This is a genomic window from Streptococcus lactarius, assembly GCF_016642265.1.
GTDB classification, from domain to species: domain Bacteria; phylum Bacillota; class Bacilli; order Lactobacillales; family Streptococcaceae; genus Streptococcus; species Streptococcus lactarius.
Map to the genome: position 1 here is coordinate 70,018 of NZ_MRXX01000006.1, position 49,006 is coordinate 119,023.

Sequence of the window (49,006 nt, forward strand, 5' to 3'; positions counted from 1 at the left end):
TAACGAATGACCGATTTCTATCCCACTCTCTGTTTTTTTATTTAACGAACGATGGGTTGTTTCTGTTCGTCTAAGGTGAAACCTTCGCCAAGAATTTCATGGGCTTCTGTAATGGTGATGAAGGCAAATGGATCGATTTTACTGATGATATCTTTCATTTGCTTCATTTCATTCCGAGAAACCACGCAATAGATGATATTTAAATCTTTGCGGCTATAGTAGCCCATTCCTCGAATAAAAGTAACTCCACGGTCGAGATCTTTGGTGACTTTTTGGGCAATCTCTTCTGGTTTGGCAGTTACAATGAGGAAGCCTTTGCCGGCAAAACCACCCTCTCCAATCAAGTCAATGACCATGGTGTCAATAAGAATAAAGAAGAGTGTGTACATGGCTGTTCGAACATCCTTAAAAACAATGACAACTGTAAGGAGGACAAGCGCATCTACTATTAACATCAGTTTTCCCATTGAGAGGGAAGTGTATTTATTAAAGATGCGAGCGAGGATATCGGTTCCCCCAGTAGTTCCTCCAGCATTAAAGATGATACCAAGACCAAGACCAAGCATAACCCCTGAAGCGATACAGGCAAGGAGGATATCTCCTTTGAAGGCTTGAAAGATGAAACGATGGTAGTGGTGGCTGATGGGGATTGCCTCAAAAATAGCCATCCAAGCAGAAACTGAAAAAGTTCCAATGAGGCTCAAATAAAGAGAATTCTTACCTAGTAATTTCCAAGCGAGAACAAACAAAGGAATATTGATTAGTAAGTTCATCAGGGATACGGGGATTTTAAAGAGATAATAGGTGATCAAGGTAATCCCAGTAACTCCACCTTCATAAAAGTGAAATGGAATCACAAGGAAATAGATCCCAAATGAAAAAATACCGGCACCAAGAATGATCGCCAGAATATTTTTGAGTTTAAACATGATAGTTCATCTCCTAAAACTTTATAAGAATATTGTATCAAAAATGTGAAAAAATGAAAATGTATTTGAAACATTTTCTATCCTTAAATGCAAGATTTTTACCCTTATTTTTGGTAAAATAAAAAGAAGAAAGTCAGAAAGAGGTCATTATGGTAAACGGTACATTAATTTCATTCGAAGGTCCAGAAGGAGCGGGAAAATCATCGATCCTCGAAGCCATCTTACCTCTATTGGAAGAAAAAGGAATTCCTTATATCACTACGCGTGAGCCAGGTGGGGTCGACATTGCTGAAAAGATCCGTCAGGTTATTTTGGATCCAGACCATACTAGTATGGACGCTAAGACGGAGTTATTGCTCTATATTGCCAGTCGACGCCAGCATTTGGTGGAACGAGTTTTGCCGGCGCTTGCTGCTGGGAAGGTCGTTTTGATGGATCGCTTTATTGACAGTTCGGTGGCTTATCAAGGCTATGGACGTGGTCTGAGTGTGGAGGACATCGAGTGGCTCAATCAATTTGCGACCGATGGACTCAAACCTGATCTGACCCTCTACTTTGATTTGGATGTGGAAGAAGGCTTAGCTCGGATTGCTCGAAATCAAGAGCGGGAAGTCAATCGTTTAGATCTGGAAGGACTAGAGCTTCATTATAAGGTAAGAAAGGGCTATCTAGCCTTAGCTGAAAAAGAGCCAGAGCGTATTGTGAAGATTGATGCCAGTCAATCTTTTGAGACCGTCTTGGCAGATGTCCTGACGATTCTAGAAAAACGCTTGGGGACTCTAAAATGAAGCTAGAAGAGATGAAACAGCTTCAGCCAGAATTGGTTGATCGCTTCACCCATATTTTAGAGAATGGACATCTTAGCCATGCCTATCTCTTTACAGGCTCTTTTGCCAGTTTTGAGATGGCTCTCTTTTTGGCTCAAAGCCAGTTTTGCGAAGACTTGCAAGGAGTCTGGCCTTGTGGCAAATGCCGGTCCTGTCGCTTGATTGCGGATGAGGAATTCTCAGATGTCAAGATCGTGCGTCCAGTTAATCGAGTCATTAAAACAGAGCGGATTCGTGCCCTGGTGCAAGATTTTTCACAGTCCGGATTTGAAGGGAGTCGTCAGGTCTTTATCGTCCAAGATGCGGACAAGATGCATACCAATGCGGCCAATTCCCTCCTGAAAGTTATGGAAGAACCTCAGAGTGAGATCTATCTCTTTTTGTTGACCTCTGATGAAAATCTAATCCTCCCCACCATCAAGAGTCGTGCCCAGCAGGTTCATTTTCCCAAAAATCAAGCCTATTTGACAGAGCTTTTGGAAAAAGAAGGTTTGGTTAAATCGCAAGCAAGGTTGGTGGCTCGTTTTAGTTTTAGCCTCGAGGAAGCAGAACTACAAAAAAAGAATGCCTCATTTTTTGAATTGGCAAAAGTTTGCGAGCAGTTCATAGACCGTTGCCAATCTAGTCACAATCGCGCCTATTTGGAAGTGACCCGCCTAGTGAGTTTGACAGATGATAAGGAAAAACAAAGCCAGGCTTTTCGATTGATGGAGTTGGCTTTAGAAGAGCAGTTGCGCTTGAGTCGCGCCCAGCAATTGTTAGAGAAATTAAGCCTGGCTCGCAAGATGTGGAGGGCCAATGTTCCGTTTCAAAATGCTCTGGAATATATGGTTTTGAGCTTAGAAAGTTAAGGAGACAGAATGAATAAAAAAGAATTATTTGATGCTTTAGACGGCTTTTCACAGAATTTGCTGGTCACCTTGGCTGAGGTCGAAGCTATCAAGAAAAATTTAAAAGAAGTGATCGAAGAAAATACAGCTCTTCGTCTAGAAAATGACAAATTGAGAGAGCGCTTGGGGGAAGTTGAAAAGACTTCATCGGCTAAATCTCAACACCATGGTCGTGAAAATTTGCAACGAATTTACAATGATGGTTTTCACATTTGCACCTATTCCTATGGTCAACGCCGTGAGAACGATGAAGAGTGTATGTTTTGTGACGAGTTGTTATTTAGGGAGTAAGCATGCAGATCCAACGAAGTTTTAAAGGGGAAAAGAAAACAGGGGTCCTCTACCTAGTCCCAACACCGATCGGTAACCGCGAGGATATGAGTTACCGCATGGTCCAGACCTTAAAGGATGTGGACTTGATCGCAGCTGAGGATACCAGAAATACAGGTCTCTTGCTCAAGCATTTTGAGATTGGGACTCCCCAGACTAGCTTTCATGAGCATAATGCCCAGGAGAAAATTCCAGATCTGATCGCCCATTTAGAATCTGGAAAAGATTTGGCACAGGTCTCAGATGCAGGACTCCCTAGTATCTCTGATCCTGGTCATGATTTGGTCAAGGCAGCGATTGAACGCGAGATTCCTGTCGTAGCTGTTCCTGGTCCAAGTGCAGGGATTACAGGCTTGATTGCCAGTGGCCTAGCACCACAACCCCATATTTTTTATGGATTTCTACCTCGCAAAGAGGGGCAACAAAAAGCCTTTTTCCAAGAAAAAGTGGCCTATCCGGAGACCCAGATTTTTTATGAGTCGCCTCATCGGGTGAAAGCAACCTTAGAGAATATGTTGGCTGTCTATGGGGATCGTCCGGTTGTCTTGGTTCGTGAATTGACCAAGATCTACGAAGAATATACTCGTGGCAGCATTTCAGAGTTAGTCGCATTTCTTGAAGAAAATCCCCTCAAAGGGGAGTGCCTCTTGATCGTCGAAGGAGCCAAGGAAGAAGATCTAGACCTAGAAGAGGTAGACTTAATCCAAGAGATCGATGCTTTGGTCAAAGACGGCATGAAGAAAAATCAAGCCATTAAACAGGTCGCCAAACATTATGGCCTACAAAAGAGTGAGCTCTATGCTCAGTACCACCAAGAATAAGAAAGGACAGGTGCAGGATGGAAATTAGAATGGCTTATCCCAATGAGATCCAACGAATTATGGAAATCATCCAAGATGCTAAGGAAAGCCTGGCTCAAAGACAGGTTGATCAGTGGCAGGATGGTTATCCAGATGAAGAGATCATTTTTGAGGATATTCTAGAAAGTCGTGGCTATGTAGCCGTTGAAGATCAGGAAGTCGTCGCCTATGCAGCCGTCCACAAGGGAAATGAAGCAGCCTATAATGAGATTTACGATGGCAAGTGGGAGCATGACAACTATATGTATATCACGTTTCACCGTGTCGCTGTGGCCAAAGAAGCTGCTGGGAAAGGGGTGGCTCAGACCTTCCTTCAAGGCTTGATCGAAGGAGAAAAAGGGCCTGATTTCCGTTGCGATACGCATCCGGATAATCTGGTCATGCAACATTTGCTTGAAAAATTGGGTTACCACTATTGTGGAAAGGTCCCAATTGATGGCGTCCGTCTGGCTTATCAAAAGATCAAACGAAAAGCAGAAACCAGTTTATTCCAAGTGGTCTCAGAAGAGGACCGCTGGGACCAAAGAGCAGAAGCAGCCTCCAATGACTCTTTATCTTAAACAATTCTATGAAAGCCCTATGGGACTTCTTTCGATCATTGTCAGTAAAGAAGGCCTTGTAGAACTTGATTTTTATGATCCGAAAGAGGAGGAGTCTGATCCCTACGGGGCGCTGGAGCAGTTCCATCCCTACCATGAGAAGGTGAAGGAGTGGTTGGACCATTATTTTGCAGGGGATCCGATTGCCATCAGCTTTCCACTAGCACCGCAAGGGACAGCCTTTCAAGAGCGGGTATGGCAGTTATTGCGAGAGATCCCCTATGGTGAGACCAAAACCTATGGCCAGCTTGCCCAGGATCTTTCTTGTGGTTCAGCCCAAGCAGTGGGACAAGCTGTTGGACGCAATCCCTTGACAATTTTAGTCCCTTGTCACCGTGTGATGGGAAAAAATGGAGAATTGACAGGCTATGCGTCTGGACTCGATCGTAAACGCTGGCTCTTACAACACGAAGGAATTACCTGGAAGGAGAAATGAAATCGATGTATACCTTTATTGAATACCCAAAATGTTCGACTTGTCGAAAGGCTAAATCAGAATTGGACGGTCTCAAATGTGAGTTTCAAAGCCAAAATATTGTTACAGAAACACCGACTAGCAAAGAATTGCAAGACTGGATGGCAGCATCTGGCCTACCAATCAAGTCTTTCTTTAATACTAGCGGGATAAAATACCGGGAACTCGGTTTGAAAGATAAGGTGGATCAACTGACAGTGAAAGAAGCAGCGGATCTTTTGGCTAGCGACGGTATGTTGATCAAGCGCCCCCTACTTGTCAAAGACGGAAAAGTGGTTCAAGTAGGCTACCGGAAACCATACGCAGACTTAGGTTTGTAAGAGAAAAGGGAGTTGGGCTCCCTTTTCATTTTGCAGTGAAGATGATATAATCATACGAGTGAAATCAATGAAAGAGAGTCAAGCATGAGTATTTTAGAAGTGAAAAATTTGAGTCACGGTTTTGGGGATCGTGCGATTTTTGAGGATGTGTCCTTCCGTTTGCTAAAGGGAGAGCATATCGGTCTGGTCGGGGCCAATGGTGAAGGAAAATCGACCTTCATGAGCATTGTGACAGGCAAGATGTTGCCTGATGAAGGAAAGGTCGAGTGGTCTAAGTATGTGACCGCTGGTTACCTAGACCAACACGCTGTCCTAAAAGAAGGACAAACGGTGCGCGATGTCTTGCGGACAGCTTTTGATGAGTTGTTCACAGCAGAAGCTCGGATCAATGACCTCTATATGGCCATGGCAGAAGACGGAGCTGATGTTGATGCTCTCATGGAAGAGGTTGGAGAACTCCAAGAGCGTCTAGAAAGTCGTGATTTTTATACCTTGGATGCCAAGATCGATGAAGTGGCGCGGGCTCTTGGGGTCATAGATTTTGGGATGGAGACGGATGTGACTTCCTTATCAGGTGGGCAACGGACCAAGGTCCTCTTGGCCAAACTCTTACTAGAAAAACCTGATATCTTGCTACTAGACGAGCCGACCAACTACTTGGATGCAGAGCACATTGATTGGCTCAAGCGCTATTTGCAAAATTATGAAAATGCCTTTGTCCTCATTTCCCACGATATTCCTTTCTTGAACGATGTGATCAATATCGTCTACCATGTAGAAAATCAGCAGTTGACTCGCTATTCAGGAGACTACTACCAATTCCTTGAAGTCTATGAAATGAAGAAGTCGCAATTAGAAGCTGCTTATGAGCGTCAGCAAAAAGAGATTGCTGATTTGAAAGATTTCGTAGCCCGTAATAAGGCGCGTGTGGCTACACGGAATATGGCTATGTCTCGTCAGAAGAAGCTGGACAAGATGGAACTCATTGAACTGCAAAGTGAGAAACCAAAACCCTCTTTTGACTTTAAAAATGCCCGGACTCCAGGACGCTTTATCTTCCAGGCTAAGGAGCTCCAGATTGGGTATGACCGTCCTTTGACCAAGCCTTTGAACTTGACCTTTGAGCGCAATCAAAAGGTAGCCATCATTGGTGCCAACGGGATTGGGAAAACCACTCTCTTGAAGAGTCTTTTAGGAATCATCCCACCGATCGCTGGGGAAGTAGAACGTGGAGATTACCTAGAACTTGGCTATTTCGAGCAAGAGGTCGAAGGGGGCAATCGTCAGACACCGCTTGAAGCAGTCTGGAATGCCTTTCCAGCTCTCAACCAAGCAGAGGTTCGTGCAGCCCTTGCCCGCTGTGGGTTGACCACCAAGCATATCGAGAGCCAAATTCAGGTCTTATCCGGTGGAGAGCAAGCTAAAGTACGTTTCTGTCTCCTCATGAACCGTGAAAACAATGTCTTGGTCTTGGACGAACCAACCAATCACTTGGATGTGGATGCTAAAGATGAATTGAAACGGGCCCTGAAAGAATACAAGGGATCGATCCTGATGGTTTGCCACGAGCCAGATTTCTATGAAGGTTGGATGGATCAAATCTGGGACTTTAATGAATTAACGTAAACACAAAAAGAGAAACTTGTCTCGCTTTTTAGAATGAAGAAATTTTGTTGTTTACATAAAGCGGCACAAGTAATTCAAAAGATCAAAATGATTCTATTTTTAAATTTAGTCGAGTAATGACCGAAACTTTCCGCCGTGAGAAAAGTGCCTGAAACCGATTTGTTTCAGGCACACGGAATTATTGAGACCTTAGGCTCAATAATTAGTCATGGAACTTCGCAGAAGTTCGCTGACGTCCGTACTCACCTAAGGAAAGTTTCTAAGAAAAATTTATATTTGATAGAAAAAGAGAACCGTGCGGTTCTCTTTTCATTATTTCTTGAAATTATAGTCTTTTAAGATCTCGATTTTTTCAATCTTGATATCTGTTTTTGGTTTGTCCTTATTATCGGTTTCGGCAGCTGCGATTTTATCCACCACATCCATGCCATCGATCACTTGGCCAAAGACAGTGTAGTTGCCACCATCAAGGGTTGGATTTCCACCATTTTTATAAGCATCGATGATCTTAGCTGGGAAGCGGTCAGTCGGGAGCTTGCTAGAAATATCTTCCTTATTTTGGTTGATATAGAATTGACTACCGTTGGTATTTGGACCAGAATTGGCCATGGCAAGGGCTCCACGAAGATTGTAAAGGTATGGAGAATACTCATTCTCAAAACCAGTACCTGAATCTTTAGATTTGTCTTTGCCCTTCCAGATGGATTCGCCACCCGTACCGTCTCCTTTAGGGTCACCCGTTTGGATCATAAAGTTGTTGATGACACGGTGGAAAAGTAAGCCATTGAAGTAACCTTCTTTTGCATGGGTCAAGAAGTTCTCAACTGCAAGTGGGGCATATTTAGGGAAGAGCTTCACAGTAATATCCCCTTCAGTTGTCGTGATTTTAACCTCTGCTTCGTCTTCAGCCACGTCAGTTGATAGTTGTGGGAAGACCGCATTTTCATTTGTCATGGCATCGTTAAAATCTTTGCGCAGTTGTTCTAATTTCTTTTGATCTTTTTCACTAGAACTAGAAGTTGATGTCTGCTCGGTCTTTTCTTTGCTTGAGCTTGAAGAGCTAGCGTCTGTCTTATTGGACGAACAAGCTGTCAAAGCCAAGCCAGAAAATAATAGTAGGGCGATTAATTTTTTCATATTCTTCCTTTCCAACATCGTTGTCTTCCTCTATTGTACCTTAATTTTGCGATACTTTCAAATTTAGACGGAAATCTCTATTCACTAGAATCGGTTAAAGATTGACAACGCTTGATAAATCACTAATTAAGAAGGAAGTTGCATATAGATGGATAATTCGGTATGATGGGAGGTGCTTTTAGAAATGTGAAATAGATTTTTTATTGAGGAAGAACGTCATAAATGAAACAACCACGTAAATTTTATATTTACTCGAGAAGTTCACTGTATTTTTTGATCTTTATGGCAATGTCGATGCTCATCGCTGTCATCCAATTACTGATTGAAGATAATTTTTTTGAAAACTTAAAAGTATTATTTGCTACTTGTTTACTTCTTGTGACAGTTGGATGGATTTCTTTTTCATCGATGGGAAGACTAATCGTTAAGAAATCGGAAATAGTGGTAGATCGCAATTTCAAGCGCTATCGTCTAGATCCATTAACCATTGTGGTCCGTTTAGGAGAAAAGGACTCGACGCGAGGGATCACCCATTATCCAATTTATGTGGAAGGAAAGGTCATGGGGCATGGGACTTCTGGTCGTTCAATTACACTGAAATTCCTTGGTACGAAACGAAAAAATAAAGAATTACTGAAGTATTATCAAGAGCATCTTCAAGCCCAAGTAGAAGCAAATATAGCTCTTGAGCAGGAGCCTACGGAAGTGGACTTTGAACAAATTGTATTAGCATCGAAGGATCGACAACAATTCCCTTTACACGATTTGGTTGAATTCGGTGCAGATCAAGGGAATCTAGAAAAAACCGTATTTTATTCCCCTGAGGAGAATCAGCTATATGTCGGAAAAAGTGTTCCGTTTCCCATTATATTTACTCCGAGCACCGTATCTTTTTATGGTATTTATCTGTTAACGGATCGATTATCCTTTCATGGGCTCATTCCACTAGTGCTATCGTTCGGATTGATGTTTGTCATCGCTATATGGCAATTGAAACACAGAAAACAAAAATATACAGTGAATGTCATTCCTTATGAAATACCTGAGCATTATTTTCAAGTACAGAAGTCAAATGGATTGAAAACCTATTTGCTAATTCTTGTTTTTGGACTCATCACCTTAGGATTATCCATCTTATATCTTACCTTCGGAAGCTTTCTGTTATTGTTTATAAGTTTTTTGATGTGGTATTTCTTTGTTTTATTAACATTATGTGGTCAATTCAAGAAAACACACTATTTAAAAATTTTGGAAAAGAAATAGTTTTCTTAATCCTTTAAAGCAATATTCACCCGTAAGGGTGTTTTCTTTTTGGAGTAAATCACTAATTAAGAAGGAAGTTGCATATAGGGATGAAATCCGGTATGATGGGAGATAAGTTGTTTTGTTGGAAAATGAACGAATTCCCTCAAAAATCGTATCATGAATGGGAGGATACAAATTGGATTATAAAGCACTACGCAAAAACTATAGACTCTATATTAGATCTGCTGGCTTGTTAGCAATGCTTCTGATTATTTGCATTGGTTTCGTGGTCAGAGATACTCTTCTTCAGACTGCTGGTCTCTTATTGGTCCTTGCAGGCTTGTTTTTATTCATCCAATTGCTTAAGAAGAGCTACACCAACAAGTGCAACACCTTGCTGCATGTAGACTTAGATTTAGCTTTTTGGCAGCAATACCTTCAGTTGAACAAGAATGTGAAAAAGCCCATTTTACAGATAGATATGAAGCTAACATCGGTCGCCTATTCTTTTATGATGGGAGATTTCGATGCTGTCATAAAGGAAGCTAGAGAAGCAATCAATCAGACGGATTATCCACAGAAATATACGAACTTTTTTGAAAGTTATCTAATGCGATCAACGGTCCTGACAGATCCTGATTTGTCTAGAGAAGAGCTAGAGGCTCAGTTAAATGGATTGACCATTACAGACCCTACACTGGCTGAGAAAACAAAAGAGGTCTGTTTCGCTCTTTATGATTTAACCATTGCGCACCAAAGCAATGATTATTTTGAAGACTTAAGCAATGACTTCAAGTACCAGCAGTTGGAAATCATCTACTACCAAGCCTTGAATGCCACTCTTAAAGGAGATAAGCATAGAGCAAATGATCTCTTTCACAAGTTAGTCTCAGAAGATGAGTCGCTCTATATCGTTCGAAAGGCTCAACAATACTTGAAGGATGAAGACAGTCATCTGTAAATCCTCCAATCGAAATAGAGATTAATTGAAAGAGCCTGAAAAAATATAAGGAGTTATTGGAAGATAAGAATGAAGAAATCAATCTTTAGGGGCAGTTTTTATGAGAGCCGTCGTTTGCGTCATGATGGTTTTATCGATTATATGGTCAAGGACACAAATAGTCGCAAAATCTACACAAAGCCATTTAGTATTGCGAGGAAACTATTTTCATTTATGGGCATACTGTTCATGTTTGGATTTTCTGCATTAATGGAGTCGGAAATTCATCATCCTGATCCTGATGCACCATTTGATACCTGGGGGATCAATTTCTATCCACTTTGGCTGTTTTTCTTGTGCTGGTTTTTGTGGTTTCTTGCTTGTAGAAAAAATCTGCGTAGAAAATATGATGCAAAGATTCCTTATACTAGTATCTTGAATTCGAATCTGTATCTGATTTGGTTGGTATTTGTCTTAAATCTGTTTTTTATCACATTTATAGGTAAATACCTTACGATTTTGGGATTGTTACTATTCTATGTTCTTACTGGAATCATATTGTTTATGATTATCCAATCTAGAATGAAATCGCTAAAAACTCGTCTTTATGGAGTGCAGGATCCTAGTGCAACTGCCAAACAGCAAAAGTTCATCGAAGTCATTACTGGATTAGGTGGGTTAATAGTAGTAGGTTGGTTAGCTCTAAAATTTCTTTTCCCCCAAGTTGGGGAAGTGAAAGCTGATTTTTTAGGAACCATATCATTTATAGGAATGGTATTTTTTGGAAATATTATCACTTTGGGTATGTTAGTAGTGATGATGTTACCATATTCACTGTATGGTTATTATCGAAATAAATATTCAGAGGAATATCGCGAGTTCGAAGGAAAATCGCTGGAAGAGTGGTATGGGAAGAAGTACTTGAACAAACACAAGGAGTTATTGAAAGATAAGAATGAAGAAATCAATCTTTAAAGCTAGTTTTGAAGAGAGTTTAAATATACAGGATGATAGCTTTGTACAATATCAGACTAGCGATGTTTTTTCTAAGCTAGAAAAATATTATAAAGAGGGAAAAGCTACAATAAGTTTACATATCTGGAATCTGATCGGGGTTATGATTGGTCCAATATTTTTAAATTTTATGATTTTTGTTTTTTCACTTTCCTTGCATGATTCTGATTCCAAGGATTTAAGATTCCCTATTTCAGGATCCCCAATATTGACAGCCGATGTTTATTTAATTTGCTTTTTACTTTGGTTATTTATTATATTGGTTGGAAAAGGACTGAAAAGGGCCTACATACTACCTTATCGTAATCATTTTCACGTTTTAACTTATATTGTTTGGTTAGGTCTTGAATTTAACCTTCTAATGATTGATATTTGTTTATCAATTCTATCTGTCTGGGTCATTATTGGTATTTTAGTATGTACGTTTATTTTATCTCTTTTTATGGTCTCTTTTGAAATCAACAGCATCAGGGAAACGATGTATGGAGAAAGGAATGAACCTACTCTTCATAGCAAAATATCTAAAAAGATAATAACTTATGGAGGAGGTGTTTTAGGACTTGCTGTTATTACCAATTTTATATTAAAAAGTTTTTCTATTAATGTTTCAGATTCGATGGGAGTCTTGGGAGTTTTAACAATCTGGATTATAATGAATATTGCTTTTCTTTTTTTGCTGATTTTTATCGAATTTCCAACTTACTTACTGGCTTTCTACAAATGGAAATATCCTGAAGAATACCGCGAATGGGAAGGCAAGTCTTTAGAAGAGTGGTATGGGAAGAAGTACTTGAAGAGACACAAGGAGTTATTAAAAAATGGATAAGAATTTTAACGAGATGTCGTTTGATGAATTGAAATGTTACCGCAGAGAAGGTCTTTGGAGATCTTTGGGCTTATTACTGGTCATTATTTTTGTGATTACGGGAATGGTCCTTATGGATGTGAACCATGTTTCTCCGTCCAATCAGAATCGTTTTCGGGGTATTGGTTTGACAACGGTCATTGCGCTCTTTGGCTACATGAAGTCTCTGATGGCAGCAAATCGTGTGATGCGAGACCATCCGGATTGGATCAAGAAATCAGGTTTCCGAGCGAAAATTCCCTTGCCAATGGATTGGCATGCCAAAAGGCTTTGTGTCCTTGGAGCGAATCTCTTGGTGATTGGAGTAGGATTTGTCTCGTCATACAAACCACAAGTCCAACAGACAAATTTACAAGATCAAATTGATATCATTCAAATGGATAACGAATTAGAAAGAGAGCAAAAATTCGACCAAGTTCTAGATACCATCACACCGGAGAATAAAAAATCTGAGTAAGATCCATTTTGGAATTTGAACGTCATTGAACATCTTTCTAAACAGCTCTAAAGAACAGTGCCCACTCGGTGCTGTTTTTCTGCTTTCTGCTCTAAATTTTCGGAAATGATTTTACTAGAGAACTAGCTTAGAAATGTGGTATAATAAAGGTTATGGCAAACAATAATCAATCAAAAAAAACACGGTCGACGAGACGACTGTCCAAAGCAGAATTAGAAAGAAAAAAAGCGATTCATCGCATGATTACAACCATTCTCATCAGTCTGGTTTTAGTCTTTGCGGCCTTGAAATTAGGGGCTGTGGGAGTCTTAGCTTACAACCTGATCCGTCTTTTTGTCGGAAGTTTAGCTTATTTGGCTATTTTAGCGACCTTTTTCTACCTCTACGCTTTTAAATGGCTGGACAAACACGAGGGGATTATCTCAGGCTTTCTCAGCTTTTTTGTAGGGCTTCTCTTGATGTTTCAGGCCTTCTTTGTATCCTCCCTTCAATTAGACAATAATGGGGTCAAGGTCACCTTTTCAAGAATCATAGCAGACCTGCTTCACTTGAGGGTGGAGAGCTTTGCTGGTGGGGGTATAATCGGTGCCCTTCTCTATGCTCCGACTTCCTTCCTCTTTTCAAATATTGGCTCTTATTTTATTGGCCTTCTCTTTATCGGTTTGGGGATCCTCTTGATGAGCCCTTACTCCATCTATGACCTATTTGAAAAAGCTTCAGAAGCTATCCACGCTTCTATGGAAAAAAGAAAAGAGGTCCGTGAGCAGAAATTCCTTGAAAAAGAAGCGAGAGCTGCTGAGGAAGCTTCGGCTGCTGAAAGAGAGCAAAAAGAAGCAAGGGCAGACCTTTCAAGTCCTTTGTCAATGGAAGGGCATCCTGTAGATCCTGAAACGGGAGAGGTGTTGGCGGAAGAGCCGTTTACAGAGTCCTTCCCAGAAGCTGAGATTGTTGCACCAGCAACACCAGAGATCTATCTGCCAGATGAAGAATGGCCGGAAGAGCCTGAATCACACGAAGAACTTCCAGTAGCCCAAGAATTTGAAGACGATGGGGAGGAAGTTCAAGTAGATTTTACACCTAAGGAACTCCTTCAGTACAAGCTTCCAACCATTGATCTATTTTCGCCTGATAAGCCCAAAAATCAATCCAAAGAGAAAAACATCGTTCGCCAGAACATCCGCATTTTGGAAGAAACCTTTGCTAGCTTTAACATCAAGGCGACAGTGGAGCGGGCGGAAATCGGTCCTTCGGTTACCAAGTATGAAGTCAAGCCAGCTGTCGGTGTGCGGGTTAACCGCATCTCCAACCTTGCAGATGATTTGGCCCTAGCCTTGGCAGCCAAGGATGTGCGAATCGAAGCGCCGATTCCAGGGAAGTCTCTGGTCGGGATTGAAGTGCCCAACTCTGAGATTGCGACGGTTTCCTTCCGTGAATTGTGGGAGCAGTCGAAGACAGACCCAGCTAAACTCCTTGAGATTCCTCTTGGGAAAGCTGTAGATGGTTCAGCTCGGACCTTTGATTTGGCCCGAATGCCTCACCTCTTGGTAGCTGGTTCGACCGGATCTGGTAAGTCGGTTGCGGTTAATGGGATTATTTCGAGTATCTTGATGAAGGCCCGTCCGGACGAAGTCAAATTTATGATGGTCGATCCTAAGATGGTGGAGCTTTCTGTTTACAATGATATTCCTCACCTTTTGATTCCAGTGGTGACCAATCCACGCAAGGCTAGTCGGGCCTTGCAGAAGGTTGTCGATGAGATGGAAAATCGCTACGAGCTCTTCTCAAAAGTGGGGGCTCGGAACATTGCTGGCTTTAATGCCAAGGTTGCTGAGTACAATGCCCAGTCTGAGATGAAGCAAGTACCACTTCCATTGATTGTGGTCATTGTCGATGAGTTGGCAGACTTGATGATGGTCGCAAGTAAAGAAGTGGAAGATGCCATTATTCGCCTTGGACAAAAGGCGCGTGCAGCAGGGATCCATATGATCCTTGCGACCCAACGGCCATCGGTTGACGTTATCTCAGGTTTGATCAAGGCCAATGTGCCTTCTCGTGTTGCATTTGCGGTATCATCCGGGACTGACTCACGGACCATCTTGGATGAAAATGGAGCAGAGAAATTGCTCGGTCGTGGAGACATGCTCTTTAAACCGATTGATGAAAACCACCCGATTCGTCTGCAAGGCTCCTTTATCTCAGATGATGATGTGGAGCGGATTGTCAACTTTGTCAAGGAGCAGGCAGAAGCCGATTATGATGATGCCTTTGATCCAGGCGAAGTATCCGAGTCAGACTTTGACGGAGGCATGGGTGGCTCTGATGAAGGCGATCCTCTCTTTGAAGAGGCCAAGGCGCTCGTGGTTGAAACTCAAAAAGCCAGTGCGTCGATGATTCAGCGTCGCTTGTCAGTTGGCTTTAACCGAGCGACTCGCCTCATGGAAGAGTTGGAAGCAGCCGGTGTGATCGGTCCTGCTGAAGGAACCAAACCTCGGAAAGTACTGCAACAATCAGTCTAGGGGGAAGAGGGCACTTGCCCCACTCCCTTTTCTTTTTATAGAAAATAGAAAGTAGGACCAGATGAAGTTAGACATGATTCATCATATTGCCATCATTGGACGGGATCGCGATGCCATGTTGCATTTCTATGTGGACCAGTTGGGCTTTGCGATTGTCAGTGAATATGACCGTCCTGAACGCGGAGATATCTTGATCAATCTCCGTCAGGGGCAATTGACTTTAGAACTTTTTATCAAACCAACGGCTCCAGAACGACCTAAGATCCCCTTGCCAGAGCATGCGGGGCTTCGTCATCTGGCCTTTAAAGTGGAGGATGTGGAGGCGTATCTAGCTAGATTGGATCAGCTAGGTATCGCAAACACAGGCCTTCGCTACGATGACTTTGATGGCAAGAAAATGGCATTTTTCTTCGATCCAGAAGGACTGCCCTTGGAAATACATGAGTGAGGAAAGCAATGAATAAATTAGAAGGACTCAGTCAGGAAGAAGTAGCAAAAAAGATCCAAGAGGGCAAGCAAAATAAGGTCACAATCAAGACAGAAAAAAGCCTAGGACAGATCATTCGAGACAATGTCTTTACCTACTTTAATCTGATTTTCCTGGTTTTGGCAGTCTTGCTTGTAGCTGTGAAGTCTTGGAACAATCTCTTGTTTGTCCCGATTGTCGTGGTCAACTCCTTGGTAGGAATTGTACAAGAAGTTCGCTCTAGACGGATCTTGCGTCAGATGCAATTTCTGCATATGAGTGAGGCGGTTGCTCTTCGCGAAGGCAAAGAAATTGCCCTCCCTATCGATCAGCTGGTGGAGGGCGATCTGGTTCGTTTTCAAGCTGGAGACCAAATCTATGCGGATGGGGTCTTATTGGAGGGCGACTTAAAAGTCGATGAATCGCAATTGACCGGTGAAGCGGATGAGGTCAAAAAAGGAGCGCAAGATGCGCTCATGTCAGGTAGCTTTGTGATTGCTGGTCAAGGACTGGCACGATTGGAAAAAGTGGGGAATGACTCCTACATCAACCAATTGAGCTTGGAAGCCAAACAAGTCAAGTCCCATGAGGAGTCTGATATGGTTCATGCGGTTAACCGCATCGTAGGGATCATTGGTCTCCTTATCATTCCTCTAGGTTCCCTCCTTTTTCTTAGGAGCTATATCAGCCTAGGTGACAGCCTTAAGCTCAGTGTGACTTCAACAGTCGGAGCCTTGATCGGGATGATTCCAGAAGGTTTGTACCTTTTGATGACCTTGGCGCTGGCTCTGGGTGCTGTCAGATTGGCCAAGGAAAAGGTTCTACTCAATAGCATGAAGGGGATTGAGACCTTATCGCGCGTGGATGTCCTTTGTGTTGATAAGACAGGGACCATTACAGAGCCTGGTATGGAATTGACAGAAATTCGTCCAGTTAAAGACGCTCAAGACATGGAAGCTCTAGCTCAGTATGTAGAAGCTAGCATGGATCAAAACGATACCATGGATGCGATCCGAAAATTTCACAAGACGCCAGTCAGCCGGCCTTGGAAGGCCCTGGACGTTCAGCCCTTTACGTCCAAGAAAAAGTATGGGGCCATTGCCTTTGAATCGGGGATCTATGTATTAGGCGCACCAGAATTTGTTTTACGAGAGAGCTTCTCTGAGCTTGAAAAAGAGATTACCCCAGCTACGCAGGCAGGTAATCGGGTCTTGGCCTTTGGAAAATATCGGGGAGAAGACCTTGGAGAGACGTTAGAGGCTCCTGTAGATTTGGTGGCCTGGATTATTCTCTCCAATCCTTTGAGAAAAAATGCCAAAGAAACCTTCGCCTACTTCAAACAACAAGGAGTGACCATTAAGGTCATTTCAGGGGACAACCCTGCTACCGTCTCAGCTATTGCACAAAAAGCAGGCATTGAAGGAGCAGAATATCTGATTGATGCCAGAACCTTGCGGACGGAAGAAGATTTGCACCAAGCGGCGAGTCAGTATACGGTCTTTGGTCGGGTGACACCAGAGCAAAAGAAAAGCCTTGTAGAAGGCTTGCAGGCAAAAGGACACAAGGTCGCTATGACCGGAGATGGTGTCAACGATATTTTAGCCTTAAAAACAGCGGATTGTAGTATTGCGATGGAATCTGGAAATGATGCGACCAAAAAGATGGCGCAAGTGGTCTTACTGGATTCTGACTTTGGAAAGATGCCGTCTATCGTGGCAGAAGGTCGCCGGGTGGTCAATAATATTCAGCGATCAGCTAGTCTCTTTTTGATCAAGAATATCTTCTCCATTTTGTTGGCCATCTCAGTGATGCTCTTAGCCTTTACCTATCCCATCATGCCCTCGCAGATGTCCTTGATCAGTGGCTTTACGATTGGGATTCCAGGATTCTTCTTGGCGCTTGAGCCTAACAGTGAGCGCATCAAGGGACGCTTTATCGAAACGGTCTTTAAACATGCCTTGCCTGCAGCCTTGACGGATTTTATACTGATCTTTAGTCTGGTTTTATTCTCTTCAGCATTTGGTATGAAATCGGAAGAGCTCTCGAGTGCAGCCATCTGCTTGATGGCCTTCGTCGGTTTTGCCATCATCTATCAAGAATCTCAGCCTCTCAATCACTACAAGAGACTGGTTCTTCTAGGAAATATCCTGGCTTTTATGGTATCAAGTAGTATTCTAGGAAAATTCTTTAACATGAGCCCCTTGAGGCTTCAAACGCTGCTTATCTGCGCCATCATGGCAGTTCTTGCTCTCGTCTTGATTCAAGTCTTCAAAAAATTAGTGGGCTGGTTTTTTCATCGGAAGAAATAAAAGAAAAGAGCAAAACAGATAAAATAGTTTCGATTGGATGACGATATTTTTACTGTTCAGTTAGTTCTAGAAAATAGGCATCCCATTCTTGTGCTTCGGATTTTGAAAGCAACAATGAAACCGAATGGATCACATCATTATGGAGAGATCTCCCTTGCTTTGGATCTTCCCAAATACTTTGATAGATGGCCTTTAATTCTAGTAAGTATAATTTTTGAAATGCAAAATAGTTAGGGAAATGTTTTTCGAATAGAAGTGTTAGCAGTTGTTTGCTAGCACTTTTTTCTTTTCTACTGATTAAGACAGATACTAAATTTAAAATCGTATCGATTTTGATTCGATCTAGATTGTTCTTAAGTTTGTCCGGTGTATTTTCCAAAATTGTATCCGTAAAGAGAACAATAGCCTCAGTTGTGAAATAGGAGACCACACTTCCCATTAACCCAATGTCAAGATTGGTCCAATAATCTAATGAAAAAAAGTAATCCGTCAGTTCATTTATTGCCTGCTGTGAAACGGTTTTGTGCTGTTTTTCTGCAATGATAATCTCTAAAACGAGGGAGAGGATGTGGTAAATGTATTGATGCTTTGAGATCGCTAATTCTTGCAAATCATTTTTTATTTGAAGAAGTGATGGCCAATCCGAGTTTTCCATTGCCTCATCCATTCGTTTTTTCAAGGTTAAAAACTCAGCACTATGGAAATCACTCCAATCAAAGATCTCATTAATCTCCACAATCATGTACCCCAATAATTGAAGCAATATATCATTGGATAGATTGGTTTTCCCATTTTCAAAATCAGAAATACTCGAAGCAGAACCAGCGATATTCCCAAGTTCTCTTAAGGAGATTTTTCTTTGTTTTCGAATTAATTTAAATTTTTCTCTAATGTCCATTTGTTCGGATTTCCGTAATTTTTCATATACTATTTTTTTATATTATATACTATATCTATAAAAAGGGAAAGGAGAAAAATAAGATGCAAGTCATTCTAAAAAGTTTATCTAAATGGAAATTGATGTTGTATGTTCTATTTGCTGTTTTGTACTCACTTCAAGGGCTTTTGTTATCGTTTATTATTCAGTTTGCAGGTGAAATTAATCCGCGAGATAAGGGAGCCTTACTTGTCTTTGGTATAGGAGGAATTGCTCTATTTGTATTGATCTATGCATGTATGTATATAGATAATCTTCTAGTTCGATCGATCATCAAAGAATTCAACATATTGATCTCAGAGAAAACTTTAACCTACTTTCATCTAAAAAAATTAGAGTATACAGAGGCAGAGTTAAACTCATTTTTAACACAGGATATTCCGATGTTTTGGCAAGAATTTTTGACTCCTATGCTCATTTATCCAGTATTTGGCTTATCCATTCTAGCATCTATAGTCTATCTCATCATGCAGAACTTTTTTATTGGTTTTCTCTTTACAATAGGTGGTTTCTTGATGATCATTCCTCAGTTTGTATTTAACAAACTCCTACAAAAACGTGGGGAAGAGCTAAGTAAGGCAAGAAAGAAAAGTTTATCAAGTATCACCGATTTCAGCAAAGGAATTCAAACCATCCAAAGCAATCAAGCCGGAACTGAATTTTCTCAACATGTTCTGAAAGAAATTAGTGAAACGGAGCATCAACAATATACCTACTATACAACACACAATTTAGTCATGTTTTGGACGGGTCCTTTAAAAGGATTAGGACTGATTGCCCCCTTGTTAACGGGTTTATTGCTTCTTCCTTCTACGACCCTGTCTCTGACAACCCTCATCGCCATGATGACGGCTTCTATGAATCTAATTTCCCCTTTGCAACAATTATTAGAAATGACCTCTAATTTGCAAGGATCAATGGTTGTCAAAAAGAAAGTTGTGTCGATTTTGAAAATGCCTGAAGTGGATGAGACGACAACCATTTTAGAACCTTTGGCAGAAAAGCTCAGTATTCAGATCGATGATTTAACAAAGACATTTGGAGATCATTTGATCTTTAGAAATACAAACCTGACGATTGCTGCTTGTCAGAAAGTACTGCTCACGGGTGCCAGTGGCAGTGGTAAAACTTCCCTGTTTCACTTATTATGTGGAGAAGATAAGGAATATAGTGGAAGTATTGAGTTGATAGATAGAAAAGGAAAATCTTGCTATCCTTCTTACGACAGGGTCAATCTCATTCATCAAAAACCTTATCTATTTAAGGGGACTGTAAAAGAAAATTTGACCCTATTTCAGGAGTTTTCAGATGACCAACTTCAAAAAGCTTTAGAATCCGTTCATCTTTGGGACGAATTAGCTGGTGATTTAGGGTATCAAGTAGATCCACAGAATTTATCTGGAGGACAAATGATGAAACTAGAATTGGCAAGGTGTATTCTCCGACCAAAACCCATTTTATTAGCCGATGAGGTGACAGCAGCATTGGATGAAACAAATGCAAGAGAGATTCGAAAAATATTGGCTCAACAAAAGTGTACCTTGATAGAAATAGCTCATAAATACCAGAAAGAAGATTACGATTCTATTTATCAGATTGTCGATCATAAAATTGTAAAAATGAATCATTAACAATGGTAAAGACTTACTAGTTCATTCAAATCGTCGTAGTTGGTTAAAAAAAGATACCACCTTGAAATGAAGCAAGATGGTATCTTTTTCAGTATTAGATAAACAAACTAGCAGTTAGGATCAGATAGAGCAAGAAGGTAACCAAAAATCCAGCACGCCAGAAATATTTGATAAATTTAGGGTAATAAAAGCTCTTTTTCTTTTTTAAGAAATAAACCGTTAGTCCCAAGGCTAAAAGCGAAAGGCTTAAAGCTAGCAGCGGTAAGAGGCTGTGATAAAAGGCGCTGTCTGAGATCAGGTAGTACTCCAAGGCAAATAAAGGAAAGGCAATATCGGTGGATCGCCATCCTCTTTTTTGAAGCTTAAAGAGGTGGACAATGATACCGCTCAGAATCAGCGTTAAAAAAATAAATAATACAGAAGCAACTTTGATTAACATAGCTTCATTCTATCATAAAACGGAAAAAAAGTTTACTATATTTTGATTTTTTCTTGCAAAAAATAAGAAATCGTGTATAATAGAAAGGTATGCACAAAGCATACTTGTGGGAGGTAAAAATCTGTAATTACCGCCAAAACCACAAAGGAGGATTTAAGAAATGGCTAAAAAAGTCGAAAAACTTGTAAAATTGCAAATCCCTGCTGGTAAAGCTACTCCAGCTCCACCGGTTGGTCCAGCGCTTGGTCAAGCAGGTATCAACATCATGGGATTCACTAAAGAGTTTAACGCTCGTACAGCTGATCAAGCTGGTATGATCATCCCAGTTGTCATCACTGTTTATGAAGACAAATCATTCGATTTCGTTACAAAAACACCACCAGCTGCTGTTCTTTTGAAAAAAGCTGCAGGTGTTGAAAAAGGTTCAGGTACACCGAACAAAACGAAAGTTGCAACTGTAACTCGTGCACAAGTACAACAAATCGCTGAAACTAAGATGCCAGATTTGAACGCTGCAAACATTGAGTCTGCAATGCGTATGATCGAAGGTACTGCTCGTTCTATGGGATTCACTGTTACTGACTAATTGTAACAATCCTATTTGCCCGCAATACACTTGATCAAATGACGAGTGACGTGGGAGATGAAAATCGATATGACCACATTACAAGGAGAAAGATAAAATGGCTAAAAAAAGCAAACAACTTCGTGCTGCTCTTGAAAAAATCGACAGCACAAAAGTCTACAGCGTAGAAGAAGCTGTAGCTCTTGCAAAAGAAACTAACTTTGCAAAATTTGACGCAACTGTAGAAGTTGCTTATAACTTGAACATTGACGTGAAAAAAGCTGACCAACAAATCCGTGGAGCAATGGTATTGCCAAACGGTACTGGTAAAACAGCTCGCGTTCTTGTATTTGCACGTGGTGCAAAAGCTGAAGAAGCAAAAGCTGCTGGCGCAGACTTCGTAGGTGAAGATGACCTTGTTGCGAAAATCAACGATGGTTGGTTGGACTTCGACGTAGTTATCGCTACACCTGATATGATGGCTCTTGTTGGACGTCTTGGACGTGTCCTTGGACCTCGTAACTTGATGCCAAACCCTAAAACTGGTACAGTAACAATGGATGTTGCGAAAGCAGTTGAAGAGTCTAAAGGTGGTAAAATCACTTACCGTGCTGATAAAGCAGGTATCGTTCAAGCCATCATCGGTAAAGTTTCATTCGATGATACTAAATTGGTTGAAAACTTCAAAGCTTTCAACGATGTTATCCAAAAAGCAAAACCAGCTACAGCTAAAGGTACTTACGTAACTAGCTTGACTTTGACAACAACTCAAGGTCCTGGTATCAAAGTGGATGTTAACTCGCTTTAATGAAAATGAAAAGCTGCCTTCGGGTAGCTTTTTTGTTGCCATTTTCTCTTTAGGATGGTTGATAAGATTAGTCGGAGGGAAAAACAAAAATTTTAATAGATAGGACTATATAAAAAGCGTAATTTATGGTAAAATAATACAGATCAAAAAAGGAGAGAGAAAATGGTAGAACCTAAGTATAAACGTATCTTAATCAAGCTATCTGGTGAAGCCCTTGCTGGCGAACGTGGCGTCGGAATCGATATCAAAACTGTCCAAAATATGGCCCAAGAAATCAAGGAAGTTCACGAACTTGGAATTGAAATTGCCTTGGTGATCGGTGGTGGAAACCTTTGGCGTGGAGAACCTGCTGCTGAAGCAGGGATGGATCGCGTCCAAGCAGACTACACAGGAATGCTTGGGACTGTCATGAATGCTCTTGTGATGGCTGATTCGCTTCAACAAGTTGGCGTGGATACTCGTGTTCAAACAGCGATTGCCATGCAACAAGTCGCAGAACCTTATATCCGTGGTCGTGCCCTTCGTCACCTTGAAAAAGATCGGATCGTGATCTTTGGCGCAGGGATCGGTTCTCCTTATTTCTCAACAGATACGACCGCAGCTCTTCGTGCAGCTGAGATTGAAGCAGATGCTATTCTTATGGCGAAAAATGGGGTTGATGGTGTTTACAACGCCGATCCGAAGAAGGACAAGACAGCTGTGAAATTTGAGGAATTGACTCACCGTGATGTCATCAACAAAGGTCTTCGAATTATGGACTCAACGGCCTCCACGATCTCCATGGACAACGACATTGATTTGGTTGTCTTTAATATGAACGAACCAGGCAATATCAAACGAGTTGTCTTTGGTGAAAATATCGGTACAACCGTATCAAATAACGTAGAAAAATAATAGAAAATAGAGGAAAATTATGGCAAACCCAATCGTAGAAAAAGCAAAAGAAAGAATGACCCAGTCTCACCAAAGTTTGGGACGTGAATTTGGTAGCATCCGTGCTGGACGTGCAAATGCTAGTCTTTTGGACCGTATTTTCGTAGAATACTACGGAGTAGAGACTCCATTGAACCAATTGGCATCTATCACGATTCCAGAAGCGCGTGTCTTGTTGATCACACCATTTGATAAATCATCTTTGAAAGACATCGAGCACAGCATCAATGCTTCTGACCTTGGAATCACTCCAGCCAACGATGGATCTGTTATCCGCTTGGTCATTCCCGCTTTGACAGAAGAAACTCGTCGTGACTTGGCAAAAGAAGTGAAAAAAGTGGGCGAAAGTGCCAAAGTAGCGATCCGTAATATCCGCCGTGATGCGATGGACGAAGCCAAGAAACAAGAAAAAGCAAAAGAAATCACAGAAGATGAATTGAAAGGTCTTGAAAAAGAGATCCAAAAGGTAACGGATGATGCGGTCAAACATGTAGATGAAATGACAGCTCACAAAGAAAAAGAATTGATGGAAGTTTAATCCATCCTAACCATTACAGGAAAGAAAGACTCAGTTGGCACTGCTGGCTGGGTTTTATTTCCATTATTCTTGTGAAGAGGCAAGAGGAAAGAAGGAAACATGAATACGAATCTAGCAAGCTACATCATGGGAATGGTCATTGATGAAAATGATCGCTTCTATTTTGTTCAAAAAGATGGCCAGACCTACGCGCTTGATAAAGCAGAAGGTTCGCATCAAGTTGGAGAAAGTGTCAAGGGCTTTGCCTATACCGATATGAAGCAAAAGCTCCGACTCACGACACTTGAAGTCACAGCAACTCAAGAAAGCTTTGGCTGGGGGACGGTCACAGAAGTGCGCAAGGATCTGGGAGTCTTTGTGGATACAGGGCTACCAGATAAGCAGATCGTTGTCTCATTAGATATCCTACCTGAGATGAAAGATCTATGGCCCAAGAAGGGCGATCGTCTCTATATTCGTTTAGAAGTTGATAAGAAAGATCGTATTTGGGGGATCTTGGCCTATCAGGAAGATTTCCAGCGTTTGGCTCGTCCAGCTTACAACAATATGCAAAACCAAAACTGGCCAGCCATTGTCTATCGCTTGAAATTGTCTGGGACCTTTGTTTACCTTCCAGAGAACAATATGCTAGGCTTTATTCACCCGAGTGAGCGCTATGCAGAACCCCGCTTAGGACAAGTCCTAGATGCCCGGGTCATTGGATTTCGTGAGGTAGATCGGACCTTGAACTTGTCGCTGAAGCCACGCTCCTTTGAAATGTTGGAAAACGATGCCCAAATGATTTTGACCTATTTGGAAGCCAATGGAGGCTTTATGACCTTGAATGATAAATCCTCTCCAGAAGAGATCAAGGCAACTTTTGGGATTTCAAAAGGCCAGTTCAAAAAGGCTTTGGGTGGTTTGATGAAGGCGAAAAAAATCAAGCAAGACCAATTTGGAACAGAGATCATCTAAGAGGAGGCTTATGAGAAAATCATTTTATACTTGGCTGATGACAGAGCGCAATCCCAAAAGCAATGCGCCTAAGGCCATTTTAGCGGATTTGGCTTTTCATGAGTCTGCTTTTCCTAAGCATACAGATGACTTTGATGAAGTCAGTCGCTATCTAGAAGAGCATGCTAGCTTTTCCTTTAATCTTGGCGATTTTGATGCCATTTGGGAAGAATACCAAGCCCACTAGAAAAGGACAGGTCGAGGATGGTTTTTTCTCGGCCTCTTTGCTATAATAGAAAAAAACACAGGTAGAGAGGTTCTTTTTTTGCAAGAACATTCAGTTGAAATTACATTAACGCATCCAGACGATCTCTTTCATTTGTTTGGATCCAACGAACGCCATCTTCGTTTGATGGAGCAAGAATTTGGGGTGACTATTCACGCCCGGACAGAAATCGTCCAAATCATTGGGGAAGAAGAAAGCTGCGAGCAGGTTCGTCAAGTCATCCAAGCTCTCTTGGTCCTCGTCAACCGCGGCATGACCATTGGAACGCCAGATGTGGTGACCGCTATTACCATGGTGAGAAATGGGGAATTGGATAAGTTCATCGCTCTCTATGAAGAAGAGATTATCAAGGATAGTTTCGGCAAGCCCATTCGGGTTAAAACACTTGGCCAAAAGATCTATGTCGATAGTGTCAAAAGTCATGATGTGACCTTTGGAATCGGACCAGCGGGGACAGGGAAAACCTTCCTAGCTGTGACCTTAGCCGTGACCGCCCTCAAGCGTGGTCAGGTCAAGCGCATTATTTTGACACGGCCAGCTGTAGAAGCAGGAGAAAGCCTTGGTTTCCTTCCAGGGGATCTCAAGGAAAAAGTCGACCCTTATCTCCGTCCAGTCTATGATGCTCTTTACCAAATCCTGGGGAAGGACCAAACCACTCGGATGATGGAGCGCGAGATTATCGAGATAGCGCCTTTGGCCTATATGCGGGGGCGGACCTTGGACGATGCCTTTGTCATTCTCGATGAAGCGCAAAATACTACCATCATGCAGATGAAGATGTTTCTGACCCGTCTTGGTTTTAACTCCAAGATGATTGTCAATGGAGACACCAGCCAGATCGACCTTCCGCGAAATGTGAAATCCGGTTTGATTGATGCTCAGGAGAAATTGAAGAACATTTCTCAAATTGACTTTGTGCATTTCTCTGCCAAGGATGTTGTGCGCCATCCAGTCGTCGCAGAAATTATTCGGGCCTATGAGCCAATCCCAAATCCAGTGCTCAAAGAAAAACCGAATGTGGAAGAAGAAACGGAATAAAAGAAGAGGCAAAGATCAGAGGATCTTTGCCTTTTGAATGTTAGACATTAAACCAATTCATCAATTGGTGTGAGATTTCTCTCTTGACTCAATGACCTTTTTACTCCTTATCCGATTGTTTTAATTGATTTTATTGTATAGAAAAGTTGGTTAAAAAGCAGGAAAAATTTGAGCTTGCATTCCTTTAGGTTATTTGCTAAACTAATCCTTAAAGAAGGAGTGTCAAATGGAAAATTTATATGTGAAGTTAGCGGCTTATCGTGAAATGGAGACAGAGCGTTTACGTTTGCGTCCGGTCACTCTTGAGGATGCACCGGCTATGTTTGAGTATGCTTCTGATGAAGCCGTTACGCGCTATACTTTTCCAACCAATCGAAGTCTTGAAGAGACACGTAATAATATTGCCCTCTTTTACCTGGCCAGCCCACTTGGAAGATGGGGGATCGAGCTCAAAGAAAATGGAAAATTTATTGGGACGATTGATTTACTGGACTTGGATCTTCGTCTGAAAAAGGGGAGTATCGGCTATGTTCTCAACAAAGACTATTGGAACCAAGGTCTTGCGACAGAAGCTACCAAGACAGTGATTGCCCTAGCTTTTGAACAGATAGGGATGAACAAGCTCATTGCCGTTCATGACAAGGACAACCCAGCTTCTGGCCGAGTGATGGCCAAAGCAGGGATGCAATTTTCCCATGAAGAAGCTTACGCGATGCTAGACCCGCATGAAGAGGGGCGAATGGTGACGAGAGTCCATTATGTCCTTACTAAGGAAGAATATTTGGCAGAAAAATGAGTCAAGATATTGACAAAAGGCCTATCTCCATGATATAGTAGATAGGTACTGCTGGTTTAGCTCAGTCGGTAGAGCGCATCCATGGTAAGGATGAGGTCGCCGGTTCAATCCCGGCAACTAGCATTGTCATAGTATGAAAGAGAAGCTTCTAGATGTTTAGGCTTCTCTTTTTACGTATAGAGGTCATCTCATAGTATGCTATTTTCAACAATTTTCAAAAAAACGTTGACAAGCACGGAAATAAGTGGTAAAGTTAGAACAACAAAGAGAAAGGAGAAAACCATCATGAACAAAGTAGATGTTTTGATGACACAATTGAATACACAACTTCTCCAATCTCAGTTGAGTTCCATTTAAAAAATGAATGAAACCCAAGATGGAGGAGTCTGTCTTGGGTTTTTTGTGTGCATTTTTGCCTGCCTTAACTGAATTGGTGATAGGCATCAGAAGGCCCAAGTGTGGACTGAGACTGCTCTCAGCTCCTTGCTTGGGTTTTTTCTGTGTCGTTTTGAAAAGGAGAGTAGATGATAAGAGCTATTTGGGAGTATATCAGAGAACGCAAGTGGCGCTATATTAGCATTGCTGTGGTCCTGATTCTTTATGATTATACCTTATTGATCCCGACGCAAGTCATTCAGCGTTTAGTGGATCATTTGAGTCAGCAAACGCTGACACAATCCAACTTTGTATGGGATATGGTCCTCTTGGTAGGATCAGCCATCCTCAATTACCTGACGGCTTTTTATTGGCAGTTGCGCCTCTTTCAGTCGTCCATCCATTTTAAGTCGATCCTTCAGGGACAAGCTTTTCGTAAACTAGTAGCTATGCGGCGTCCCTTTTTTGAGAAATTCCGTTCAGGAGATCTCTTGACGCGCTTTACGACAGATGTAGATGGCATGGCCGATATGGCTGGTTACGGAATGATGATTATCCTTTATGGTGGCGGTTTATTTACCTTTATTATATTGGCCATGTTTTTCCTTTCTTGGCAATTGACCTTGATTTGTTTTATCCCCATGATATTTCTTCTCGTATCCACCTATTTTTTGAGTAAAAAGCAGGAGGACTACATTGAGCAAAACCGGGAAGCAGTCGCACAGTTGAATGATGAAGTCTTGGAGTCTATCGAAGGGATTCGGGTCATGCGTGCCTATAGTAGACGGGACCAGCAGGTCAAACAGTTCCAAACAAAAACAGCTAGTCTTGCAAAAACAGGAGATAAGATCGCCTCTATCCAATATTCTTTTGGCCCTTTAGCCCTTTTGTTTATTGGAATTTCGACTGTCTTACTCTTGGTATTTGGAGGTCAATCCTTAGCTAGTGGGCAATTGAGCTTAGGAAAACTCTTGGCCTTGCAACTGTATTTGGTCTTCTTGGTTGAGCCTATGTGGATGCTATCAGATTTTATCTTGGTCTATCAGACAGGGCAAATGTCCTTTAAGAAGTTAAAAGAAGTGATTGATGAAACAGATGATTTAGAGCCAGATGGTCCGCATTTCTTGGCACAAATTGATTCGGTAGAGTTTAAGGATTATTCCTTCCGCTATCCTGGTGCTGAGCGAAAGAGCCTGTCAGGTATTGATTGGACCGTTCAGAAAGGCCAAACAGTAGGGATTGTTGGTCGTACCGGATCAGGAAAGACTACCCTGGTTCGACAATTCTTGCGGCAGTACCCAGTTGGTGTGGGGGAATTCTTGATCAACCAGCAACCGATCGTCGCCTACAACCGGCGCTCCATTGAAGATAAAATTGGCTATGTTTCCCAAGAACATATTTTATTCTCAAAATCCATTCGTGACAATATCGCTCTGGGTAAAAATGGTGCTAGTGAAGAGGATTTAGTAGAAGCGGTAGCCCAAGCTGCTTTTGCGGATGATCTCGAGCGGATGTCTCAGGGGATGGACACCATGATCGGTGAAAAAGGGGTCTCTATATCAGGAGGTCAAAAACAACGGCTCTCTCTGGCGCGTGCCTTTTTAAGGGATGCAGATCTCTTGTTGTTAGATGATTCCCTTTCTGCAGTGGATGCCAAGACCGAACAGGCCATTATTGACAGTATTCAAACAGAGCGAAAAGGCAAGACGACCATCATTGTTTCCCATCGCTTGTCTGCTGTCCATCAGGCGGATTGGATCATTGTCTTGGATCAAGGACAGATTGTCGAAGAAGGCAGAGCGAGTGATCTGCTGGCTCAAGAGGGTTGGTACTACGAACAATACCAACGGCAACAAAAACAGGAAGGAGAATAAGATGAAAGTATTGAAACGATTATTATCTAGGATCACGCTTTATCCTACAGTCTTTCTTGTTGGATTTATTTGTCTCTTATTAGCGACCATCTTTTCTGAGCTGTCTCCATTCATTCTTCAAAAGATGATTGATGGGCCTTTGACCGCACTGACCCATGGTAGAGAGCAAGGTCAGCTACTCCAGATGGGAGGTTTTTATCTCTTGGTCTTAAGCATTGGGCAGCTGATTAGCTACCTAGGGAATCGGATCTTGCTACACGGAAGCAATCAAGTGACGGCTAACCTAAGAGACCAAGCCTTTCAAGTCATGCAAGGTCTACCGATCTCTTATTTTGATGATAAGCCGGCTGGAAAGATCGCGACAAGAATTGTCAATGATACGGAAACCTTGCGGACTCAGTTTTATAACTCCTGTATGGTGTTGATTATCTTTTTAGTACGTTTTCTCTTTGTTCTAGGGATTCTCTTTTACCTGAGCCCTATGATGGGCCTTCTCTTGTGTTTGGTCTTTCCGATTTTCTACGGGATCCAGTATCTCTACAAGGTCATGACGGACCAGCCGATGAAGGATTTCTTTGATGCGCGAAGCGAGGTCAATACCCAGGTCAATGAACTCTTGCATGGTGCCAGCATGATCCAACTCTACGGGCAAGAGCCCCATGTTATCGAGGAGTTTGAAGCTACTACGCAGAAGATGCTAGGGGCTAATGACCGGATCCTTTTAGCTGATTCAATCGCTTCTTGGACCTTGACGGAATTGCTCAAGTATTTGGTCATTGCAGGTATTTTGACCATCGCTGGCATGTCTTACTTAAAAGGGAATATTGGTGTGACGGCTGGTTTCTTGTTTATCAATATCAACTATGTCATGAACCTCTTTGAACTAATGGCTGCCCTTAGTCGTCAATTTCCCAATATTCGGCGATCACTAGAGACGGGGAGTCGTGTCCTTGCCTTCTTAGATCAACCCTTAGAGGCCGATGGTGTATCGGAACTGAAGATAGAAAAGGCTCAAGTCGTGTTTGACGACGTCCAATTTGCCTATGAAGAAGGCAAGCCAGTTTTACAGGATATTGCCTTTCAGGCTAGTCCAGGTCAAACCATTGCCCTTGTGGGCCATACTGGATCGGGTAAATCTTCGATTATGAACCTGCTCTATCGTTTCTACGATCCTCAAGAAGGAGCAATTTTGATCGATGGTCAAGATATTCGCCAAGTCTCTCGTGAGAGCCTACGAAGTCACATGGGAATTGTCTTGCAAGATCCTTATCTATTTACAGGAACCATTGCGAGTAATGTGGCCATGAGCCAGGATCACATTGATCGGGATGCGGTCAAAGAGGCGCTGAAAAAAGTCGGAGCATGGCCCTTTGTAGAGCGCCTTGAAAAGGGAATCGACCATCCAGTCGTAGAAAAGGGATCCGCTTTTTCAAGTGGCGAGCGACAGTTGATTTCCTTTGCGCGGACGCTCTATATGAATCCGAACATCCTGATTTTAGATGAGGCGACCTCTCACATCGATACAGAGACGGAAGAAGTCATCCAGAAGGCCATGGCGGTCCTGCAAAAAGGACGGACGACCTTTATCATTGCCCACCGCTTATCGACCATTCAAGATGCAGATCAGATCTTGGTCTTATCAGAAGGACGCATTGTGGAGCGTGGTCGACATGAGGAATTGATCGCGCAAGGCGGGATCTATGCCCAGATGAATGCCATCCAGCAAACGGTAGTGTAAGATGATCATGCAAAGAAAAAGTTTGAAAACCAGCCTGTATCTAGTCTATAGGCTGGTTTTTGTGATATAATAAAGTGATAATAGTGAGGTGATCCAGATGTATATTGAAATGGTCGATGAGACGGGTCAAGTCTCTGATGAAATCTTAAAACAAACACGAGAAATTTTAGAATTTGCGGCCCAAAAGATTGGGAAAGAAGACAAGGAGATGGCGGTAACGTTTGTGACCAACGAACGCAGCCATGAACTCAATCTTGAATACCGGGATACGGATCGTCCGACAGATGTCATCAGTTTAGAATACAAGCCTGAGATGGAGATTGCGATTGATGAGGAAGATTTGGCTGAAAATCCAGAATTGGCAGAGATGATGGCAGAATTTGATACCTATATCGGTGAGCTCTTTATTTCAATTGACAAGGCGCATGAGCAGGCGGAAGAATACGGCCACAGCTTTGAGCGCGAGATGGGATTTTTAGCAGTACATGGATTTCTTCATATCAATGGCTATGATCATTATACGCCGGAGGAAGAAAAGGAAATGTTTGGCTTACAGGAAGAGATTTTGACAGCCTATGGACTCACACGACAATAAACGAAAATGGAAAAACCGGGACTTCACTTCTAGTTTGGAGTTCGCAATTACAGGGATTTTTACTGCCATTAAAGAGGAGCGCAATATGCGCAAGCATGCTCTTTCTTCATTAGGAGCCCTTCTTGCGGGTTTACTTTTTCGGATTTCTGCAACAGAATGGCTCTTTTTATTGCTCAGCATCACCTTGGTCATTGCTTTTGAGATTGTGAATTCGGCCATTGAAAATGTGGTGGATCTGGCCAGTGACTATCATTTTTCGATGCTAGCAAAGAATGCCAAAGACATGGCGGCTGGGGCTGTTCTGGTCGTATCAGGTTTTGCCTTGGTGACAGGATTAATCATTTTTGTGCCCAAATTCTGGGCTTTGGTATTTGGATAAGAGGGAACATGCCCTCGTGAAAGGAAATTATGACGTTTAAATCAGGCTTTGTAGCCATTTTAGGACGTCCCAATGTTGGGAAGTCAACTTTTTTGAACCACGTCATGGGGCAAAAGATTGCCATCATGAGTGATAAGGCGCAGACAACGCGCAACAAGATTATGGGGATCTACACAACCGATAAAGAGCAAATTGTCTTTATTGATACTCCGGGGATTCACAAACCCAAGACAGCTCTCGGGGACTTCATGGTGGAATCAGCTTACAGCACTCTTCGAGAAGTCGATACGGTCCTCTTTATGGTGCCAGCGGATGAAGCACGTGGCAAAGGCGATGACATGATTATGGGGCGCTTAAAAGAGGCTAAAGTACCTGTCATTCTTGTGGTCAATAAGATCGACAAAGTCCATCCAGACCAACTCTTAGCACAAATTGATGATTTTAGAAATCAAATGGATTTCAAGGAAATTGTGCCGATTTCAGCCCTACAAGGCAATAATGTCTCGCGATTGGTGGATATCTTAAGTGAAAATTTGGAAGAAGGTTTCCAATATTTCCCAGAAGACCAAATCACCGATCACCCAGAGCGTTTCTTGGTTTCTGAGATGATTCGTGAAAAGGTGCTTCAATTGACCCGTGAAGAAATTCCGCATTCAGTTGCGGTCGTGATTGATTCCATGAAGCGAGACGAAGAAACGGACAAGGTTCATATCCGTGCGACCATTATGGTCGAGCGGGATAGCCAAAAAGGAATTGTCATTGGAAAGCAAGGTTCCATGCTTAAGAAAATCGGAACCCTTGCGCGGAAGGATATCGAGCTGATGCTAGGGGACAAGGTCTTTCTAGAAACCTGGGTCAAGGTCAAGAAAAATTGGCGGGATAAGAAATTGGATCTTGCCGATTTCGGATACAACGAAAAAGAATATTAAGAAGAGGTGGGCAGGGGCCTGCTTCTTGTTTTTGAAAGGAGTTCTATGCCTGAATTACCAGAAGTTGAGACCGTTCGGCGTGGTCTTGAGAAATTAATTCTTGGAAAGACGATCCAGTCAGTGGAAGTAAAGTATCCAAAGATGATCCATACAGATCTAGATGCCTTCCTTCATGATCTACCGGGGCAAGCGGTTCGCGCCATGGGACGACGGGGCAAATATCTTTTGTTTCATCTGACGGATCTGGTCCTCATCTCGCATTTGCGGATGGAAGGCAAGTATTTCTTTTATCCAGAGGAAGTCCCTCTTCGCAAGCATGCCCATGTCTTCTTTCACTTTACAGATGGCAGCACCCTGGTCTATGAAGATGTCCGTAAGTTTGGGACCATGGAAGTTCTAGTGCCTGAGCTTCTAGACAGCTATTTTTTGAATAAAAAACTTGGTCCAGAACCGACGGAAGAGGATTTTAAAGGGCCAGCCTTCCAAGCAGCTCTTAAACAGTCCAAGAAACCTATTAAATCAGCTCTTTTGGACCAAAAATTGGTAGCTGGGCTGGGCAATATTTACGTGGATGAGGTCCTCTATCGAGCCAAGGTTCATCCAGCCCGTTTAGGTCAAAGTTTGACGGCTAGAGAAGTCAAAGCCATTCGCAAAGAAACAATTGCCGTATTGGCTCAGGCTGTTGAAAAGGGTGGCTCCACCATTCGCTCCTACAGCAATGCTTTTGGAGAGGATGGCACCATGCAGGAAGAGCATCAAGTCTATGGCAAGACAGGTCAGCCTTGTTTGCGCTGCGGGACACCGATTGAGAAAATCCAGCTGGGGGGACGCGGGACCCATTTTTGCCCCCACTGCCAAAAGGAGAACTAGATGGCGAGAATCATCGGATTAACAGGAGGGATTGCTTCGGGAAAGTCCACTGTCACCTCCTATCTAAGAGATAAAGGTTATATGGTCATCGATGCTGATCGAGTAGTTCATGACTTGCAGACACCAGGAGGAGCCCTTTACCGTGTCCTAGTGGACCATTTTGGGAAGGAGATTCTCACAGAAAATGGAGAACTGGATCGCGTCGCTCTCGGCCAACGGATTTTTTCAGATCCTAGTGAACGAGACTGGTCCAATCGTGTCCAAGGCCAGCTGATTCGTGAGGCTCTGGCAGATGCAAGAGACAGGCAAGCAGCTCAATCCGGTCTCTTTTTTATGGACATTCCGCTCTTAATCGAGCAGCATTATGAAGAGTGGTTTGAGGCTGTATGGTTGGTTACAGTATCGAAAGAAATCCAGATCAAACGCCTGATGGAACGCAACTACTTGTCAGAAATACAGGCTCAAGAGCGCATTGCAGCTCAAATGCCGTTAGACGAAAAAAGAGCCCATGCAGATCTGGTTCTAGACAACAATGGAGATCTCGCTGTTCTCTATACTCAGTTAGATGTAGCTCTACAACAATTAGAAAGAAGATGATTTTATCACAAGAGAAGTCAATTGGCGTAAAAATTTATGGATCGCTTGGATTGGTTGTTTTTTCATCGGAGCTAGCCTTTCCTTAGTTGTACCGTTTATGGCCCTTTTTGTGGAAGAATTGGGTGTTACGGGTAAGGCTGTTCCTTTTTATGCAGGGATTGCTGTTGCGAGTTCTTCTGTCACCTCTGCGATCATGTCTCCTATCTGGGGAAGCCTGGCTGACCGCTTTGGTCGCAAACCCATGATGCTTAGAGCTTCTATTGCCATGACCCTGACCATGGGCGGGATCGCCTTTGTGCCGTCGGTCTTTTGGCTTTTGGTTTTGCGCTTACTCAATGGTGTCTTTTCAGGCTTTGTTCCTAATAGTACAGCCTTGATCGCAAGCCAAGTCCCCAAGGACCAATCGGGCTATGCCCTAGGGACCTTATCGACCGGTGTTGTGGCGGGTACTCTGATGGGTCCCTTGATTGGGGGCTTCATTGCGGAGAATTTAGGAATGCGCAATGTCTTTCTTTTAGTAGGATTCTTCTTATTTCTAGTTTCCCTTTTGACCTTCTGGGGGATCGAGGAAGACTACGAGCCCCTTCCAAAAGAAGAACAAAAATCCAGCTGGGAATTGGTAAAATCTATTCAGCAAAAAGATATCCTCTTGGGCCTCTTTTTAACCAGTATGACCATTCAAATGATCGCCCAATCTATCTCACCAGTCCTGCCACTCTATGTGAGGGCTTTAGGGCAAAAAAACAATCTCATCTTCGTGTCGGGGATGATCGTTTCAGCCATGGGAGTCTCTAGCATGCTCTTTGCAGGTTGGATGGGGAAATTAGGAGATCGCATAGGAAATCACAGGCTTTTATTGATTGCTCTTTTTTATAGTGGTTGTCTTTATATGCTGTGCGCCCAAGCACAAAATCCGCTACAATTGGGGATTTTACGCTTTCTCTTTGGGATTGGAACCGGAGCTTTATTGCCAGGCGTTTCCGCTTTGTTAAATCGCTTAACTCCTCCAGAAGGCATCTCACGGATCTTCAGCTACAACCAACTCTTTTACTATCTAGGGGGCGTATTAGGGCCCATGATGGGATCTGGAATTTTCATGCATTTTGGTTACCATTGGGTCTTCTATGGAACGGCGCTCCTGGCCTTTACAGACTTATTGTTCCTCTTGTTCTTATTTAGAAAGTATTTGAAAGTGAGAGAAATTCGTGCGAATTAAAGTTCAATTGACTTGCACCAGCTGTGGCAGTCAGAATTATTTAACTAGTAAAAATACCAAAACCCATCCCGAAAAGATTGAGGTTCTGAAATACTGTCCTAAGGAAAGAAAAGTAACCTTACATATTGAATCGAAATGAATTTCATGGTATAATAGTGAAGATTTTAAGGAGTTTTGAATATGAGCGGAGTATTAACAACTATTTTACTAGTATTATCAGTATTGATTATTATCGCAATTTTTATGCAGCCAACTAAAAACCAATCGAGCAACGTCTTTGACGCCAGCTCAAATGACTTGTTTGAACGTTCAAAAGCACGTGGCTTTGAAGCCGTGATGCAGCGTTTGACAGGAGTCATGATTTTCTTCTGGCTGTTGATCGCGATGATCTTGATGGCACTTTCTAGTAAATAAGATAGGCTCAGACAAGTTCTTTGCCTATTTTTATTTTGCAAAAGTTCCGTTTAATCAGTAAAGTACAAGATCAGAAACGTTAGAAAGAGGAGGCTGGCTAGCCAGCAAGAATCAAAATGAAAACAAAGATTATAGACTATTTACAAGAGCACGGCAAGGTCCAGATCCATGACCTAGCAGCGGCTCTACAAAAAGAAGGCGCGAAGGACTTCCGTGAGTTGGTCAAGACCATTTCTTTGATGGAACGCCGTCATGAGTTGAAGTTTGAGGACGATGGTTCGCTGAGTTTGGCCCAAAAAAAGGCAGCACCCATCACGCTCAAGGGGATCTTTCATGCTCATAAAAATGGCTTTGGGTTTGTCAGTTTAGAAGGCGAAGAAGAGGATCTCTTTGTCGGTCGAAATGATGTCTCTTATGCCATCGATGGGGATACCGTTGAGTTCGTCATTACTAAGGTTGCAGACCGAAACAAGGGAACCGCAGCAGAAGCCAAGATTATCGATGTCTTGGAGCATAGTGTTAAAACGGTGGTCGGGCAACTTGTTCTAGATGAGGAAAAGCCCAAGTATGCCGGCTACATTCGGTCCAAAAATCAAAAGATTAGCCAGCTGATCTATGTGAAGAAACCGGCGCTTCAATTGGAAGGAACTGAAATCCTTAAGGTCGAAATTGACCAATATCCGAGTCGTAAGCACAATTATTTTGTAGCGACAGTTCAGGATGTTGTCGGTCACGTGACAGATCCGGGGATCGATGTCTTAGAAGTCTTGGAATCCATGGATATCGTCTCAGAATTTCCAGAAGAAGTGCTGAAAGAGGCTGAGCAGGTTCCAGATGCACCGTCTGCAAAGGATTTAGAGGGACGGTTGGATCTGCGAGAGGAAATCACCTTTACGATCGACGGAGCGGATGCCAAAGACTTGGACGATGCGGTCCATATCAAGCTACTGAAGAACGGCAATTTTGAGCTGGGGGTTCACATCGCAGATGTCTCTTATTACGTTACAGAAGGCTCAGCTCTTGATAAGGAAGCTCTAAATCGTGCAACCTCTGTCTATGTGACCGACCGAGTAGTACCCATGCTTCCAAAACGCTTGTCCAATGGGATCTGCTCATTGAATCCCAATGTGGACCGCCTGACCCAGTCTGCCATTATGGAGATTGATCCTCATGGCAAGGTCGTCAAGCATACCATTACCCAAACAGTGATCAATACGACCTTCCGAATGACCTATAGCGACGTCAATGATATCCTAGCGGGAGACGAAGAAAAGGCTCAAGCGTTTAAGAAAATTGTCCCAAGTATTCATCAAATGGCCACCTTGCACGGTATTCTAGAAAGCATGCGGATTCGCCGTGGAGCCCTCAATTTTGATACCAATGAGGCTAAAATCTTAGTCAATAAAGAAGGAAAGCCGGTCGACATTGTCCTCCGTCAAAGAGGAATTGCGGAGCGGATGATTGAGTCCTTTATGCTGATTGCCAATGAGACAGTGGCGGAGCACTTTACACGAATGAAACTGCCGTTTATCTATCGGATCCACGAAGATCCAAAGGCAGAAAAAGTACAGAAGTTTATCGATTATGCTTCTAGCTTTGGGATCCAAATCTACGGAACGGCTAGTGAGATGAGCCAAGAAGCCCTGCAAGAAATTATGCGCAAGGTCAAAGGAGAACCTTATGCAGATGTTCTTTCGATGATGTTGTTGCGCTCGATGCAACAGGCCCGTTATTCAGAGCACAACCATGGCCACTATGGGCTCGCTGCGGAGTATTATACTCACTTTACCAGTCCCATTCGTCGTTATCCGGACCTGATGGTTCATCGAATGGTGCGTGAATACGGTAAATCCCAAGAAGTGGCAGAACACTTTGAACAAGTCCTTCCAGATATTGCCAGCCAATCCTCTAGTCGAGAGCGCCGGGCTATTGACGCAGAGCGCGAAGTAGAGGCTATGAAAAAGGCCGAATACATGGAAGACTATGTTGGGGAAGAGTACGATGCCGTGGTTTCGAGCGTTGTGAAATTTGGCCTCTTTGTGGAGTTGCCCAATACGGTCGAAGGTTTGATCCATATTACTAATCTTCCTGAATACTACCATTTTAACGAACGAGATCTAACCCTTCGCGGGGAAAAATCTGGTGTGACCTTCCGTGTCGGTCAACAAATCCGGATCAAGGTGGAAAGAGCTGACAAGATGACAGGAGAGATTGACTTCTCCTACATTCCAAGTGAATGGGATATCGTCGAAAAAGGCCTCAAGGTTAAAGGACGTGACCGAGATGGTAATCGCAGGGATCGCAGACGCAAAGACAAAAAAGTTTCTAAGGGTTCGACCGTTAAAAGAGATGCAAAAGGAAAAGAATCATCCAAAAAGAAAAAAGGGAAGAAACCATTTTACAAGGAAGTAGCAAAGAAAGGAGCCAACCATGGCAAAGGGCGAAGGAAAGGTCGTCGCGCAAAATAAAAAGGCGAGACATGACTATACAATTGTAGAAACCATTGAAGCAGGAATGGTGCTGACGGGAACCGAAATCAAAAGTGTTCGTGCAGCACGCATTAACTTGAAAGACGGTTTTGCACAAGTTAAAAATGGAGAAGTTTGGCTCAGCAACGTCCATATTGCCCCTTATGAGGAAGGCAATATCTGGAACCAAGATCCAGACCGTCGTCGCAAGCTTCTTCTTCATAAAAAGCAAATCCAAAAGCTGGACCAAGAAACCAAAGGGACAGGAATGACCCTGGTGCCTTTAAAGGTCTATCTCAAGGATGGCTATGCCAAATTGCTTTTGGGACTCGCTAAAGGGAAACATGATTATGACAAGCGTGAATCCATCAAACGACGGGAACAAAACCGGGATGTCGCACGGGTCATGAAACAATACAATACACGTTAAACTAAAAAGGCAATTCTGAAACTTGTTTCAGAATTGCCTTTTTCTCGGAGAGGGGCCTTTTTTCTAACTTGTAAAAAGGGGCTTTTTCTTGTATGATAAGAGTACTGAAAGAATAAGGAGAAGCCACATGACACAAAAATTAATCGCATACAAGCGCATGCCTATCTGGACCAAGGATACCATGCCAGAAGCTCTTCAAAGAAAGCACAATACCAAGGTAGGAACCTGGGGAAAGATTACTGTCTTAAAAGGTCAGTTAAGATTTATTGAATTGACAGCAGAGGGAGAAGAAATCGCGAGCCACATTTTTGAAGCAGGAGCAGAGAACCCCATGGCCGAGCCCCAGGCCTGGCACCGTGTCGAAGCGGCGACTGACGATGTGGAGTGGTACTTGGAATTTTACTGTGAGCCAAAAGACTATTTTCCTAAAAAGTACAATACCAACCCTGTCCATTCAGAGGTGCTAGAAGCAGTGGGAATTGTCCCAGCTGGAAAGGCGCTGGATCTTGGATGTGGTCAAGGACGTAATGCCCTCTTTTTGGCCCAACATGGTTTTGATGTGACAGCCGTCGATCAAAATGAGCTGGCCTTAGAGATACTCCAAAGTATTGTTGCCGAAGAAGATTTAGAGATGCCAGTCGGGCTTTATGATATCAATGCTGCATCGCTCACCCAAGACTATGACTTGATTGTGTCCACAGTCGTATTCATGTTTCTAGAAGCCGATCGGATTCCAGCCATTATCCGCAATATGCAAGAGCACACCACTTCAGGTGGCTATAACCTCATTGTATGTGTCATGGATACAGAAGATTATCCTTGTCAGATGCCCTTCTCGTTTACCTTTAAAGAAGGAGAATTGGCGGAGTATTACAAGGATTGGGAATTGGTCAAATACAATGAAAATCCTGGCCACCTCCATCGTCGAGATGAAAATGGCCATCGGATTCAACTACGCTTTGCGACTATGTTAGCAAGAAAACCCTAATCAAATAAGAAAAAGCTGGTTCTTTTGTCTGTAGGACAATTGAGCCAGCTTTTTTAAAATGAACTGTTTAGTTCCAGCTTGCAAAGTCTGAGATACTGAGAATAATGGTTGCAATCTCAATCGGGTCTTCCTTGGCTCCAGATTCCAGCCAGGTCACAATGACGGATTCGATGGTCGCAATGAAGATCTCAAGACCATATTTATATGGGACTTGAAAATCAGCGATGATATGCTCCTTAGCATGAGGAGTATCTTCCAAGGCATGAAGGGTAAAACTTCTGACAAGTTTACGGAAATCTGGACAGCTAGATTGTGAAAGAGCATAGATAAAATCATAATTCTCTTTTATCGCTGTCAAAACATTAAGGAAATTGACCTTGACGGGGCTGCCTTCAATAAAGAGACTGTCCAATTCCTGCATCATTTCCAATTTCATTTGATCAAACATGTCGTTTTTATCGACATAATGCAGGTAGAAGGTTCCTCGGTTTATCCCAGCTGTTTCCGTCAATTGGCGAATGGTAATCGTATCAAAAGGTTGCTCCAACAACAATTTAGAGAGTGCATTTCGTAAGTCTAGCTTGGTAGTTGTTTGTCTTTGTCGTGCCATAAATTCCTTTCTATTTTTTTATGAATCAGTTTCATTCTATTTATTTGAAGATGAAATCATTTCATCTTACCAACTAGTACATTATACGCTAGTTAGAGGAAATGAACAACAAAACCCTTTTTTGTACAAATAAGGAAAACTGTATAAAAATATTACAAGGGTAGAAAGGACAAGCGATTACAGAATTTCGGACAAATTTGGAAAAATTTTTTTATTTAAAATAATTCCCTCTTTAAAAAATGGTCAGGAAATTTTTAGGAACACAATAGAAGGCAAGAAAAAAGGAGTGGGACAGCAGCGCTTTGCTGACTGTTCCACTCCGCCTTTTTTATTTGATAAAGGTGGTGTAGATCAAATTGAAATTTAAGACCGTTAAGACGATGGCGACCAGATAGCCTAATAAGGTATTCCATTTGGCGTTGACATGTTCTCCCATGATTTCTTTATTAGAGGTAAAGTAAACCAAAGGAAAGATGGAGAACGGTAGGGCAAGCGATAGGAAGACTTGGGAATAGACCAAGAGGTCATCCAAGACATGCTCTTGATCTCCAAATAAAATAGCTACAGTAATCACAGGAATAAGAGCGAAAATCCGGGTTATAAGCCGTCTCATCCACTGCGGTATACGGAATTTCAAGAAGCCTTCCATAACGATTTGACCGGTCAACGTTCCCGTAATGGTCGAGTTTTGACCACTAGCCAACAAGGCTATGGCAAAGAGGGTCGACAAGAATGGACTGGCAATTGCCCCTGCGATTTGGTTGTCCTTGAGAGCATTGTACATGCTGGAGAAGGCATTGATCTTATCACCATGTCCAAAGAAGAGAGCAGCCCCAAGGATGAGGAGTAGAGAATTGACGACAAAGGCCAAGCCCAACTCAATATTGGAGTCCCAGGTCATAAAGCGTACGGCACGCTTGATATCAGCTTGGTCCTTGTAGTCCACTCGACGGGTTTGAGAGATGGATGAGTGAAGGTAGAGATTGTGGGGCATGACAGTGGCTCCGATAATCCCAAGAGCCAAGGTCAAGGCTTCATTTCCTTTTGGAAGCCCGATCCCTAGTACTTCTTTTTGAGGTAGATAGCCGGCAAAGATCCCACCGATATCTGGTTTCGATAGAAAGACCAGATAGGCAAAGATGACTAGAATCGTTAAGATCAGAGTCAAAACGATGGCTTCAATTTTCCGAAAACCAAGGTGCATCAATCCCAATAAGAGGAAGACGTCAAAAATGGTGATCAGAATGGAAAAGAGCAAGGGCCATCCAAAAAGGAGGTGGAGAGCGATCCCAGATCCGATAACTTCGGCTAAGTCTGTAGCCATAAGGGCTAATTCAATAACGACCCATAAGGTATAGCGAAGCCATTTAGAGAGGTGATGAGCGGTTGTTTGAGCTAGATCCTTACGATGAACAATCCCTAATTTTCCAGCCATTTGTTGCAATTGCATGGCAATCAAAGAAGAGAGGAGAACGATCGATAAGAGAAGGTAGCGATATTGGGCACCGCCGACCACACTGGTAATCCAGTTACCAGGGTCCATATAGCCAACGGCCACCAGACCACCTGGTCCTGAAAAGAGAAGAAGGTTTTTCCAAAAAGAGATTCCTTTTGGCACCTTGATGGACTGATTGATTTCTTGAAGAGATTTCCTTTCAATATGTTGTGAACTCATAATGAGCCTTCTTTCTAAGAAATAATTTAATTTCACTTAAGAAATAATTTAATTTCACTTTAATTATAGCATAAAATTTATAATTGTCCATTAGAATTAGAGGTTTTCTTGCCCTTTTTAGTGAAAAATCCTTTGATATTCAAAGAAATGGAAAGAAAAGAACTTCCTATAAATCGTTGCTTCAGGCTGAAAGATTTTTGAGGCTCTGTTATAATGGAAGAAAGGAGTAGATCATGACAAAAATTGCTTTACTTTCGGATATCCATGGAAATATGACCGCTTTGGAGGCAGTCCTTGCGGATAGCCAAAGAGCCAAGGTGGACGAATACTGGCTGTTAGGAGATACCTTAATGCCTGGTACAGGTAGACGTGCGCTCTTGGACTTGTTGGAGGAACTACCGATTACGGTTAAAGTCCTCGGTAACTGGGAAGATAGTATGTGGCGGGCCATGAAGGGAATGCTAGACCCTAAGAGATCGAGCCATCGCTACCTCATGCGCCAGTGTCAATATATTCTCGAAGAAATCAATCCCCAAGAAATCGAAGCCATGCAGGAGATGCCTATGCAGGTCCACCGAGAAATGAGTGGCTTGAAAATCGGGATTACCCACCATTTGCCGGATAAGAATTGGGGGCGTGAACTGATCCATATTGGAGAGCAGAAAGATTTCGACCGTTTGGTGACCAATCCTGCCTGTGATATCGCAGTCTATGGCCACATTCACCAGCAGTTTTTCCGCTATGGTTCAGGTGGAGAACTCATCCTCAATCCTGGCTCGATTGGCCAACCTTTCTTCTTAGAAAAGAACTTGCGCAAGGATCTTCGGGCTATGTACGCTATTCTTGAATTGGATGAAGTAGGGCTTAAGGATGTTGATTTTAGACGGGTAGATTATGACGTCGCTAGGGAACTCCAACTCGCCAAAGACTTGCATCTGCCATACTACCAAGTTTATTATGAAAGTTTGGTCAATGGCATTCACCATACGCACAACCATGAGCTTCTTCATGAGATCGAACACAGAGAAGGTCATGATCTCGAAATCGATGCTTGGTTACAGACCTTCTTTTCATAGTGTAACTATTGACATTACATCTAAAAAGAGTATAATGAAGAGAAAGAAAATGCTTTGCTGACTAGATTGAGAGGAATGAAGGATGCAAATTTCGAGTCGGTTTACCATCGGGACCCATGTCATGATCATGATTGCCCTTCGAGGGGATAAAACCAAAGTAACCAGCGATTTTTTAGCAGAAAGCGTTGGGGTGAACCCTGTGATTATTCGGAAAACCTTGTCTCAGCTAAAGAAGGCAGGCTTGATTCATGTAGCGCGTGGGACAGGTGGAGCAGCCCTAGCAAAAACAGTCGACGAGATTAGCTTATTGGATATCTATCGGGCTGTAGAATGTTTAGGAACGACAGGTCAGTTATTCGGCTTTCATGACCATCCCAATCCAGACTGTCCGATTGGTCACAACATCCACGACATCTTAGACGGCAAGCTCGCAGCTATTCAAATCGCCATGGAAAAAGAAATGGCTCGGACCAGCCTGAAAGAAGTTGTCATCACGACCCAGAAAAAAATAGACCAGGTATCAGTATCTTAAAAAAATAGAGAGTGGGACAGAAATTGGTCATTCGTTAGGATTCGATTTCGTTGTCCCACCTCCGCACAGTTGAGTNNCACTCAACCACTGCTTCTTGTTTTTAGATATGGGCACGCTGCAAGAGCAATCGTTTTCTATCAGTCTGTCGCATTTTCCCATTTTTTAGCTAAATGGTGAGAGAAACTGGAGAGTGCGAAGTTGAAGAGAAAATAAACCGCAGCGATTAATAGATAAAGGGTAAAGACCTGAGAGGGTTCAAAATAGCGTCCCATCAGAATTTGGCTACTTCCAAATAATTCTTGTAAGGCAATGACCGAATAGAGCAAACTAGTATCTTTAATGACGGTCACAAACTGAGAAATGATCGCTGGAAGCATCTTACGAATAGCTTGTGGCAAGATAATATAATAAAGAATTTGGAAGGAAGTAAAGCCTTGAGACATCCCTGCTTCGACCTGATTGTGGTGAACTGCATTGAGACCACCACGAATAATTTCCGCGAGAGCTGCAGAAGTAAAAAGGGTAAAGGCGATGATCCCTGCAGGAATCGATTTTACTTGAAAGACAAGAAAAATGGTGAAGATCCACAAGAGATTGGGAACGTTTCGAACAAACTCAATGTAAATACTAGCGATAAGTTTGAAAAAGCGATTCTTCCCATTGCGCATGATTGCTAAAATAGTCCCAAAAATCATCGATAAGACAATCGAAATGAGTGAAATAAATAGGGTTAACTCGAAGCCTTGCAATAGAAAGAGAAGGTTTGTGGGAGTTAAAACTGTTAAGATATCGTCCATGAAAATCCTCCTTACATTGTGTAGGCTTTTTTATTGGCTTCTTCCATTTTGCGGCCAAACTGAGCGACAGGGTAGCAAAGTAGGAAGTAGAGAAGGGCTGCTCCTAAAAAGGATGGGATATAGTTTGCGTTCAAGGCAGACCAAGATTTCGTCACAAACATCAAATCTACCCCTGAAATAATTGCCACAGTGGACGTGTTTTTAATGAGGTTTACGATTTGATTGGTGAGTGGGGGGAGAATAATGCGGAAGGCTTGTGGAAGAATAATCAAGCGCATGGTTTCAAGGTAGGTAAATCCTTGAGACAAGGCAGCTTCCATTTGACCATTGGGAATTGCTTGAATACCAGATCGAAAAACTTCAGCGATATAAGCCCCATGATAGAGACCGACGCATAAGACCCCTGTCCAATAGATCGGAATCATGACCACATAGTTTGTAATCAAGGGGAAACCATAAAAAATAATCATGAATTGAACGAGAAGTGGTGTATTTTGATAAAACTCAACGAAAATTCGAGCAATCAAGCGGTAGACCTTCTTCTTGCTAGTTGATAAGGCACCAAAGAAGATTCCAAGTATCATGGCAAGGATAAAAGCCCCGATAGAAAGAGCAATGGTAAATAGAAAGCCATTCAAAAATTGAGGAAAATCTTTGAAATAAGCGGACCAAGATGAGAGATTCATGTTGAGGGCTCCTTTCTATTCTGTCGTTGTGGAAGGCTTCAGACCGTAGCGGTCATAGAGTTTTTGAAGGGTTCCATCTTTTTGCCATTTTTGAATCAACTGATTGACATAGGTGTTTAGTTCGGTATTCTTTTTGTTGGTCACAATCCCGTATTCAGCCCGCTTGAAGCTATCATTCAGCAGTGTAGTTCGTTTGCTGGTATAGCCGGATAGGATTGAGCGATCGACCGAAAAGGCATCGATACGGTGGGCATGAAGAGAGGTAATCAACTCAGGGTAAGATCCCAATTCGACAAATTTGAAGGACAATCCCTTTTCTTTTGCAATCGACTTGAGCAATAATTCGGTAATCGATCCTTGAGCCACCCCAATGGTTTTCCCATCGAGATCCTCAATGGTTGAAATATTGGCTGAACGGTTCACCAAAAATCCGGAAGCATCTACATAGTATGGGTCTGTAAAGTTGTAGAGTTTTTTTCGTTCATCTGTGATGGTGAAAGTCGCAATGTCCATATCTACCTGCTCATTGTCCAAAAGTGGACCACGTGTTTGCGCAGTGACAGGAACGTAGGTGACCTTGACATGTAACTCTTTAGCAATCAATTTTGCAATGTCAACTTCAAGACCGGTGTAACGTCCGGTCTTCGGATCTTTGTAACCAAAGTTGGGAACATCTTGCTTGACCCCAACAATGAGTTCGCCTCGTTTTTGGATATCCTTAACGGTTGTTTGAGCCAAGGCCATCTTTGAAAATGCCAGGCTACAAAATAGAATGAGGGCTAATAGCCATGCTTTTTTATGTCGTTTCATTGTTTCCCTCCTTAATGAACAGTATCACTTTCGTGGTTGATAATTTTACTAAGGAATTGTTTGGCACGAGGTTCTGTAGGATGATCGAAGAATCCAGCAACATCTGTGGTATCGACCAAGACTTGGCCTTCCGCCATAAAGATAATGCGGTCAGCAACTTCTCTGGCAAAGCCCATTTCATGAGTGACGACAATCATATTCATCCCTTCTTGGGCCAATTTTTGCATAACAGTTAACACATCTCCGATGGTTTCAGGGTCTAAAGCAGAAGTGGGTTCATCAAAGAGCAAGAGTTCAGGATGCATGGCTAAACCGCGTGCAATGGCAATCCGTTGCTTTTGACCACCCGAAAGCATACCGGGATAAGAGTCTTTCTTGTCCCACATATTTACAAATTCTAAGTATTTTTGAGCCGTTTCTTTGGCTTCTTTCTTATCAATTCCAAGAACTTTCACTGGGGCAAGTGTTACGTTTTCTAACACTGTTTTGTGAGGATAAAGGTTGAAATGTTGGAAGACCATCCCGACCTTTTTACGCAAGGGAACCAAATCCTTTTGGCTGGCGCCAGCAACTTGGTGTCCATCGACCACAAGACTGCCTTTGTCGATAGCCTCTAGTCCATTGATGGTCCGGATAAGGGTTGACTTACCAGATCCTGAAGGTCCAAGTAAAACAACAACCTGCCCTTTTTCAAATGTTAGATTGATGTCGCGAAGGGCGTGGTAGTCTCCATAATATTTTTCGACATGTTTAAATTCTACAAGTGGCATAAGGTTCTCCTTTTCGTCAATTGATTTTTTCTATTATAATCGCTAGGAGAAAAAAAGTCAAGTGCTTATGTTAGATTTTCTAACATTACAAGTAAATAAAAAACTCAGAACGAGCCTGTTCTGAGTTTCTAGTGTAGGATTGGCAAAGAATTTAGTCGAAGTAGAGTAAGTCTTTGCTGGTTTCGGTGAAGAGTCCAAATCCATCTTTGGTAACGTGGCCACAGTCTTCGATACGGACACCGACTTTTCCTGGGATATAGATCCCTGGTTCGACAGAGAAACACATTCCTTCTTCAAGGACGAGATCGTTTCCTTCCATAATAGAAGGAAATTCATGTACATCCATTCCGATACCATGTCCAAGACGGTGGTTGAAGTATTCTCCATATCCAGCTTTTTCAATGACGCTTCGAGCAGCTCGGTCCACTTCATGAGCTGTCACGCCTGGTTTGATCATAGAGATAGCTGCTTGTTGCGCTTCAAGAGTCAAGTGGTAGATTTCTTTTTTGAAGTCATCTGGTTTCCCAACAGCCACTGTACGCGTCATATCAGAGGCGTAGCCATTGACCATACAACCAAGGTCAAAGAGGAGAAGCGCATCGTTTTCGAGCTTGTTACTTCCGGGAATTCCATGAGGATTTGCGGCATTGTTTCCTGTCAATACCATGGTCTCAAAGCTCATTTCTTGGCCGAGGCGTTTAATGCCAAAGTCAATTTCAGCGACGATATCCGTTTCAGTTTTATCAAGAGAAATGGCGTCAAAACCAAGATGAACCGCCTTGTCTGCATATTGGCCAGCGACCAACATTTTTTGAATTTCATCTGCTGATTTGATCAAGCGCATGCGGTTGATTCGTGGGGTCAGGTTGGTGAATTGGGCCTTTTCAAAGACTGTTTGCAACCCATGGTATTTGGTAAGGATCAAGTTATCAAACTCAAGGGCAACTGTTTTGGCATCTGGTTTTGCAATAGCCCCTTTAATCTTTTCCCAAGGGTTTTCAGAATCGACATAGCCAAGAACTTGGAAGTCAACGACAGCTGTCGCACGCTCTACTTCCAGGGCAGGAACAAAAAGAAGTGGTTCGTGGTCTGTGTAGACAAACAAGAATAGTTGGCGTTCATGAGGGTCACTGTAAAATCCAGTCAGGTAATTGATCGTGACAGGATCGGATACAACAGCGACATCTGTTTTTTCAGTTTCAAGAAAATCGACGATTTGATCTAATTTAGACATAATGCTACCTTCTTTCTATGGATCTATTTTGTCAAATTTTCCTCAAAAAAGCAAGAGTTTACAAAAACTTGTCAAAATGCTTGAAAGTGTTTACAATAAGTGATAAAATAGGATTAATGAGAGAGTGAAAACGAAATTTTCAAAAACGAAAGGAAATCTTATGAATACAGACGATACAGTAACGATTTATGATGTCGCCCGTGAGGCAGGGGTTTCAATGGCAACCGTTAGCCGGGTTGTGAATGGAAATAAAAACGTAAAAGAAAATACACGTAAAAAAGTTTTAGAAGTGATTGAACGCTTGGATTACCGTCCAAATGCAGTTGCTCGTGGACTGGCTAGTAAGAAGACAACGACAGTTGGAGTTGTGATTCCAAATATCACCAACAGCTATTTCTCTACACTTGCAAAAGGAATTGACGACATAGCGGAAATGTACAAGTACAACATCGTCCTTGCAAATAGCGATGAAGACGATGACAAGGAAGTTTCGGTTGTTAATAACCTCTTTTCCAAACAAGTGGATGGGATTGTTTTCATGGGCTATCATTTGACTGAAAAGATTCGTTCTGAATTTTCACGCTCTCGTACGCCAGTTGTGCTTGCTGGAACAGTGGATATGGAGCACCAATTGCCAAGTGTCAATATTGATTACAAGCAAGCGACAATTGATGCTGTGACGCAACTTGCAAAGCACAACAAGAAAATTGCCTTTGTAAGTGGTCCATTGGTAGATGATATCAATGGTAAGATCCGTTTATCAGGTTATAAAGAAGCTCTAAAAGCTAAAAAATTGAGCTATAGCGAAGGTCTGGTATTTGAATCCAAATACCGCTATGAGGAAGGCTACCATTTGGCAGAACGTGTCATTGCTTCAAAAGCAACTGCTGCTTTTGTGACGGGAGATGAGTTGGCAGCTGGACTTTTGAATGGCTTGTCTGATCAAGGTGTCAAGGTGCCTGAAGACTTTGAAATTATCACGAGTGATGATACACAAGTAACGCGTTACACTCGTCCAAATCTATCCACAATTGGCCAACCACTCTATGACCTTGGAGCCATTAGTATGCGGATGTTGACCAAGATTATGCACAAAGAAGAGTTGGAAGAACGTGAAGTAGTATTGTCACATGATATTACGAAACGTGGAACTACGAAAAAATAAGGATGAGTAGACTAGAGTCTCGACTTGGGAAGATGTGTCTACTCGTCATGGAAGAGGCTGGGACAAAAG

52 protein-coding genes and 1 tRNA gene are annotated in these 49,006 nt (G+C 42.5%); 42 read left to right on the plus strand and 11 right to left on the minus strand.

Annotated elements, in window-relative coordinates:
- Positions 1 to 41 precede the first annotated feature (41 nt).
- On the minus strand, positions 42 to 929 hold the full coding sequence (locus BTU61_RS04885; RefSeq protein WP_200772580.1) for a YitT family protein: 888 nt from the start codon (positions 927 to 929) through the stop codon (positions 42 to 44).
- A gap of 149 nt (positions 930 to 1,078) precedes the next feature.
- On the opposite strand from BTU61_RS04885, the gene tmk reads away from it, so the two are divergent.
- The 8 genes from tmk to BTU61_RS04925 all read left to right on the plus strand — a co-directional run bounded on the left by tmk (position 1,079) and on the right by BTU61_RS04925 (position 6,856).
- Complete coding sequence (tmk, locus tag BTU61_RS04890) at positions 1,079 to 1,717, plus strand: dTMP kinase (RefSeq protein WP_200772581.1); 639 nt, start codon at positions 1,079 to 1,081, stop codon at positions 1,715 to 1,717.
- Entirely contained in the window at positions 1,714 to 2,607 is an 894-nt protein-coding gene (locus BTU61_RS04895; RefSeq protein WP_200772582.1) for a DNA polymerase III subunit delta', read from the plus strand. The genes tmk and BTU61_RS04895 overlap by 4 nt, the downstream gene beginning before the upstream one ends.
- 9 nt (positions 2,608 to 2,616) lie before the next feature.
- Positions 2,617 to 2,937, plus strand: a complete 321-nt coding sequence (yabA, locus tag BTU61_RS04900) for a DNA replication initiation control protein YabA (RefSeq protein WP_187540340.1) — start codon at positions 2,617 to 2,619, stop codon at positions 2,935 to 2,937.
- 2 nt (positions 2,938 to 2,939) lie between these two features.
- Positions 2,940 to 3,797, plus strand: coding sequence for a 16S rRNA (cytidine(1402)-2'-O)-methyltransferase (gene rsmI / locus BTU61_RS04905; RefSeq protein WP_200772584.1), 858 nt, complete (start codon positions 2,940 to 2,942; stop codon positions 3,795 to 3,797).
- Positions 3,798 to 3,814: 17 nt separating this feature from the next.
- The gene (locus BTU61_RS04910; protein WP_200772586.1) at positions 3,815 to 4,396 is read left to right on the plus strand and encodes a GNAT family N-acetyltransferase; all 582 of its coding nucleotides are present in this window, start codon (positions 3,815 to 3,817) and stop codon (positions 4,394 to 4,396) included.
- On the plus strand, positions 4,380 to 4,871 hold the full coding sequence (locus tag BTU61_RS04915; RefSeq protein WP_200772588.1) for a methylated-DNA--[protein]-cysteine S-methyltransferase: 492 nt from the start codon (positions 4,380 to 4,382) through the stop codon (positions 4,869 to 4,871). Before BTU61_RS04910 ends, BTU61_RS04915 begins: the two co-directional genes overlap by 17 nt.
- Positions 4,872 to 4,876: 5 nt before the next feature.
- Positions 4,877 to 5,230, plus strand: a complete 354-nt coding sequence (locus BTU61_RS04920) for an arsenate reductase family protein (protein ID WP_200772680.1) — start codon at positions 4,877 to 4,879, stop codon at positions 5,228 to 5,230.
- A gap of 84 nt (positions 5,231 to 5,314) precedes the next feature.
- Positions 5,315 to 6,856, plus strand: a complete 1,542-nt coding sequence (locus BTU61_RS04925) for an ABC-F family ATP-binding cassette domain-containing protein (protein WP_200772589.1) — start codon at positions 5,315 to 5,317, stop codon at positions 6,854 to 6,856.
- Between the two features lie 312 nt (positions 6,857 to 7,168).
- On the opposite strand, the gene BTU61_RS04930 is transcribed toward BTU61_RS04925, so the two are convergent.
- Positions 7,169 to 7,993, minus strand: a complete 825-nt coding sequence (locus BTU61_RS04930) for a peptidylprolyl isomerase (RefSeq protein WP_200772590.1) — start codon at positions 7,991 to 7,993, stop codon at positions 7,169 to 7,171.
- Between the two features lie 222 nt (positions 7,994 to 8,215).
- Between BTU61_RS04930 and BTU61_RS04935 the strand changes: the two genes are divergently transcribed.
- The 8 genes from BTU61_RS04935 to BTU61_RS04970 all read left to right on the plus strand — a co-directional run bounded on the left by BTU61_RS04935 (position 8,216) and on the right by BTU61_RS04970 (position 17,805).
- Entirely contained in the window at positions 8,216 to 9,256 is a 1,041-nt protein-coding gene (locus BTU61_RS04935; RefSeq protein WP_200772591.1) for a hypothetical protein, read from the plus strand.
- Positions 9,257 to 9,434: 178 nt separating this feature from the next.
- Entirely contained in the window at positions 9,435 to 10,199 is a 765-nt protein-coding gene (locus BTU61_RS04940) for a hypothetical protein (RefSeq protein ID WP_200772592.1), read from the plus strand.
- 69 nt (positions 10,200 to 10,268) lie between these two features.
- A complete protein-coding gene (locus BTU61_RS04945; protein ID WP_200772593.1) occupies positions 10,269 to 11,153 on the plus strand; it encodes a hypothetical protein in 885 nt (294 codons plus the stop codon).
- On the plus strand, positions 11,134 to 12,018 hold the full coding sequence (locus BTU61_RS04950; RefSeq protein ID WP_200772594.1) for a hypothetical protein: 885 nt from the start codon (positions 11,134 to 11,136) through the stop codon (positions 12,016 to 12,018). The genes BTU61_RS04945 and BTU61_RS04950 overlap by 20 nt, the downstream gene beginning before the upstream one ends.
- Positions 12,011 to 12,514: a hypothetical protein gene (locus BTU61_RS04955; protein ID WP_200772595.1), complete on the plus strand. Its 504-nt coding sequence runs from the start codon at positions 12,011 to 12,013 to the stop codon at positions 12,512 to 12,514. Before BTU61_RS04950 ends, BTU61_RS04955 begins: the two co-directional genes overlap by 8 nt.
- A 152-nt stretch (positions 12,515 to 12,666) precedes the next feature.
- Complete coding sequence (locus tag BTU61_RS04960) at positions 12,667 to 15,030, plus strand: DNA translocase FtsK (protein ID WP_200772596.1); 2,364 nt, start codon at positions 12,667 to 12,669, stop codon at positions 15,028 to 15,030.
- Positions 15,031 to 15,091: 61 nt separating this feature from the next.
- The gene (gene gloA2, locus BTU61_RS04965; protein WP_200772597.1) at positions 15,092 to 15,478 is read left to right on the plus strand and encodes an SMU1112c/YaeR family gloxylase I-like metalloprotein; all 387 of its coding nucleotides are present in this window, start codon (positions 15,092 to 15,094) and stop codon (positions 15,476 to 15,478) included.
- Between the two features lie 8 nt (positions 15,479 to 15,486).
- On the plus strand, positions 15,487 to 17,805 hold the full coding sequence (locus tag BTU61_RS04970) for an HAD-IC family P-type ATPase (RefSeq protein WP_200772598.1): 2,319 nt from the start codon (positions 15,487 to 15,489) through the stop codon (positions 17,803 to 17,805).
- 49 nt (positions 17,806 to 17,854) lie between these two features.
- On the opposite strand, the gene BTU61_RS04975 is transcribed toward BTU61_RS04970, so the two are convergent.
- On the minus strand, positions 17,855 to 18,703 hold the full coding sequence (locus BTU61_RS04975) for a helix-turn-helix domain-containing protein (RefSeq protein ID WP_187540368.1): 849 nt from the start codon (positions 18,701 to 18,703) through the stop codon (positions 17,855 to 17,857).
- Between the two features lie 83 nt (positions 18,704 to 18,786).
- On the opposite strand from BTU61_RS04975, the gene BTU61_RS04980 reads away from it, so the two are divergent.
- Positions 18,787 to 20,373, plus strand: coding sequence for an ATP-binding cassette domain-containing protein (locus BTU61_RS04980; RefSeq protein WP_200772599.1), 1,587 nt, complete (start codon positions 18,787 to 18,789; stop codon positions 20,371 to 20,373).
- 94 nt (positions 20,374 to 20,467) lie between these two features.
- On the opposite strand, the gene BTU61_RS04985 is transcribed toward BTU61_RS04980, so the two are convergent.
- The gene (locus tag BTU61_RS04985; protein WP_049472904.1) at positions 20,468 to 20,812 is read right to left on the minus strand and encodes a DUF3397 family protein; all 345 of its coding nucleotides are present in this window, start codon (positions 20,810 to 20,812) and stop codon (positions 20,468 to 20,470) included.
- A gap of 160 nt (positions 20,813 to 20,972) precedes the next feature.
- On the opposite strand from BTU61_RS04985, the gene rplK reads away from it, so the two are divergent.
- The 22 genes from rplK (at position 20,973) to tehB (ending at position 39,582) form a co-directional block, all read left to right on the plus strand.
- A complete protein-coding gene (gene rplK / locus BTU61_RS04990) occupies positions 20,973 to 21,398 on the plus strand; it encodes a 50S ribosomal protein L11 (protein ID WP_003005369.1) in 426 nt (141 codons plus the stop codon).
- A 97-nt stretch (positions 21,399 to 21,495) separates the two neighbouring features.
- The gene (gene rplA / locus BTU61_RS04995) at positions 21,496 to 22,185 is read left to right on the plus strand and encodes a 50S ribosomal protein L1 (protein ID WP_187540372.1); all 690 of its coding nucleotides are present in this window, start codon (positions 21,496 to 21,498) and stop codon (positions 22,183 to 22,185) included.
- Positions 22,186 to 22,347: 162 nt separating this feature from the next.
- Positions 22,348 to 23,079, plus strand: a complete 732-nt coding sequence (gene pyrH, locus BTU61_RS05000; RefSeq protein WP_187540374.1) for a UMP kinase — start codon at positions 22,348 to 22,350, stop codon at positions 23,077 to 23,079.
- A gap of 19 nt (positions 23,080 to 23,098) precedes the next feature.
- Positions 23,099 to 23,656 (plus strand): ribosome recycling factor, encoded by a 558-nt coding sequence (gene frr / locus BTU61_RS05005; RefSeq protein ID WP_187540376.1) that lies wholly within the window; start codon positions 23,099 to 23,101, stop codon positions 23,654 to 23,656.
- A 99-nt stretch (positions 23,657 to 23,755) separates the two neighbouring features.
- A complete protein-coding gene (gene cvfB, locus BTU61_RS05010) occupies positions 23,756 to 24,610 on the plus strand; it encodes an RNA-binding virulence regulatory protein CvfB (protein WP_200772600.1) in 855 nt (284 codons plus the stop codon).
- 10 nt (positions 24,611 to 24,620) lie between these two features.
- Positions 24,621 to 24,836 (plus strand): YozE family protein, encoded by a 216-nt coding sequence (locus BTU61_RS05015; RefSeq protein ID WP_003005127.1) that lies wholly within the window; start codon positions 24,621 to 24,623, stop codon positions 24,834 to 24,836.
- A gap of 78 nt (positions 24,837 to 24,914) precedes the next feature.
- On the plus strand, positions 24,915 to 25,913 hold the full coding sequence (locus tag BTU61_RS05020; protein ID WP_200772601.1) for a PhoH family protein: 999 nt from the start codon (positions 24,915 to 24,917) through the stop codon (positions 25,911 to 25,913).
- 226 nt (positions 25,914 to 26,139) lie between these two features.
- On the plus strand, positions 26,140 to 26,709 hold the full coding sequence (locus BTU61_RS05025) for a GNAT family N-acetyltransferase (protein ID WP_200772602.1): 570 nt from the start codon (positions 26,140 to 26,142) through the stop codon (positions 26,707 to 26,709).
- 50 nt (positions 26,710 to 26,759) lie between these two features.
- A tRNA-Thr gene (locus BTU61_RS05030) sits at positions 26,760 to 26,832 on the plus strand.
- Positions 26,833 to 27,233: 401 nt separating this feature from the next.
- The gene (tetA(46), locus tag BTU61_RS05035) at positions 27,234 to 28,958 is read left to right on the plus strand and encodes a tetracycline efflux ABC transporter Tet(46) subunit A (RefSeq protein ID WP_200772603.1); all 1,725 of its coding nucleotides are present in this window, start codon (positions 27,234 to 27,236) and stop codon (positions 28,956 to 28,958) included.
- 1 nt (position 28,959) lies between these two features.
- A complete protein-coding gene (gene tetB(46), locus BTU61_RS05040; RefSeq protein ID WP_200772604.1) occupies positions 28,960 to 30,696 on the plus strand; it encodes a tetracycline efflux ABC transporter Tet(46) subunit B in 1,737 nt (578 codons plus the stop codon).
- A 97-nt stretch (positions 30,697 to 30,793) separates the two neighbouring features.
- Positions 30,794 to 31,291 carry an rRNA maturation RNase YbeY gene (gene ybeY / locus BTU61_RS05045; protein WP_200772605.1) on the plus strand — a complete coding sequence of 166 codons (498 nt, stop codon included), beginning with the start codon at positions 30,794 to 30,796 and terminating at the stop codon, positions 31,289 to 31,291.
- Positions 31,272 to 31,670, plus strand: coding sequence for a diacylglycerol kinase family protein (locus BTU61_RS05050; RefSeq protein ID WP_187540392.1), 399 nt, complete (start codon positions 31,272 to 31,274; stop codon positions 31,668 to 31,670). Before ybeY ends, BTU61_RS05050 begins: the two co-directional genes overlap by 20 nt.
- A 29-nt stretch (positions 31,671 to 31,699) precedes the next feature.
- The gene (gene era, locus BTU61_RS05055; protein ID WP_200772606.1) at positions 31,700 to 32,599 is read left to right on the plus strand and encodes a GTPase Era; all 900 of its coding nucleotides are present in this window, start codon (positions 31,700 to 31,702) and stop codon (positions 32,597 to 32,599) included.
- 45 nt (positions 32,600 to 32,644) lie between these two features.
- Positions 32,645 to 33,469 (plus strand): DNA-formamidopyrimidine glycosylase, encoded by an 825-nt coding sequence (gene mutM / locus BTU61_RS05060; protein WP_200772607.1) that lies wholly within the window; start codon positions 32,645 to 32,647, stop codon positions 33,467 to 33,469.
- Positions 33,470 to 34,066, plus strand: a complete 597-nt coding sequence (coaE, locus tag BTU61_RS05065; protein ID WP_200772608.1) for a dephospho-CoA kinase — start codon at positions 33,470 to 33,472, stop codon at positions 34,064 to 34,066.
- A gap of 4 nt (positions 34,067 to 34,070) precedes the next feature.
- Complete coding sequence (locus tag BTU61_RS05070) at positions 34,071 to 35,282, plus strand: multidrug efflux MFS transporter (protein WP_288598603.1); 1,212 nt, start codon at positions 34,071 to 34,073, stop codon at positions 35,280 to 35,282.
- A complete protein-coding gene (gene rpmG / locus BTU61_RS05075; protein ID WP_003005699.1) occupies positions 35,272 to 35,421 on the plus strand; it encodes a 50S ribosomal protein L33 in 150 nt (49 codons plus the stop codon). The genes BTU61_RS05070 and rpmG overlap by 11 nt, the downstream gene beginning before the upstream one ends.
- Before the next feature lie 41 nt (positions 35,422 to 35,462).
- Positions 35,463 to 35,696 (plus strand): preprotein translocase subunit SecG, encoded by a 234-nt coding sequence (secG, locus tag BTU61_RS05080; RefSeq protein WP_187540399.1) that lies wholly within the window; start codon positions 35,463 to 35,465, stop codon positions 35,694 to 35,696.
- Between the two features lie 116 nt (positions 35,697 to 35,812).
- Positions 35,813 to 38,164 (plus strand): ribonuclease R, encoded by a 2,352-nt coding sequence (rnr, locus tag BTU61_RS05085; RefSeq protein WP_200772609.1) that lies wholly within the window; start codon positions 35,813 to 35,815, stop codon positions 38,162 to 38,164.
- Entirely contained in the window at positions 38,127 to 38,594 is a 468-nt protein-coding gene (gene smpB, locus BTU61_RS05090) for an SsrA-binding protein SmpB (protein WP_200772610.1), read from the plus strand. The genes rnr and smpB overlap by 38 nt, the downstream gene beginning before the upstream one ends.
- A 127-nt stretch (positions 38,595 to 38,721) precedes the next feature.
- Positions 38,722 to 39,582: an SAM-dependent methyltransferase TehB gene (gene tehB, locus BTU61_RS05095; protein WP_200772611.1), complete on the plus strand. Its 861-nt coding sequence runs from the start codon at positions 38,722 to 38,724 to the stop codon at positions 39,580 to 39,582.
- Positions 39,583 to 39,649: 67 nt separating this feature from the next.
- Here tehB and BTU61_RS05100 read toward each other — a convergent pair whose 3' ends face one another.
- Both BTU61_RS05100 and BTU61_RS05105 read right to left on the minus strand, forming a co-directional pair.
- Entirely contained in the window at positions 39,650 to 40,192 is a 543-nt protein-coding gene (locus tag BTU61_RS05100; protein WP_200772612.1) for a TetR/AcrR family transcriptional regulator, read from the minus strand.
- A 328-nt stretch (positions 40,193 to 40,520) separates the two neighbouring features.
- Positions 40,521 to 41,867, minus strand: a complete 1,347-nt coding sequence (locus tag BTU61_RS05105) for an Nramp family divalent metal transporter (RefSeq protein WP_200772613.1) — start codon at positions 41,865 to 41,867, stop codon at positions 40,521 to 40,523.
- Positions 41,868 to 42,100: 233 nt separating this feature from the next.
- On the opposite strand from BTU61_RS05105, the gene BTU61_RS05110 reads away from it, so the two are divergent.
- Positions 42,101 to 42,943 carry a metallophosphoesterase family protein gene (locus BTU61_RS05110; protein ID WP_187540411.1) on the plus strand — a complete coding sequence of 281 codons (843 nt, stop codon included), beginning with the start codon at positions 42,101 to 42,103 and terminating at the stop codon, positions 42,941 to 42,943.
- Positions 42,944 to 43,025: 82 nt separating this feature from the next.
- Positions 43,026 to 43,475, plus strand: a complete 450-nt coding sequence (locus tag BTU61_RS05115; protein WP_187540413.1) for an Rrf2 family transcriptional regulator — start codon at positions 43,026 to 43,028, stop codon at positions 43,473 to 43,475.
- 137 nt (positions 43,476 to 43,612) lie between these two features.
- On the opposite strand, the gene BTU61_RS05120 is transcribed toward BTU61_RS05115, so the two are convergent.
- The 5 genes from BTU61_RS05120 to BTU61_RS05140 form a co-directional block, all read right to left on the minus strand.
- Entirely contained in the window at positions 43,613 to 44,272 is a 660-nt protein-coding gene (locus tag BTU61_RS05120) for an amino acid ABC transporter permease (RefSeq protein ID WP_200772614.1), read from the minus strand.
- A gap of 11 nt (positions 44,273 to 44,283) precedes the next feature.
- The gene (locus tag BTU61_RS05125; protein WP_187540417.1) at positions 44,284 to 44,958 is read right to left on the minus strand and encodes an amino acid ABC transporter permease; all 675 of its coding nucleotides are present in this window, start codon (positions 44,956 to 44,958) and stop codon (positions 44,284 to 44,286) included.
- Between the two features lie 15 nt (positions 44,959 to 44,973).
- On the minus strand, positions 44,974 to 45,768 hold the full coding sequence (locus tag BTU61_RS05130) for a transporter substrate-binding domain-containing protein (protein ID WP_200772615.1): 795 nt from the start codon (positions 45,766 to 45,768) through the stop codon (positions 44,974 to 44,976).
- A gap of 11 nt (positions 45,769 to 45,779) precedes the next feature.
- A complete protein-coding gene (locus BTU61_RS05135) occupies positions 45,780 to 46,538 on the minus strand; it encodes an amino acid ABC transporter ATP-binding protein (protein WP_200772616.1) in 759 nt (252 codons plus the stop codon).
- Positions 46,539 to 46,689: 151 nt separating this feature from the next.
- Positions 46,690 to 47,772, minus strand: coding sequence for a M24 family metallopeptidase (locus BTU61_RS05140; protein WP_200772617.1), 1,083 nt, complete (start codon positions 47,770 to 47,772; stop codon positions 46,690 to 46,692).
- A gap of 160 nt (positions 47,773 to 47,932) precedes the next feature.
- On the opposite strand from BTU61_RS05140, the gene ccpA reads away from it, so the two are divergent.
- The gene (gene ccpA / locus BTU61_RS05145) at positions 47,933 to 48,937 is read left to right on the plus strand and encodes a catabolite control protein A (RefSeq protein ID WP_200772618.1); all 1,005 of its coding nucleotides are present in this window, start codon (positions 47,933 to 47,935) and stop codon (positions 48,935 to 48,937) included.
- Positions 48,938 to 49,006 lie beyond the last annotated feature (69 nt).

Bases quoted from the DNA above. Each gene is read 5' to 3' on its own strand.
- BTU61_RS04885 (WP_200772580.1), bottom strand. From the start codon at position 929: ATGTTTAAACTCAAAAATATTCTGGCGATCATTCTTGGTGCCGGTATT.
- tmk (WP_200772581.1), top strand. From the start codon at position 1,079: ATGGTAAACGGTACATTAATTTCATTCGAAGGTCCAGAAGGAGCGGGA.
- BTU61_RS04895 (WP_200772582.1), top strand. From the start codon at position 1,714: ATGAAGCTAGAAGAGATGAAACAGCTTCAGCCAGAATTGGTTGATCGC.
- yabA (WP_187540340.1), top strand. From the start codon at position 2,617: ATGAATAAAAAAGAATTATTTGATGCTTTAGACGGCTTTTCACAGAAT.
- rsmI (WP_200772584.1), top strand. From the start codon at position 2,940: ATGCAGATCCAACGAAGTTTTAAAGGGGAAAAGAAAACAGGGGTCCTC.
- BTU61_RS04910 (WP_200772586.1), top strand. From the start codon at position 3,815: ATGGAAATTAGAATGGCTTATCCCAATGAGATCCAACGAATTATGGAA.
- BTU61_RS04915 (WP_200772588.1), top strand. From the start codon at position 4,380: ATGACTCTTTATCTTAAACAATTCTATGAAAGCCCTATGGGACTTCTT.
- BTU61_RS04920 (WP_200772680.1), top strand. From the start codon at position 4,877: ATGTATACCTTTATTGAATACCCAAAATGTTCGACTTGTCGAAAGGCT.
- BTU61_RS04925 (WP_200772589.1), top strand. From the start codon at position 5,315: ATGAGTATTTTAGAAGTGAAAAATTTGAGTCACGGTTTTGGGGATCGT.
- BTU61_RS04930 (WP_200772590.1), bottom strand. From the start codon at position 7,993: ATGAAAAAATTAATCGCCCTACTATTATTTTCTGGCTTGGCTTTGACA.
- BTU61_RS04935 (WP_200772591.1), top strand. From the start codon at position 8,216: ATGAAACAACCACGTAAATTTTATATTTACTCGAGAAGTTCACTGTAT.
- BTU61_RS04945 (WP_200772593.1), top strand. From the start codon at position 10,269: ATGAAGAAATCAATCTTTAGGGGCAGTTTTTATGAGAGCCGTCGTTTG.
- BTU61_RS04950 (WP_200772594.1), top strand. From the start codon at position 11,134: ATGAAGAAATCAATCTTTAAAGCTAGTTTTGAAGAGAGTTTAAATATA.
- BTU61_RS04955 (WP_200772595.1), top strand. From the start codon at position 12,011: ATGGATAAGAATTTTAACGAGATGTCGTTTGATGAATTGAAATGTTAC.
- BTU61_RS04960 (WP_200772596.1), top strand. From the start codon at position 12,667: ATGGCAAACAATAATCAATCAAAAAAAACACGGTCGACGAGACGACTG.
- gloA2 (WP_200772597.1), top strand. From the start codon at position 15,092: ATGAAGTTAGACATGATTCATCATATTGCCATCATTGGACGGGATCGC.
- BTU61_RS04970 (WP_200772598.1), top strand. From the start codon at position 15,487: ATGAATAAATTAGAAGGACTCAGTCAGGAAGAAGTAGCAAAAAAGATC.
- BTU61_RS04975 (WP_187540368.1), bottom strand. From the start codon at position 18,703: ATGGACATTAGAGAAAAATTTAAATTAATTCGAAAACAAAGAAAAATC.
- BTU61_RS04980 (WP_200772599.1), top strand. From the start codon at position 18,787: ATGCAAGTCATTCTAAAAAGTTTATCTAAATGGAAATTGATGTTGTAT.
- BTU61_RS04985 (WP_049472904.1), bottom strand. From the start codon at position 20,812: ATGTTAATCAAAGTTGCTTCTGTATTATTTATTTTTTTAACGCTGATT.
- rplK (WP_003005369.1), top strand. From the start codon at position 20,973: ATGGCTAAAAAAGTCGAAAAACTTGTAAAATTGCAAATCCCTGCTGGT.
- rplA (WP_187540372.1), top strand. From the start codon at position 21,496: ATGGCTAAAAAAAGCAAACAACTTCGTGCTGCTCTTGAAAAAATCGAC.
- pyrH (WP_187540374.1), top strand. From the start codon at position 22,348: ATGGTAGAACCTAAGTATAAACGTATCTTAATCAAGCTATCTGGTGAA.
- frr (WP_187540376.1), top strand. From the start codon at position 23,099: ATGGCAAACCCAATCGTAGAAAAAGCAAAAGAAAGAATGACCCAGTCT.
- cvfB (WP_200772600.1), top strand. From the start codon at position 23,756: ATGAATACGAATCTAGCAAGCTACATCATGGGAATGGTCATTGATGAA.
- BTU61_RS05015 (WP_003005127.1), top strand. From the start codon at position 24,621: ATGAGAAAATCATTTTATACTTGGCTGATGACAGAGCGCAATCCCAAA.
- BTU61_RS05025 (WP_200772602.1), top strand. From the start codon at position 26,140: ATGGAAAATTTATATGTGAAGTTAGCGGCTTATCGTGAAATGGAGACA.
- ybeY (WP_200772605.1), top strand. From the start codon at position 30,794: ATGTATATTGAAATGGTCGATGAGACGGGTCAAGTCTCTGATGAAATC.
- BTU61_RS05050 (WP_187540392.1), top strand. From the start codon at position 31,272: ATGGACTCACACGACAATAAACGAAAATGGAAAAACCGGGACTTCACT.
- era (WP_200772606.1), top strand. From the start codon at position 31,700: ATGACGTTTAAATCAGGCTTTGTAGCCATTTTAGGACGTCCCAATGTT.
- mutM (WP_200772607.1), top strand. From the start codon at position 32,645: ATGCCTGAATTACCAGAAGTTGAGACCGTTCGGCGTGGTCTTGAGAAA.
- coaE (WP_200772608.1), top strand. From the start codon at position 33,470: ATGGCGAGAATCATCGGATTAACAGGAGGGATTGCTTCGGGAAAGTCC.
- secG (WP_187540399.1), top strand. From the start codon at position 35,463: ATGAGCGGAGTATTAACAACTATTTTACTAGTATTATCAGTATTGATT.
- rnr (WP_200772609.1), top strand. From the start codon at position 35,813: ATGAAAACAAAGATTATAGACTATTTACAAGAGCACGGCAAGGTCCAG.
- smpB (WP_200772610.1), top strand. From the start codon at position 38,127: ATGGCAAAGGGCGAAGGAAAGGTCGTCGCGCAAAATAAAAAGGCGAGA.
- tehB (WP_200772611.1), top strand. From the start codon at position 38,722: ATGACACAAAAATTAATCGCATACAAGCGCATGCCTATCTGGACCAAG.
- BTU61_RS05100 (WP_200772612.1), bottom strand. From the start codon at position 40,192: ATGGCACGACAAAGACAAACAACTACCAAGCTAGACTTACGAAATGCA.
- BTU61_RS05105 (WP_200772613.1), bottom strand. From the start codon at position 41,867: ATGAGTTCACAACATATTGAAAGGAAATCTCTTCAAGAAATCAATCAG.
- BTU61_RS05110 (WP_187540411.1), top strand. From the start codon at position 42,101: ATGACAAAAATTGCTTTACTTTCGGATATCCATGGAAATATGACCGCT.
- BTU61_RS05115 (WP_187540413.1), top strand. From the start codon at position 43,026: ATGCAAATTTCGAGTCGGTTTACCATCGGGACCCATGTCATGATCATG.
- BTU61_RS05120 (WP_200772614.1), bottom strand. From the start codon at position 44,272: ATGGACGATATCTTAACAGTTTTAACTCCCACAAACCTTCTCTTTCTA.
- BTU61_RS05125 (WP_187540417.1), bottom strand. From the start codon at position 44,958: ATGAATCTCTCATCTTGGTCCGCTTATTTCAAAGATTTTCCTCAATTT.
- BTU61_RS05130 (WP_200772615.1), bottom strand. From the start codon at position 45,768: ATGAAACGACATAAAAAAGCATGGCTATTAGCCCTCATTCTATTTTGT.
- BTU61_RS05135 (WP_200772616.1), bottom strand. From the start codon at position 46,538: ATGCCACTTGTAGAATTTAAACATGTCGAAAAATATTATGGAGACTAC.
- BTU61_RS05140 (WP_200772617.1), bottom strand. From the start codon at position 47,772: ATGTCTAAATTAGATCAAATCGTCGATTTTCTTGAAACTGAAAAAACA.
- ccpA (WP_200772618.1), top strand. From the start codon at position 47,933: ATGAATACAGACGATACAGTAACGATTTATGATGTCGCCCGTGAGGCA.